Raw genomic sequence first — 57,671 nt, forward strand, 5'->3', positions numbered from 1 at the left:
CCAACGAGACTGATTTCCCCTTTGAGTACATTGACAAGCTGCGGCAATTCATCAAGACTGAGCTTACGAATAAAGGCGCCGGTTTTTGTTAATCGAAGATGGTCTGGAAGCAGTACGCCATGTTCATCGCGTTCCTCGGTCATCGTCCGAAATTTATAAAGCATAAACGGCTGTCCGTACAGACCAGGCCGCTCTTGTCGAAACACCACAGGAGCTCCGATTTTCCACCGAATGAGTCCATAGATGAGAAGGAAAAGAGGACTCCCTGCGATGAGCAGTGTCAGTGCCACGACCACATCTATTATTCTTTTCATCATTGCTTCTCCTTTCCACACTAGCGGGAGACAGCTCGTTCAATAGCAGCTTGTTTCACCTTACACATGAGCTGTATCCGCTCTTGTTTTGTTCCTGCAAATTGATACAAATAGCCTAAGTAGAGAACGAAACATATTCCGCCAATACAAAATAGCTCCCACCATCTCGTCACATCATACACAGCCTGAATGCCGGCACAGATCCCCCATATGAACAGAGCCCCAAACAGCGGAACGACTGTATGTTTATAAAAGATGGTACTTTTCTGTTTCGTGATCTTGGCTGTATACAATGGGAGAAAGACGATATTTTTCATCAATAAAACAACGGCTCCTGCTGATGCAATGCCATATAACCCGAGCTGAAGTAGGTGAGTCAGTCCATAGGCGAACAGGACATTGGAACCGCCTAATATGAGTGTCACAACCGCCGGCACTTTAAATCGGTTAAAGGCAGTCGGTACATAGGTCAGCGGTAAAAACATCAACGTGAAACACAAATAAGCCGCATGAATCATCAGCAGCCATTTCAGCTCCTCAAAGGCTGGTCCAAGCCATAACAGCATGAGCGGACCGGCAAGACCTCCTAACAGAGCCGCGGGGAATGCCACAAATAAACCACTCCATTTCATGGCTTTGGCAGCGTATTGAATGAGCCCCTGCTCGTCTTGATTTGAATATAATTTTGTGATCGTTGGCGCAAACACAACCGCAAGTGTCCCTGCAAGGGTGCGCAATAATAATGGAAATTGTAAAATGGCGGCATACTGTCCAGTCGCTTCTGCCCCAATCAGTAAGTTGGTCATCAATAAATCGATTTGTAAAAACAACAAAATGCCCATTTGTTCAAATGAATGCCACACCCCTGATCGAACCAGCGTGAGACTTGAAGATAAAGAAACGTACCGCCACTTAAACGAAAACCAAGGAATGAGTTTCTTAAAATAATAGAGACCCATTCCCAAAGCGGCGAGACTCCCTATAACGGCTGCAAGCGGAATATGCCAAATGGCTGGTGTTGTCACGGTAAATAACAGAACAATCACAAGCGCCCTGCCAAACATCTGAATGGCCTGTCCAACACTCGATACATATAATTTGTTCGCATAAAATGGTGCCGCCCCAATACCAGACATGACGAAATTGAGCATAAATAAAAGACCCCCTAACACAAAGGCGATCTGTGTATCTTTTGCAAGATGAGCAGGCACATGGAGCCAATCAACCAGCTGCTGAGACATGAATAGACAAAGTAAAAAAAGACAGATGGATAAAAAGAGAGAACTGACAAAATAGGAAGCGAGATAGCGCTGCGCTTGTTCCATCTCTCCTTTATGAGCCGCAACAGAAAAAAAACGCACCACCACAGCACTTAATGAAGCCGTAATGACCGATAAATAATTGATCATATTTTGCGTCAGATGAATCAGACCAAACGCTTCCACTCCAAGTGTATGAACAATGTAAGGCGTTAAACAAACAGACATCAGCATCATCAAGATAAACGTCATCACATTTGCACTAACATTGTAAAGAAACGCACGGTTCATGGTGATTTCACGCAGTGTTTAAGGGCCTTCATCCAGCTTCCTCTCCCTTTTGTCCGCTTGTTTTCATATGCTGATGAACGGCCTTTTTCACCGCTTCCTCCGTTGGTTCCTTCAACAGGGTCATAAACGGCAAGTGCGCTACCCATTCATATCCTTCCATGACTTTATGATCAAATGACCTGATGACAACACACGGTGTATGTGTGATCGCACAAAAGATCATGCCATGCAGTCGATCTGTCACGACGACTTGTGCCTGTCTCAACTGCGTCCATAACGTGGATAATTCCTCTAAACGAGTCGTTCGATTCACTCGCTTACCAATGGTCGTTGTGATAAAACCAACTTGATCATACGTTTCTTTGATATGCTCCTGCAGTTGTTCTCGTTTCTCTTTCGTGAGATATGCCTCCTTATCCTCACGCAGACAAAGCAGCACACCTTCACGGGTTTGACTCTTTGATGTTTCGTCTAATGTCAGGACCATATCAGGCTGTTTCCACACCTCTTTATTAGGAAAATGCTGCTTCATCCATTGATAGGTGGTTTGATCTCTTGCCATCAAAAGAAGCCTCGGGTGTTGTTGATATGCTTGAATAGCGCGGCGTTCTTCTCTTTTCCCTCTCTTTGTTTCTGTAAAATGAGCAGTAGCGGGCAGCTGAATGACGGGATAGGACTTAAAGGCATTCATGATAAATTGTCTTGTCCATTCTTCATATCGATATAAATCGCCCATGTTGCCCCCGCCGATGATACAGACAATGTCCTCTGGGTGCCGCGCGTGCTTCAGCGGACGTGCTAGACGATACATCTCCTGCATGTCTACTTCTATGATTTGATAGTCTGGAAAGTGCTTTTGTAAAAAACAGCAGCTGGCATAGGCAATCGCGTGATCACCTAAGTTGTCATGTGCCGGCAGCAGCGTGAGAATGATTTTCTTCTGATGACGCAGCTCTGGCAGTCTTTGGCGGCTCAACCTATATTGGAGCGGATACTTGACCTTTAAGAGCAGCCACTCTGCGGCATGTGCTTTTAATTGCTGCAATGTCACAATCATCACCCCGATTTTCTCGTTTGATATTCAATCCATTTTTGATAGCTTGAAGCTGCGACAGAGAGCGGATACACCCACTGCAGCCTAGCAAGGAATAAGATCATTCGCTTGCGCACAGTCAGCTTCGATGGTTCCACTTGTTTCACAGCCTTCTGAAAAGCTTCATGTGTCACCATTTCACGCATATGACCAAGCTTTTTTTGAAAGGACAGGGAATTTTGGCTCTTCCATTCATTGAGCATACAATGCAGCGTATGATTCACGATAAAAAAATAAAAAGCCTTCTCATATGGTGTCAGCTCATCATGCTCTTTTAAAAACAAACGCTGCGCGTCATAAAACGCCAGTCCATGCTGAAAATACTGCTTTTGATATCGCTGGACAATGGATGACAAATGAACCCGGTAATAATAAAGCGGCTCATGAACAAAGGCAATGACACGTGATAAAGAAAAACAGCGCAGCGTGACATATTGATCTTCAATATTCTCAAGCTCACCTCTCAACGGAAAACGGATATGATGCTTTTCGATAAACGCCCGCCGATACAGCTTATTCCATGAGAATCCCGTGATCTCACCATGTAATAACGATTCTATTAAACTTGTCTTATCGGCTTCCTGCTGAGCTAACAGCGTCGTCGGTATGATCCGTTTTGACTGTTCAAACTGAATCCAATATTCACTGACAACAAGATCGGCACCGGTGTTTTCGGCTTCTTGATATAAAGCCTCACAGTATTGAGGAGCGAGAACATCATCTGAATCAACAAAGGCAAGATACGTTCCTGTTGCTTCTTCTATGCCCCTGTTCCTCACCGCTCCCAGCCCTTGATTGATTTGGTGAATCACCCGAAATCGCTCATCACGCGCAGCAAACGCTTCAAGGATGTCTCCACTGTGATCGGTAGATCCATCGTTAATAAGGATGACCTCTATATCTGAAAAGCTTTGGTCTGCAATCGATTGAAGACACTGCTCCACATATTGACTAGTGTTATAGACTGCGACCAATAGACTGATAGCTGGCATGACAGCAAGCCCCACCTTTCTTCAAATCTACTTTGTAAAAATCGTTCGGTACGGTAAAACAGAAGAATCAAACGGCATCAGCATGATGCTGTACAAAATATAGCAAACCGCAATTCCGATATACATAAAGAAATTGGTTCGCTGATCAAAAATCCGTGTGAAATAAGGCAGTAAAATGAGCTGATACAGACCAAAGTAAATATGAAATCTTGCATAAATGACATCCTTCGTTGCAAGGATGCCAAACAAAAATCCAAGCAAGCAAAAATTCACAATATAATCACTCTCTGGCGTCAGCTCACGAAGTCGTTTTCGACAAAAGAACGCAAGCAATAACGGCAAAATCAAGACACCAATTTTCGTCACATTCATTCCATTCGTATTCGTTGTCAGCCACTCCTCGTAATGACCATAAGAACTCCCTTGCAGCATCACCACAAACACGGAGACAAAGCGGTCATACAGAGCGGTTAAGCCTAGAAAAATCATACATAACACAAGCATCATCCAAGACCATGCCTTTGTTCTGACGATGAAATAGACTGGAATCATAATGAGTGCCGATGAATGAAACAGCGCGCATACAAGCACGAGCGGAAAATACCATTTCCACTGACCTTTGATGACAAAATGGATGGCATAAAAAAGAATCGCTGCCACCATATACTGCCGCATGCCATTAAACGAAGCGTAATAATGAAATGTGCCGAGAAATAGTAGCATACTAAGCTCAAATGGCCGTCCATATCGCACAAGTGTTTTGATAATAAAAAAATAGGTGATGATCCCAACTGTGATATACATGATTTGCGGCTCATGTGACAGTTGATTGAGCATCCACAAGATCAATGTAAAGCCCGGATCAGTGGCGGCCTTGTCTACACCGAATCCGAAAATATGCCAAGGCTTGTCATAGTTGACGGAGAACTCATACATTTGTCCATAGGTTACGAAATCAGTTCCTACTTTGTAACGTATGCCCGCCACAATACAAAGAAATAAAAACGGAAAAAACACCAGAAGCTTGTTCGGCCGCCAGCCGCTTTGTATGGTATCATCACGTCTGCCATAAAATGCAGCAAAGCTCGACCATAAATAGACCATGATCATGTTCACCAAATAAACCGCCATCTGCCAATCCTTCCTTACAATCCATACACATTCATCACACGGGTGATGTTCTGTTTCACATCAAATCCTCTAAGGCCAAGCTGAGAAATAATCGTCTCCTGAAGAGGAGGGTCTGCATGGTAAGCTTCTAGTATGGCTTTCATCCACTCATGTGCTGAATCTTGCAAGGATTTCCTTTTCACAAGCCCACAGCCTAAATCGACTTCCTTTGTGATATGATCTGAAATCACACATGGGAGTCCAGATGCCTGCGCTTCCACTAATACGAGCGGAAGACCTTCAAACAAAGACGGCATCACAAACACATCAAATGCTTTCATATACTGCGGAACCTCTGAGACAACGCCCGTAAACACAATGTCTTCCATTAATCCTGCTTTCTCTGCATACGATTCAACCACTGCCCGGAGCGGCCCATCTCCTATGAGAACTAGCTGAAAGGAGACCCCTTGTTTTTTCAGTGTCTGCGCTAATTCGATGAAAAAAACATGGTTTTTCTGCTCATGAAATCGGCCAATATGTCCAATGATCAGTTTTCTCTCGTGAAGATGGAGGTCTTTTTTCATCTTCACCTTCGCTTCTGGCTCCAACTGAAAAAAAAGATTCAAATCAATCCCATTTGGCAAAATGTCCACTCGTCCATCGTGCATTCTTTTTTGTCCAAATAAAAAGACACCGGCATCTTCACCGCATGCAACAAGCTTCGTAGAAAAGGCAAAGATCAGCTGACGAAATCCTTTGAGCATCAAATGATCCACCCGGCTAGGAGACTGTTTCCAAGCCGTATTATGTGAATGGCAAATGCGTATCTTCACACCTGCCAGTTTCGCAGCAAGGGCAGAAAAGCCCGTTTGAAAATCTGTATGTGCATGCACCGCCTGATAAGGTCCCGTTTGCTCGATCGTCTTCGTCAACGTTTGGACAAACGTCCATGGAGAGGACGCTCCAATACTTGGGACATAAAAAATCCGCCCGCCAAGCTGACGAATTTCCTCATCGTAATCACAGGCATCCTCCCGGTGGGTAATGAAATCAAATTGAAGAACATTTCGGTCGATTGCACGATAGATGTTCATGATCATCGTTTCTGCTCCGCCTCTGTTCATTCCGCCCACAACATGAAGTACACGCTTTGGCTCACTCATCCCGAATCGCCCTCCTTTTCACCATAGATCCTCCAAGTTTCCGCTGATGATAAAACCTCATGATCTTTGGTGACATACAGGCACGGATGACCGGTTTAAGCGCAAAGAGATAATCAAACGGCGACAATTTTAATTGCTTGCATGCTTGTAACACAAGCCAGGCATTGTCCATTGAATATCGGAATTTCCGGCGCTGAAAGGCCGCTTCATCCTCCCTTACAAGGTATAAGGGCTCTTGCAGATTAAAGCCTTTTCTCCCCGCAGCAAAAAAACGAATCCAAAGATCGATATCTTCCATCCGTCTAGTTGTTTTGACAGAACGATAGCCATTTAAAGCCTTGTAGGCAGACGCTCTCATCATAATCGTCCCATGACAAAAAGGCGTTCCTCTTGCTAGCACCCTTCGATCAGGCTCTGAGACAAGGGCTCGAACGCCCTTCGCCCCTGACTCATCAAACACCGTCATCGCCGTACCAACCACATCATATTCTGGATGTGTTTCAAGGAAATGAACCTGTTTTTCTAATCGTGTAGACACTGATATATCGTCGCCATCCTGTCTTGCAATCAGTTCTCCATTCGCTTCAGTGAGACAACGATTTAAACTGGCGGCAAGTCTTTGATTGTGTTCGTTTTGAATGAGGCGAATTCTATCGGGATCACGCATGGTATAGTTCAGCACTTTTTCATAGGTGCCATCTGTTGATGCATCATCACATATGATGAGCTCCCAGTTTTCATAGGTTTGACGGAGAATCGATTCAATGCTTTCTTCTACTGTCTCTTGGCAATTGTAAACACCCATGATAATCGATACTTTCGGCTGACGCATGCTCACATCACCTTCTCTTTTTGGTCCATATACGTTGTGTAAATTTCCTCCATTGCACTTACCGTCTGCTCCTGTGCAAATGCGTGAGCCATAGAACGTCCCGCTTTCCCCATTAGGTGAAGCTGGTCCTTTTTATGGTAGAGCTGTTGTAAATAAACGGCTAAACCATTCACATCATGCGGTTTGACTAAAAAGCCGTTCACTCCATGTTTGACGAGCTCACAATGCCCTCTATTTTCTGTTGCAATCACCGGCTTTTCAGCAGACATTGCTTCAAGAAGATTCATCCCAAGTCCTTCTCTCAAGCTGGTTGATACACAGACATCGCTCAGATGCATCCAATCTTCGATGTGTTTGCAAAATCCCGCAAACTGTACATGTTCCTCAAGATTCAGCTGACAGACCAGCTTTTCATAGGACGACCGACTTGTCCCTTCTCCAGCAAATACAATTTTCACATGTGGTATATTCCGATACACCTGCGCGCAAGCTTTGATGAGCATTCCTTGATTTTTATTGTCATTTAATTCACCAGCACACAGCACGATAAAATCTTGCGTGGTAAAACCATATGCTTTACGAAGGCGGTCTTTTTCTTTGTCATCAACTGGTGCAAATCGCTTCATATCGACACCCATACCGGGAACATAATGCACAGCCGCCTTCTCTTTTGACAGACGATCGGCTCTTTCATAGTCTTCTCCATTAATGGTGATGAGTGCATCCGTATATTGAACGAGCCATCTCTCAACTGGATAATAAAGCAGCCAATTTTGAAGCGGTGCCCCCTTCCAAAAGTGAAACCCATGCGCTGTGTAAAGAACTTTCGTCCCTTTTTTGCGCGTCCCTTTGGCCGCTAGCCTGCCAATGACACTCCCCATCGGTGTGTGACAATGGATGAACTGATAATGCTCTTTTTCTAACAGCTTTTTCAGCTCCACATAAGCAAGTCGGTTGTGCAAATGAAAAGGGGAACGCTGAATCGGAATGGAATGCGCTTGATCTACATACGGCAGCTCCAGCTGGCCATTTGCCGCTGTATGCACTTCCCATCCTTGTTCCTGAAACCATCTGAAATACGGGAGATGGAATGCCTTAAAATGATAATCAACCGTTGCGCAAAACAAGACTTTTTTCTTCATTAGCAAGTGGCTCCTCCTCTCGTTGCATCGGTTCAGGCAATACATCATGCGACTCAATGGCGGCAAACAAGGCCTGTCTTAATTGATCGTCACTCATCATGTTAAATTCGTGAATAAAGCGGTTCAGCACATACGGATCACCATCCAAGGCATGGCCGATATGGATTTTCGGGAAAATTTGCTCCTGTGCTTTTTCATGCTGGTTGAGTAACTCCTCGTACATTTTCTCTCCGGGACGAATCCCCGTAAATGTGATTGGAATCTGATCTGTGGTGTAGCCTGAGAGGTGAATGAGGTTTTCTGCGAGGTCGACAATTTTGACTGGCTCCCCCATGTCTAAAACAAAAATCTGCCTTCCTTCTGCTAGTGCACCAGCTTGAATAACAAGCCTTGATGCTTCTGGTATCGTCATAAAATATCTTGTCATGGCTGGGTGCGTGACAGTCACTGGCCCGCCTTTTTCAATTTGTTTTTTAAAGATCGGAATGACACTGCCCCTGCTTCCGAGTACATTCCCAAACCGGACGGCGACAAATTTCGTTTCACTGCTTGCCCCCATTTGCATAATCACCATTTCAGCAAATCGCTTTGTCGCTCCCATCACATTGGCAGGGTTGACCGCTTTGTCAGATGAGATGAGGACAAATGTTTCAACTCCGTGCTCATGTGCAGCTTCTGCCACATTTTTTGTCCCGATGATATTGTTTTTCACCGCTTCTTTCGGGCTGATTTCCATGAGCGGGACATGTTTATGTGCGGCGGCATGATAAATCATATCCGGCTGAAAATGACCAACGATTTCACTCATTTTTTGTTTATCTTGAATATCCGCAATTTGTGGATATAGGCTAATGCTGTCTCCATACAATTCTTTCAGCTCTAGTAAAATAGAATGAATGCTAAATTCTCCATGTCCCACAAGCACAATCGCCCGAGGGGAAAATACACAAATTTGACGACAGATTTCTGACCCGATAGACCCGCCAGCTCCTGTCACCATAATCGTTTTTCCTTTTAGGTGAACGGATAGACGGCTTGTATCTAATTGAATCGGCTCTCTTCCAAGCAAATCCTCTGGCTGTACATCCCGCAATTGATTCAGCGCGTGGGTTCCTTTTAAAATCTGTTCCATTTCCGGCATAATCTGTGTTTTGATTCCAGTCGCTACACATTCCTTATATAGTCCTTTTAATGTGTGACTGCTTTTGGATGGAATAGCGATAATGATTTTTTGAATATCCATCATCGCAACAGCCGTTTGAATATGTTCTTTTCCCCCAAGAACAGGCAGCCCCATAATTTCAAGCTTATGCTTTGTTTTGTCATCATCAATGAAAGCGACCGGCTCAATATGTACATCACTCGACTGCTGAAGCTGACGAACAATAATGGTCCCGGCTGATCCAGCGCCAATGATTAGTGCCCGCTCCTTTTCAACTTGAAACCGCTTGGCACCATCATGAAACAGCCTGGATGCCATTCGTGATGCACCGATGAATAACACATGGAAAAGCCAGACAATAAATAAAAAGCGAAATGGCCATGTCTGCACAAAAATGTACAGCATCGTCATAGAAAATAAAAATGAACACGCAAAGGTCTTCATTAAAGAAAATAGCTCTCTAACCCCTGTATAGGCCCATACTTGCTTGTACACGTGAAAAATATACGAAAACAAATGGTGCCCGATCAGTAGACTGAGCGAAGAAATGACGAGCATTTCAAAAGTATATACGGTTAACGCTGCCTCTTGGACAAATTGAAAGCCAAAAAAGACGGCAACTAAGATGAGATATGAATCTAGTGCCACGATGATTGATAATCTTTGGGCGTAAGTCAACGCTCCTCCCCCTTTTTAAAACATCACTATTCTTACGTAAAATGGGCATCAAACCCGTCCTCACATCCCACTACCGATGACGAGCATCTAAGGCATATGTCATGCCCACAGCAGGATCGAGTGCCTCCGTTGTTAAAGATTAGGAGACATCACCTATCAATCTCTTTAATACATATAGTGCCTTCCCTTTTTCACTTTCTTGCCATTTAGCATCGCCCCAAGCAGTTTCCCTGTCGTACCCTCTAATACTTCTTTTGATTTCTTCACAGCGGCAATTTTCGTTTTACCGCTTAAAACCACAAGAATGCTTCCATCCGTCCGGTTCGCTAATATTTTGGCATCGGCTACAGGCAGAAGCGGTGTGGAATCAACAATCACCATGTCATACTGCTGCTCAATCTCGTAAAATAGCTGCTTCATCACAGAGGAGGAAAGCAGCTCAGCGGGATTTGGCGGAATGGTCCCACTCGGAAGCAGCTCTAAATGCTCAATCGGTGTAGGCAAAATGGCTTCTTCCAAACTGCAATTATTTAATAGCACATTGGTCAATCCGGTGTGCGGACTCAGATCAAAATATTCATGAATGGCTGGTTTACGTAAATCAGCATCCATGAGCAAAACCCGTTTTTTCTGCTGTGCAAAAACAGCTGCCAAGTTTGCAGCCGTAAATGATTTTCCTTCCTTCGGCAAGGAGGATGTGACCAATATCGACTTCAACCTCGTTTGAATCGACGTGAATTCGATGTTCGTTCGGATCGTTCGGAATTGTTCCGCAATGACAGAGTGAGGATTTAATACAGAAATACAGGATAAATCTCTTTTTTCTCGTTTTTTCCTCTTAAAAATCAATGTTCTGTCCTCCCGTTATGACGGACTGCTTGTCTTTTTTTGCCCTCCTGTCTGCCTGCATCTGATAGACACTGCCGAGCGACGGCAATCCGATCTCTTCTCTTATTTGATGTGTTCGTTTCACCGTATCATCGAGTAAATTCATTAAGAAAATGAGTGTCATTCCCCCTAATACAGAGGCGCCTAGTGCCAGAACGATGTGAACGAATTTACGTGAGTTCATCAGTATCGTGTTGGACAGCTTGGCTTCAGACAAAACATTAATGCGATCCATATTCATGGTTTTTTTGATTTCTTCTTGCAGCACCTCTGTGGCTGTATTCGCAATGGCTACTGCCTTTGCTCGGTCCTCATCTTGTACAGAAATATTTATGACCTCTGACTCATTTTCTGTACTTGTGGCAATTTTGTGTTTTAATCCTTCCGCCGATTCTGTAAGATTGAGTGTTTCTTTTACTTTTTCAATAACGATTGGACTTTTTAATAGGACTTGAAAGGTACGTGTATATTGAAGGTTCATCTGAATATCGTTTAAATTCGCTTGTGCATCACTGCTTCGTTTATGAACAAGAATTTGAGTGGTTGCCTGATATACAGGAGTCGAGACATAGAACTGATAGTAGGCTGAAATGCCCGTTACGATCAGGACAATCAGGATCAGAAGGGCCATTTTCTCTTTTATGACAGAAAACAGCTGCTTAAAACCTATATTCTCATTCATAGATACCTCCCGATTTCATCATAAAAAGGTTATATATGGTTTCTTTTTGTTAATGATTGGATTATAAAAGATAATACCCGCAAAGAAAAATGTCATAATAGGTCTTATAGTTCTTTTTAAAGAACGAAATCGTTCGTTTTCTTTTGTTTACTTCCTGTTTCTTACGTTTTTGAATTTTATAAAGAACAATTTATTTCTTATAATGAACGAAAAGGTCGCAGAACGATTCGCCGGGGAGAAGGGAGATCATATATCGAATGATAGGAAAGGTGATACGCATTTACCGAAAGAGGAAAGGATACTCAATCCAGCAGCTGGCTGAAGATGCCCATGTCTCTAAATCGTATTTGAGTAAAATTGAGCGTGGTGTCCATCGTAATCCATCTGTCCAGTTTTTAAAAAAGGTATCCTCATCACTAGACATTGATTTACAAGAGCTGTTTGATGCAGAAACGATGATGTTTCATTACGCTGAGGGCGGTGAACAGGAGTGGCGGGATCATATCGTTCATGCCGTCCAATCCGGCATGCCTAAAGAAGAACTGTATCAGCTGCTCCAAACCTACAGAAAGGAGCAGGAAGGAAAGACGTTACATGTCCATCATAGAAAGCTGACCGACTCAAATATGTCAGAATGGAAGCGTCTCATGAGTGAAGCAAAGGCCATTGGCTTAACCATCGAGGAAGTGAAAGCGTTTCTTACCAATATGGGAGAACACCGGGCGTAAGCCACTGAGATCAAACCAATTTGCGGGGAGAGGCGCTTGTCGCTTCGATGAAATAGAGCCTTTTTATATGAAAAGGCTCTTTTCAGTTTATGGACAAAGGGCTAAAATGAACTTATTTTAGCCCTTTGTCTTCTTTTCAGCGTGATAGAAAACCTTTGCAGTCTAGGAGCGAATTCGACATTCGTGAGCACCAGCGCGCAGGACTGACACCGAATGCGAGGGTTTTTCTACATGCTGAGAGCCTTTTTGCATGAAAAGGCTCTGTTTTCTGTTATTCTTCTTTTTTGGTTCGAGCTTTTTTCGTAATATCATTGTTCTTCCAATAGGCCCATAGTGATGTGATGCCAAGAAAGGCTAACGTAATGAATTGCTGCACACCTTCTTCATCAATTGGAATTGGGCTTTTTCCTGCAGCAGTGAGAGCGCTGTTCACAAGTGCCAATAAAAGCAGCACAAGCCTCGCAATAGTGCCTGCACTAATTTTTTGAACCTTCAACTGTAACCCCTCCCCTTATCCTTTCATACGGGCGATACTGCTCGTTCCCTCTCATATGTATGCAAAAAGCGAATGAATAGAAGAACGAATCAAAAAAAGAGACATCATTCCTAGATGCGGAATGATGCCTTGATTTATGTGCTGTTTATTTAGAGAACATCTTTTTTGCTTCATCCATTGCCATTTTGTTGCCTAGAGCTGAATAATCTAACCATGGCTGATCGGCAATCGGATACACTTGGTTTTTCTTCACGGCTTTTAGGCCTTTCCAAATCGGCGTCTGCTCTAACTGTTTGAATGCCTGTTGCGCCTTATCATCACGGTTCACGACGACAAAAATAGCATCTGCATCAAAGTCAGGAAGCACTTCTTGAGAAATGACTTCAAATGGACGTTTGCTGTCCAGTTTTTTCACACCATCTACAGGTGTCAGTCCTAAATCATCGTATAAAATTGGCCCCATCGGACGTTTCATACTAAATACTCGAAGCTCTTTTGCTGTTACACGAATCGCCATCACTTTTCCATTTCCAATCTTTTTCTGGATGAGTGATTTGACTTCTTTTGCTTCTTGATTGTAGTCCTTAATATATTGATCGGCTTCTTTTTCTTTATTGACGAGCTTGCCGATTTTTTTCAAATGATCACGCCATGTGCCATCATTTAAATTAAACACTTCGGTTTTGGCGATTTTCTTGTATTTTGATAAGTCTTGTCCAGCCAGTTCTTCATCGACGTAAATGACATCTGGTTTTAAAGCAAGCAATGACTCCATATCAGGATCTGCTGCGATGCCCAGCTTTTTCGTTTGGCTAAGCTGCTTTTTCGCATGTGGAAGGAAATCTTTTAAGTCTCCCCCTACAACAGAGCCAGCAGGTTTTATCCCGAGTGCTAATAAGTCATTTGTTAAATGAATCGACAAGGACGCAATCTTAGGTGTTCCGTTTTCATCTTGATTTGTTGTCTTCTTTGTTTCCTGTTGACCACAAGCGGCCAGAATCAAGAAACAGAGCGTTAAACCAAACACAAGTACTTTTTTCATGATGAGTTCCTCTTTCTTATTTTGTTTTTGTTAGTAAATAGAGAAAATAAGGTGCTCCGATAAAAGCCACAACCACACCCGCTGGGATGGCATTTGGGGCAAATATGGAACGTCCGAGTGTATCAGCACTGACCAAAATCAACAATCCAAGCAAAGCGCTCACTGGTAAAAAATATTGGTGCAGTGAGCCGACAAGACGCCTCGCCAAATGAGGTGCAACAAGGCCAATAAAACCAATTCCGCCTGTCATCGATACACTTGCACTTGCTAGACCAACAGCTAAGGTGAGAAGAAAAAGTCGTTTGCGCTCTACACGTACTCCGACACTTGAGGCGACGGCATCACCTAATGTTAACGCATTGAGTGTGCTGGACTGCATGAGCGTAAGCGGGACAAGACATACGATCCAAGGTAGGAGCGCAAGCACATGAATCCAGTCTCTTCCCCATACATTTCCCACAAGCCACCTTGAAGCGAAGGTGTATGTATCTTCATCCAGTTTCAATGACAAATATAACGTCAATGCACTAAACCCCGCAGCTACGGCAATTCCAACAAGGATCAGCCGGATAGGCACAAGCCCTTCATGCCTGTCGTACGCAAGAAGAACGATGACTGCCGCCGCAAGCAGACCTCCACCAAACGTAAAGAGCGGAATGAGTAAAGATGGATTTCCTTCTAGTACGTGAAAATACGTCACAAAGATGATTAAGCCGAATGCGGCTCCTGCATTCAGACCAATAATCCCAGGGTCAGCCAGTGGATTGCGGGATAAACTCTGCAAAATGCCACCTGCAATACCTAGACCTATTCCAGCTAGTATCGTCACGACGATTCGAGGCAGACGATAATCAAACAGCACCGTCTCACTTTGGAAATCTCCAAAGCCAAATAACGTTTTGACGACAACGAGAGGACTGAGTTTCAGCGTGCCGGTATTTAAACTATACAGCACGACAGCCGCACTCAGACAAAGCAAAACGGCTGTCACGACAAGAGCACGCCGTTTCTCTTTCATGACAGGTTCCTCCCTTCTTTTCTGGCAATATATAAGAAGAAAGGAACACCAACAAGTGCCACCATGACGCCAATGGCAAGCTCTCTTGGGGGATTTACTGTCCGGCTGGCAAGATCAGCGAAGACGAGAAGCATTGCGCCTAAAATCGCTGACATCGGAATGACGAAACGATAATTGACCCCAACCAGCTTTCGTGCAATATGCGGAATGACAAGCCCGACAAACCCAATAGACCCAACCGCCGATACAGAAACGCCTGCCAACAGAACCGCAGCTGCCATACCTAGTATTCGCACTTGCCGAGTTTTCACCCCTAAATTCGCAGCTACATCTTCACCAAGTGATAATAACGAGAGGGATCGTCCTAATAACATCGCCCAAACGATGACAATGAGAATGACTGGAGCAAGGATCATCAGCTGCGGCCATTTGACACCTGCCACACCCCCTGCATACCAAAAAGCCAGATCCTGACTGAGATCAAAGTAAATGGCGATACCCGAGCTTAGCGCATGCAGCAATGCGGCAACCACAGCTCCAGCTACAGTGAGCCGAAGTGGGGTCAGCACGCCGCCAGCCGCCCCAATGGCAAAGATCAGCAGTGTACTGAGAACGGCACCAAAAAAAGAAAATAACATCAATGCCGAATAAGGCATTCCTGGAAAAAAAGCAAAACAGAGAGCGACTACAAACATCGCACCGCCGTTAATGCCTAATATCCCCGCATCTGCCAGCGGATTTCTTGTAATGCCTTGCATCAGCGCACCTGCCACAGCAAACGCCGCTCCAACAAGCGCCGCTCCTAGCACACGTGGAAGCCTTAATTCATGAATGATCTGCTGCTCTGTCACATGAGACTGATAGTCAAACACAGCTGTCCAGACCGTTTGCAAAGACAATGACTTTGCACCGTAGGAAACAGCCAAAAACATAGCCGCCAATAAACCAATTACAGCGAGAAAAAACAATAAAAAGAACAAAATAGGTGATGATCGTTTTTGTTGAGATGTTCGCTTATCCGGCAAAATCGGTGTCATCCTTTTCTTCATTAAAAGTCAGTTTGAAAATGAGAATCATAATCATCAAAATTATAGCCGTCAGCCTCTGAAAAATCAATGTACGGCTCATTTTTTTAATTATTGAAGGTATTGGTAGACGGCAAATAAGAGAATTCTTTCCTTCTGCTTTTTCTCGTTCTGAAAGACCTATCAATTTTTACAGTATTTTAATAGGAAAATAGTTGACATTCCGCATGAAAATCCCCTAAAATTACAAAAGTAAGTCAATTGTTATAAAAATATTACAAACAGATGTCAAAGAAATAAAGAATGACCCGTCATGAGAGGAGAATTGAAAGTTGTGTCAGTAAAGGGAAAATGGAGTATCATCCTATTTGCGCTTGCCATCGTCATTGGAGCAGTTGCATTCTTTCAAAATCAGCAAGCAAGCGGTACAGAGAAGAAAAATGTGAAGCAGGATACGAATTATAAAAATGTTGAAATTGTCACTCTTGTAAATGACGGGAAGTTTATGAGATATGCGGTGAACTATCCACTTTTTCATCAAAAAAAGCTAGATGACAAGATTCAAAGCTATGCGAATTCAGCATTAGAGCATTTCAAAAAGACATTTAGTGAAGCAAAGGACATTGATGAAAACAAACGGTTTGAACTGAATATTGACTATGACATGGTGCACTATGCAAAACAATCTGCGGCCATTTATTTTACGACCTACACGTATACAGGTCAGCAAAATGGGACCACTCATCACGTCACAATCAATTTCGATTTTCAGAAAAAAGACTTTCTTGACACAAAAGATTTATTTCAACCAAAAAAGGACTATTTGAAAAAATTATCCTATATTACATACACGGAGCTTAAAAAAGATAAAACCTTGTCTAAGGATCTATCACTCCTTCAAAAAGGAACAGCCCCTACTGATCAAAACTTCAGTCAATTCGCCTTAAAAGAGAAATATATAGAGTTCTATTTCCCAGCTTCTCAAGTAGCCGCAAAGGACTTAGGTCCGCAAACGCTAGCGATCAAAAAGACGTTGCTAAAAGATATCTTGAAGCCTGAATATATGAACAAGACCAAAAATCAGAATGAAATCAAAGAACCGAATCCAAAAAGAAAAGCCGTCAAGCTGCCGCAAAAGCCAAAGCTTGATCCGAATAAAAAAGCCATCGCACTCACATTTGATGATGGTCCAAACCCAGCCACAACTTCAACCATTTTAGCAGCGCTGAAAGAAAATAAAGGACACGCCACCTTTTTCGTATTAGGAAGCAGGGTTCAGTATTATCCTGGAATGCTTGCCGACATTTTAAAGAGCGGAAATGAGATCGGAAACCATTCATATAACCATCCTTTATTAACGAGACTCCCTCTAAAAGAAGCGGTCAAACAAGTAAAAGACACACAGAAGCTGATTGAAAAGGCCAGCGGTTATACTCCTACGCACTTTAGACCGCCATATGGAGGAACAAATCCCGACATCAATCAAGCGGTGGGCATGAACGTTTCATTGTGGGATGTCGATCCTGAAGACTGGAAAATTCGCAACAGCCAGCAGATCACAAACCATGTTCTCTCACATGCAGCAGATGGCAAAACCGTACTCATGCACGATATTTATGACAGCTCTGCTCGAGCAGCAGTGAAGATCATACATGAACTCACCAAACAAGGCTACCAGCTTGTCACAGTCAGCGAACTTGAACAATTGAAAAAAGAACGAAACGAACAGACCCCTGTGCAGTAAACACAGGGGCTTTTTTTTATGACTCTAACAACTTCTTTCTTTTTAACAATGCTTGAAACGTCTCTTCAAGCTCACGAGAAGGCTCGATGCTTAAACGACTGAGCACTTCAGACAGCTGCATATCAATCAGCAAGAGCTCTTCTTCTTTCTTTGTAGCAGCTGGCTTTTCTTCCTTTTGTTTATATTCTTCATAGGTGCCATCAAAGCGTTCAATGGTACCCTCGTGCACATGAAGAATACGAGTAGCCACCTGCTCAATGAGCCTCCTGTCGTGGGAGACAAACACAACTGTGCCCGGGTAATCTTTTAAAAGTCCTTCAAGCGCTTCTACTGCCGCAAGGTCTAAAAAGTTCGTCGGTTCATCAAGCATCAGAACATTGGCATCACTGACGAGCAACTTTGCAAGCATCGTCTTCACCCGTTCCCCGCCGCTTAAAACGTTCGTCAGCTTATACACATCGTCTCCCCGAAACCCAAGTCTCGCTAAAACGGTGCGAACGATCGTCTCATCTTGAATCGCCTGTTCCAGTGCATTTTGTAAGACCGATTCATCTAGATTCAGTCCTGAAAGATCTTGGCTGAAATAACCAATCTTCACGGCTTCTGAACGAAAAACCCCGGGATGACCGTTTACAAGCATTCGGAGAAATGTCGTTTTACCGCTCCCATTCTTCCCAATGATCGCGACTTTGTCTCCGCCTCTTACTTCTACATTCGCCTTTTTCCAAAGGACTTTATCTCCTGCCTTGCCATCTACATGTTCGACACGAAAAATGGTGCGGCTTGCCACTTCCTTCATGGTGTGCTGCGTCATTTGAAGAGGCTGGACTTCCTTTACCTTCTCCACCTTTTCTAATTTCTCCATTCTTGTTTCAATAGATTTGGCTGTTTTTTGAAGCTTTTTTTGCTTGTTTGCATAATAAGGCTTTGCAATTTTAGGCCCCGAGGATTTCAGCTTTGGAGATGGCTTTGTCGCTTTGTCGGCTTTTTTCATTTTCTTTTGCAGTGCATGTTCTAACTGTTTTTTCTTTTGGGTATACACCTCGTACGCCTCCACGTGCTGGCGATGTTCGAGTTCTTTTTGCCGGGCAAAATCGCTGTAGTTGCCTTTGTATAGTTTGAGCTTCCCATCTTCCAATTCCCAAATGTCTGTACATAACGCATCTAAAAAAGCACGGTCATGCGAGACGACAATCAGAGCACCTTGATGATAACGAAGCTTTTCTTCTAGCCACTCAATATGCTCCGTATCTAAGTGAGTCGTGGGTTCATCGGCTAATAAAAGGGCAGAAGGCCGGCTTAAAGCTCTCTCAATATAAGCTTGAGTCATCTCCCCGCCACTTTGTCTGCCATCTCCTGTCTTTAGTTGAGGAAGCAGCGTACAAGTTGTAGTGTGTGCAAATGTGCCGCTGTCTGGTTTTTCCCTCCCCGCCAGTACATGGAGCAATGTCGTTTTCCCACTGCCATTTGTCCCTACAAGACCGATTCGGTCCCCTTGATGAATGGCCAGCTCCTCTATATCAAATAACAAGCGATCCTTTCGAAATACTTTTAATTGGTGGGCTCTCAGTAACATCCAACCCTCTCCTTTCGTATCAGGAGACATGAAAAAGCCTCCCATTCTCAGAATAGGAGGCAAAATGGTGTACAAAAATAAGCGTATCGATACAGAATGACATGCGGTTCATCAAATGAGCACACATCTCCCCCGTATCCATCACTTCAATCTTTGATTCCCAAGCTGTACCATCCTATTCCGAAGCTAAAAAATGAAAACGCAGCAAACATAGCAACACATATCGTTTGCTCACTGCCTTCGTTCTTTCATTTTGCTTACAGGTCATAGGATTAGTACTTCATTGCATTGGGTCACCCTTCCGTCGTTTGTTACGTATACGATAAAAGATTGGTTATTTTTTGTCAAGTAGGTTTCCTATTGAGACAGGCTGGCCAACTTGGGTAAACACCTTACCTATTGCATCTGTTTCGCTTGCATAAACTGATCAATGACACGTAATGCTTTTTCTGTTCCTCCTGCTGTTTGGAAACTTTCTTCAATCTTTTCAATCCCAGCACGATATGTGTCACTTCCGAGTACACTCTCTACAGTATCTCTCAACTGCTTTGCTGTCAGCTGGTCTTTATCGAGTGCACGAGCAGCAGAGAGATCCGTCAGTCTTTTTGCCACCATCGGCTGATCTTTGTCAACCGGGATGACAACCATTGGAACATGATAATGAATACCTTCATTGACACTGTTCATCCCGCCGTGGGTCACAAACACATCTGTCAGTTCAAGGACTTCAAGCTGCGGCACATAAGGCTCGATAAGAAAATGAGATGGCGCTTCTTTTAGGAGAGACATGTCGATTTTTTCACCAGTTGCGAGAATCACTTTTCCATCAAAGTCGGCAAAGGCATCAATACACATATTAAAGAATGCTTCAGTATCTCCAAGAACCGTTCCCATTGAAATAAAGACGACCTTCTCTCGCTCAAGCGCTTCTAACGGGAAATCATGCTGGTCAGCACGTTTTAGAAAGCTCGGTCCAATGAAAACAAACGAATCATCCAATGCATCAACAGACGGCTGAAAATATTCACTTGTATACACCATATTCAGTTCGCCGCGGTTTTTCATGAATTGCATCAAATGTGTTGGCTGAACGCCAAAACGTTCATGTATTTCTTCTAACAGATGAGCCGCCTTCTCATCTTTTCTGTATAAAGGTGTATCAAAATGCGCCTCCTGCAGCACAAAAGAAGGATTCGAACCAATGCCTGGAATTTGTAAGTAATCCCGCACAAGCTCACCTGCTCCAAACATATCAAAATAGACCAAATCAAATGAATGCTGTTGAGAAAGAGTTTCCACCACTTCTAAAATGTCTAATGACGTTTGCAGCATGGCATGGAAAAATGGCTGCATGGACTCTAAATCGCTTTCTTCGACACTTAATGTGCGAATATAATCTGGATGTATATGTACGTGAGCGCCTAAGCGTTTGATCCGCTTTTGATAATGTTCAGTTGTGACCACATGCACTTCATCACCTCGATCAACAAATGCTCTTATCATTCCTAACATTGGGTTCACATGTCCTTCAGCTGGGAACGTAATCATTAAAACCTTCGCCACAAGAATCCTCTCCTTATTGTCAATTCCCTTCCATGTTAATCTTATACAGTGATCAGGCTCAACAAATACGCCTGAAAAGGGGATAAATGAGTCTTAGGGCTAGTATTTTTAAGAGGATAGCAGAAAAAAAGACAAAGCCTCCTTTTTAAGTGCTTTGTCTTTTTTCTATTAATTTTTGAGCAGCATTTGTTTAAACGCAGCAGACTGTTTTTCAATTGAGATTGGATCAGCATAGATAAATTCTTTGATTGAATAGGTTAGAACATGTCCTTGTTTTACTGCTTTATTTTTCTTCCATACACCACTGCCTGTGATATCAGGATTCGGTGCTTCTTACAAAAAACACCCTTTAGTCGAAAAACATCATTCAAACATTAAAATTTTGGGGTCTTGATTGTAACAGTGAACAAGCATAGCATGTAATTGTCCCCTATGATGATAAACATGTGCTAATATCTCTAACAACCATTCATACCTTGTATATGTCACACCCCAATAGGAAGTGGTACGAGACAGTAATTCTGTGTCCGATAATTTCATATAATTATTTTTTAATGAATGAAAATTAGTCATTAAGCCTTTTTCTATCGACTTTACAGTTTTATATGATACATTAGCATAAAATGTTTCCATCTCTTCTTGGGTCGCCTCATTTGCAATACGCCAGTCAGCTTCACAAATGATCGCAATGTGTTCCAGCAACTCTCCGATAGACTGCTTATGAGGTGTTGGTCTTTTTTGTAAATCAGCTTCTTCTAATTGACTTACTATTTTTATTAATGTTTTAACAGCTACTTCAATTTGGTGTAAAACACTTTCACAATTCATTAGTGCCTCCTTATGAATGAATTTTGCCCTTTTCGTTGAACAAGCTTTTAGAATATTGATGAACTGACTTTATACTCCAATAATAGATTAAGTTTACTTGATTGCCTATCATCAAGAAAATTTGTCTTTTTAACAATATTAATCTGTGTTTTTCGATACAAAATGAACTCTCTAATAAATAGTGAAGTTCCTCTCAATTTACTCACACAATACCACTCATAAAAAAACAAAAAAACCCTTTATTTTAAAGGGTTTTCAGCTTCTTTCATAAATGATCAATCGAATCCTATCGGATACTATAGACGCGCTCGGAGGGATTCGAACCCCCGGCAGACGTGGTACCGGAAACCACCGCTCTATCCAACTGAGCTACGAGCGCACGATTTGTTTTTTGAACGTCAGCATATCAAATTATAAGGGAAATGCTGCAAGAAAGCAATGATTAATCACTATCCCTGTCCATGCATTTTCTTCATTCCCATACATATACTCATATGATGGTTTGAAGTGGAAGAGTTTTGGGGAAAATGGATAGGGGTATTTGATTTTAGGTCAGCATTTTGTTTGACCTTTATTGACCAAAAATGTATCATTGAATTACATACTTACCTAAAAGGTGAAGGAGGAACATTATGAATTTAATACCTACAGTCATTGAGCAAACAAATCGTGGGGAAAGAGCTTACGACATTTATTCTCGTCTTTTAAAAGACCGTATTATCATGCTTGGTTCTGCGATCGATGACAATGTTGCCAACTCCATCGTATCACAGCTTCTCTTCTTAGAAGCCGAGGATCCAGAAAAAGATATCTCTATCTACATTAACAGCCCTGGCGGTTCGATCACAGCTGGTATGGCCATTTACGATACGATGCAATTTATTAAACCAAAGGTATCAACTATTTGTATTGGTATGGCTGCATCTATGGGTGCGTTCCTGCTTGCTGCTGGTGAAAAAGGTAAGCGTTATGCCCTTCCAAATAGTGAAGTGATGATTCACCAACCACTAGGTGGTGCGCAAGGTCAAGCAACAGAAATTGAAATTGCGGCAAAACGAATCCTTTCTTTACGCGATAAACTGAACCAAGTACTTGCTGAACGTACTGGTCAGCCAATTGAAGTCATTGAGCGCGATACAGATCGTGACAACTTTAAAACAGCGGAAGAAGCACTTCAATACGGACTCATTGACAAAGTCTTGACCCGTAATACAGAAGAACAAAAATAATCACAAAACAAACCGTCTGCTCTTTGAACAGACGGTTTTTTGTTATGCATCTATTTTAAGACAGCTCCGTCCATTTCTGTTGAAGAGTTGGTGTTTGATAGGAAGCCATCTGTGAAATCAATTCTTCCGGTTCTCCAGAGGCATGTAGCAATTGAAGGTGTGATTCATTCGAAAAACCTTCCTGTATACTAAACTTCACCATGTCTATGAGCGGATTGAAATAGTCATTCACTTGATACAATCCGATTGGCTTTTGATGGATGCCAATTTGCGCCCAACATAGCACCTCAAATAATTCTTCATATGTACCAAAACCACCTGGCATGGCAATAAACCCATCGGCCAGCTCGCTCATTTTCGCTTTTCGTTCATGCATCCCTTTGACTTCAATCAATTCGGTTAGCTCTTGATGCACAACCTCTCCTCTAAAAAGCCCTTTTGGCATGACTCCGATCACTTGCCCGCCGTTTTTCAATACCTCATCCGCTATAGCTCCCATTAAGCCAATTCGTGAGCCACCGTATACAAGGCGGATTCCTTGCTCTGCCATATAAGCCCCTAGCTCGACAGCTTTTTGTTTGTAGATGTCATTCACACCTGGATTCGAACCAGCAAACACACAAATCGTTTTCATCAAAACAGCTCCATCTCTCTCTATGATTTCTTCACCCACTCATTCTACTATAATTCATTGTAAAGAAACAGCCGCTCTATCTATATATAGTGTAAAATCAGAAGGTGAACACCATATAAGGAGCTGTATAAAGAGAATGCAAACAACTGAAATGGAAAAATGGATCAAAGATTTCTACAAAATGAGAAATTGGACAGAATACGGGCCGTTTATCAGGTTAGGTTTCCTGATGGAAGAAACAGGTGAACTCGCTCGCGCAGTCAGGGCGGTCGAAATTGGACGCGATCGACCTGATGAGAAAACACAGGAGGACGCTGCGTTAAGAAAGGACCTTATTGAAGAAATGGGAGATGTCTTAGGAAATCTACTTGTTCTAGCTGATCTCTATGATGTAACAGTAGAAGAGGTCTTCTCTTCCCATCAACAGAAACTCACACAACGGTTTTCTAGTGAAAAAGAGCAGGTAAAAAGCACGTGACCGACATGTCACGGGATTTGACAAAGGGCTAAAATGAACTTGATTTTAGCCCTTTGTCTTCTTTTCAGCGTGATAGAAAACCTTTGCAGTCTAGGAAGGACGAGTACCGGCGCGGAGCGAATTTGACATTCGTGAGCACCGGCACGCAGAACTGACAAAGAATGCGAGGGTTTGTCTATACGCTGAAGCACGTGACCGACATGTCACGTGCTTTTTTTAGCCTTCTATAGCTGCTGTGGTGTAATATCATCCGTTCGTTCAAAGAAATGCTGTTTTCCAATGTGATGGAAAAGACCGGTACGATGCAAAAGCTCTTTTGGCTGTGATTGAAGCCCTACAATCATCAATTTTCCATTGTGATGCTTTAAACGATTAGAAATGTTCATCAGAACCGCTTCTGCTGAGGTGTCCATATAATTCACTTTGTTCATAAGCAAAATGAGTGTTTTCGGCTTTGTCTGAACATGATCCAAAATCGAATTTTCCAATGAATCGGTTGTACCGAAAAAGAGTGGCCCTTCAATCGAATACATACTAATCCCTTTCTGATCGGTCTCCCTTTCTAAGGCAGCTGCGGTTTCGATTTGAGGAACAGCAACATTTGAGGAAATATTCGTTGTCTGGCTCATTTTTTTGATAAAGGCGATAAACGCTAAAATGAGACCTGCAGTCACCCCTATAATCAAATCACCGATGACCGTTAGCAGGAAGGTCACGACAAGCACAAGGGAATCCGCATTTTTGACTTTGACAATATTGATAAACTCCTTTTTCTCACTCATATTCCACGCCACAAACATCAAAATCGGTGCCATGGCAGCAAGTGGAATCATCGATGCATATGGTGCAAATAACATTAAGATGAGCAAGACAACGACACCATGCACGACTCCTGAAATGGGGCTTGCTCCACCATTTTTAATGTTTGTTGCCGTACGAGCAATCGCTCCAGTCGCTGGGATCCCTCCAAAAAGCGGTGCCGCCATATTGGCAATTCCTTGTCCGACGAGTTCTTTATTGCTGTCATGTTTAGAACCTTTCATATTATCAGCTACCATCGCGGACAAGATCGACTCCACGCCGCCCAAAAGCGCAATGACAATAGCCGGCGGCAGCAAATAAATCATTTTTTCAATCGTCAATTCAGGAAAAGCGAAAGTTGGCAGCTGACGAGGGATTTCGCCATATGCAGAGCCGATGGTTTCAACTTGTCCTTGAAAAAAGAGAACAGCTATAAATGTTGAAACGAGTAGACCTAATAGAGCACCAGGTATTTTGGGAATGTATTTTTGTGCCGCCAAAATCACGATGAGCCCAACAATCGCTGTGAGAATGGCGAGACTGTTTGCGGTACCGAGATGGACCACGATTTCTCTCATATTGAGGAAAAAGCTTTCATGTTTTTCAACACCCTTTAATCCGAGGAAGTTGGCAATCTGTCCTGAAAAAATAATGACAGCAATGCCGGCAGTAAAGCCGATGATAACCGGACGAGGAATAAATTTCATGAGCTTTCCTAGTTTGAATATTCCGAATAAGACAAGCATACAGCCTGCCATAAAACCAGCAATGAGTAAGTTTTCAATACCGTACTGGCTGACGATCCCGAATAAAATTGGAACAAATGCCCCGGTCGGTCCGCCAATCTGATACTTTGAACCACCAAACAATGAAATCAAAATGCCGGCAACGATGACTGTGTATAGTCCGTATTCTGGTCCGACACCAGATGCAATGGCAAAAGCCATGCCTAAAGGAATTGCCACAACGCCCACGACAAGCCCAGCGATTAAATCGCGTCTAAACTTTGATGAATCATAACCTTCAAATCTTCCATAAAAACGCATGGTATGTGTTGGCCTCCTTCAAGTATGTGTAGATGATTTAGGTATATTGCGGGTCGATCTGTTTATCTTTTATAACGACATCCAGCTTTCCTGTTGCCGGATGAATCACTAGTCCATGAACAGCTACATCACTTGGCATGAGCGGGTGCTCTTTGACTAATTTCACACTTTGGGATACGCTCTCTTCCACTGAATCAAAGCCTGTCAGCCAGCCCTTTAAATCAACACCTGCGCTTTTCACAATGCTCAAACACTTTTCCTCAATTCCCCGTGCTTTTGCCTTTTCAAGTAAAGGGTCTGCCGCAAGGCCTGCCATTCCGCATTCATGGTGTCCGACAATGCATACTTCCTCTGCTTTCAGCTCATAAATGGCTAGTAAAATACTCCGCATGACACTGCCAAATGGATGTGTGACGATGGCTCCTGCATTTTTAATGATCTTCGCATCACCATTACGAAGCCCCATGGATTGCGGTAATAATTCCAACAGGCGTGTATCCATACAAGTTAATATAACCAATTTCTTCTCAGGAAATTTTCCCGCCTTGAAAGGCTCATACTGTCTCTCTTTCACAAAATCTGCATTGTGCTGAAGAATCTGTTCTAATGTTGATTCCATCCTGTCATCTCCTATCTTTTTCAAGTGATTGTAACGCCTTACCTGGCCTCCTTTTCCCTTGTGTGTTCTCAAGCATAGAGAAGAAAAATGATAGAAAAAAAAGAAAAAAATGAGAAAACGATGAGAGAATATGTAAACATTTTCTCTATTTTGCTCTTTGTTCCGCTTCAGCACAGGGGATATGCGGCTTTTGCTTACAAACGATGGCTCTCATTTCACCAAAAGACGATGAAATGGTTTAGTAGAAAATGACCATCCCGTTTAATACACTGCAAATATAATAAATTTTCTACCAAAAAGTCTCGATCTATTTTCCAGTTTGTCAGATTATCTACCGAAACATCTAGCATTTTTCTATGACTCATCTACTAATCACTCGTTTTTCTACATCATAAAAAGACATCAGATGGCCATGTCATTTACTCTTTCACTATAAAAATCTCTCCTTTTCAGTTATTTCAGTATATTAAATATTGAGCAGCTCATATTCAAACGTGTACTGCCAAAATGGTTGCTTTATAATAAAAAGAGAAAGATGACCATGTGAAAGGAGCGAGTTGATGATGAAACCATATATTTTTGTCGCCAAACCCTTACCTGCCTCTTTTGAAGACATGTTAAAAGAACATTGTACATATGAGGTATGGCAGTCAAAGGATCCGATCCCAAGAGATCTATTATTTGAGAAGCTGCAGAAGGCTGATGGCCTTTTAACATCTGGTACGAAAATTGATCAAGATTTATTAGATCATGCACCCCAACTCAAGGTGGTGAGCAATAATTCAGTCGGCTATGACAATTTTGATCTAGAAGCCATGAGACAAAGAGGCGTGATTGGTACGCACACGCCTTATACACTCGATCATACCGTTGCTGATCTTGCCTTTTCGCTCATTCTCTCTTCTGCGAGGAGAATTGCCGAGCTTGATCGTTTTATCCGCAAGGGAAAATGGACAAAATTTGTTCAAGAAGAAGATATATTCGGCATTGACGTCCATCATCAAACGCTTGGGATCATTGGGATGGGACGAATCGGTGAGCAAGTAGCCAAACGAGCCGCTCATGGTTTTGATATGAACGTCCTCTATCACAACCGGAGCCGGAACGAGAAAGCCGAATCGGCATATGGCGCTGTATATTGTGCACTGGATGACTTGCTGAAGCAAGCTGATATCATTGTGTTAATCACACCACTGACGGATGAGACATACCATATGATAGGAGAACGGGAATTGAAATTAATGAAGCCGACAGCTTTATTCGTGAACATCTCCCGCGGAAAAACCGTCGATGAGAAAAGCCTCATTCAAGCACTGCAGGAAGGGTGGATTAAAGGAGCTGGTCTGGATGTGTATGAGCAAGAACCGCTTCAGGAAGATCATCCTTTCAAAGAGATGGACAATGTCACACTTGCCCCGCATATCGGTTCCGCTACTGAAACGACAAGAGATCTTATGCTGAAACGAGCCATTCATAATGTGATTCATGGAATTGACGGCAAAGCCCCTATTGATATTGTGAAGGAGCTTGCCTCATCTTAATTGAAAAAAGGCGCAGGGAACTGCGTCTTTTTGTTTACGTCATCTAGAGACAGTAGGTCAAAAAGCCTCATTTTTTCCAATCTCCTGATTCTTTACATTCTCTTCATATGCCGGTGCTATAATATGAGGTAGACAAGCATCAAGAGGACGGCATCCCATTTCCTTTTGAGGAGGATCAAGATGAAAAAAATAAGTTCGATTTTTACTCTGTTCGCTCTAATTGCTGCCATTCTGTTTTCTGGATTTATCCCGCAGCAAGTCCATGCAGAAACACCACTTACTCCAACAGCCACAAATGAAACTGCTTCCGTACAGCTTGCACCAGACCTTCGTACCCTTGCCGTCATTAATACCTTTGATGGTGTAGCAGATTACTTAATCCGCTATAAACGACTACCTGATAATTACATCACCAAATCACAAGCGAGCGCCCTCGGATGGGTGGCATCAAAAGGAAATTTAGCTGAAGTCGCGCCGGGCAAAAGCATCGGTGGAGACGTATTCTCTAATCGGGAGGGACGCCTTCCATCCGCTAGTGGCCGTACATGGCGTGAAGCCGACATCAACTACGTATCCGGTTTCCGTAATGCTGACCGCCTTGTGTATTCAAGTGACTGGCTCATTTATAAAACAACCGATCACTATGCGACATTTACGAGGATTCGTTAATCATTATAAAAAGACAGCCCTAAGTCAATAGGGCTGTCTTTTTTCATATTGTTTACGGAAGCAGTTTTTGTACGTACTCCTCAAACGGTTGTGAGAGTGGTTTCTTCGATACTTCTTCCTGTTCATGTATCGTGACATGATCCTCTGTCACGATCACACGACCTGTTGGTGTCAGTTTGGATGCAAGCGGTCTTTTGTTAAAAGGAGAGGCTTCATTTTCATAAATCTCATGCCGCAATTGCACAAGTGTATCTTCACCGATTTCTTTCAATGTAAAAGCATAACCTGTTTCAGCACCCGCTCCCCTATCCAATTGGAGTAGATGGGTTCCTTTTTCTGTTTCCTCTGCGTTCACGCGAAAACGAAGGGACGGTGCTTCCACCCATTCACCTGTAAAAGGGACGGGCTGAAGGGGTAAATTCACACCAAATCCTGCATCAATGAGGTAGCGCTCATGGTGATGTTGAAGGACGATGGCTACATGCGTCCCATCCAGTGCCCACTTCTCTGCTTCTTTGTTATATACGGTCCCTTGAACGAGCTGTACAGCGAGACCTGCCTCTTTTAAGACATAATATAAGAGCGGATTGAGGTCATAGCAAAGCCCACCTCTGCTGCCTTCCAGAAGATGATGCTTCAAACCTTCTGGATCCAAAGCATAGGCGTGTTTACCCACCACAGATCTATTTTCAAAAGGAAAGGTATAAGCCATCTTCCTTAGTAAATCAGGCAATTGATCAAAGGTAATGGACGCGGCTTCGTATCCAATTTTCTGTAAAAAGGCTGATTGAATCACAACTTTCCCTCCTAAAAAAACTGAGCCCTTGAAGAGACTCAGTTTTCTTGATTGATAAAATCCGTTAACGCATCGATGGCTTCTTGTTCATCTGCTCCATCAGCTATTAGTTTGATGGTGACCCCAGAGCTGATCGCAAGACTCATCAGTCCCATAATACTCTTCGCATTGACCTTTTTCCCATCTTTCTCTAGAAAAATATCAGCACCAAAACGATTGGCTTCTTGAACGAACAAAGCAGCCGGACGTGCCTGCAAACCCGTTTTCAGCTGAATTGTGACCGTTTTTTCCACCATATGATCTGCCTCCCTTTTTTATTTCCCTATTTGAGTGTAACAGCTTGTCCGTTTCTTAATTGTTCTGCAATTTGATCTAGCTTTCTTAAACGGTGATTAATGCCTGATTTGCTGATCTTGCCGCTTTCCACCATTTCGCCAAGTTCCTTTAGTGTGACTTCTTGGTAGTCAATACGCAGTTGCGCAATTTCACGCAGCTTATCTGGCAGGGCGTCTAGTCCAATCTTTTCGTCAATGAATTGAATATTTTCAACCTGGCGCAGTGAGGCACCGATCGTTTTATTCAAGTTTGCTGTTTCACAATTGACGAGCCGGTTCACAGAATTCCTCATATCTCGGACGATGCGCACGTCTTCAAAACGAAGCAATGAGTTATGAGCACCCACAACACTTAAGAATTCCGTAATTTTCTCCGCTTCCTTCATGTATGTGATAAAGCCTTTTTTGCGTTCAAGTGTTTTACTATTAAGATGGAATTGATTCATGAGCTCACAAAGGGCATCATTATGTTCTTTGTATAGTGAAAAAATCTCAAGGTGATACGAAGAGGTTTCTGGATTATTCACAGAACCTCCTGCTAAAAAAGCACCTCTCATATAGGAACGCTTGCAGCATCTTTTCTTCACAAGTTCTTCTGAAATGTTGCGTTCAAATACAAATTGTTCACCTAATATCTTTAGGTCCTCTAAAATGGTTTTCGCTCGTTCTACCAGTCTGACAATATACACATTATTCTTTTTTAATCTCATTTTTTTACGAACGAGCAGCTCGACAGTCACATCGTATTTCTTTTTCAAAAGGGTATAAATACGTCTTGCAATGGCTGCGTTCTCTGTCTGTATATCTAAAATCAATTTTCGATTAGAAAAAGATAATGAACCGTTCATACGGATGAGGGCAGAAAGCTCTGCTTTTGTGCAGCAGTCCTTCACTTCCAGATTAGTCAGCTCTTTTTTTGTTTCGGATGCAAATGACATCCTTGCCACCCCCATTCCTATTTTTTCTGATGCAGCAAATCGACAAGCAGCGCAGCTACTTTCAGCGTATCATGACGAATCACATGTTGGTCATATGTAATGATTTCCCCAGGGATGACTTCTAGTCCCATGGCTTTGAGTACATCTGTGTCGAATTGTACAGGCTGCGCCTGTTCTTCTGCATATTTTGCTTTGATTTCTTCTGGAATTTCTTTATTGTTCACAAATATCGTATCGATAAATGGTCGGTCCATATGATCGTTTAGTGCCTGCACATGATCAGCTGCACTGTAGGAAAGCGTTTCCCCCGGCTGTGTCATGACATTGCAAATATAAACTTTTTTCGCCTTAGAACGAATCACTTCTTCGCCAATATGCGGTACAAGCAAGTTTGGCAAGATACTTGTATACAAGCTGCCAGGTCCAAGGACGATCAAGTCGGCTTCACGAATGACTTGAATGGATTCTGGGAGCGGCTCTATCGTATCGGGTGTGAGAAACACTCGTTTAATTCGCTCACCATAGGTTGGGATTTTTGATTCTCCTGTTACCACTTGCCCATTTTCTAATTCAGCATGAAGAACAACACTTGAATTCGCTGCTGGCAATACTTTTCCTCTCACATTTAAGACCTTGCTCATTTCTGTGACGGCATGAAAAAAATCACCGGTTATATTCGTCATAGCCGCAAGAATGAGATTGCCGAGAGAGTGGCCTGTTAAGTCATTCCCTTTATTAAAACGGTGCTGAAATAAATCTTCTACAAGCGGTTCGACATCAGAGAGTGCCGCAAGTACATTTCGAATATCGCCTGGAGGCGGAATATTCAAATCATGTCGCAGTCTGCCTGAGCTGCCTCCATCATCAGCTACCGTCACAATGGCGGTAATGTCCACTGGCTTTGTCTTTAATCCTCTAAGTAAAACAGATAAGCCAGTGCCCCCGCCAAGAATGACCACCTTTGGAAGTGTCGTCATCTATTTTCTGCTTCTCTTTTCAATGTCCCGGTGAGTGACATGAGTATAGTAGTCATTTTTAAAATACTCCGATAAGTAGTTCGCTAGCGTCACTGATCGGTGCTGTCCGCCTGTACAGCCAATAGCGATCACCAGCTGACTTTTCCCTTCTCGTTTATAGGACGGAAGCATAAAGCTGAGAAGGTCAATTAGTTTCTCTGTGAATTTTTGTGTCTCGCTCCATTTCATGACATAGGAGCGTACTTCTTCATCATTTCCGGTCTGTGGACGCATACTCTCAATATAGTAAGGATTCGGCAGGAATCTCACATCAAATACAAGATCAGCATCAATTGGCAGACCGTATTTAAAACCGAAGGACATCACATTCACTGTAAACACCTGCCCTTGGCTCGTGGCAAAGTGTGCGACAATTTTTTCTCGAAGCTGTTTCGGTTTTAAATCCGATGTATCAAAAATCATTTGAGCCCGGCCTTTTAACTCCTCTAACAGCTCACGCTCCATTGCAATCCCTTCAAGCGGCAAACCTGTTGTCGCAAGGGGATGAGAACGTCTCGTTTCTTTATATCTTGAGACAAGCACCTTATCGTTTGCATCTAAAAATAGAATCCTTGGTGTGATCCAGCCGATATCACTCATCTCATCTAAGGCAGCAATTAAGCTATCAAAGAATTCGCGTCCGCGCAAATCCATCACAAGGGCCACCTTGCTCATCTTTGAATTGGATTCCTTCATGAGTTCTAGAAACTTCGGTAAAAGTGATGGCGGTAAGTTATCCACACAAAAGTAACCTAAGTCTTCAAAGCTTTGGATGGCAACGGTTTTCCCCGCACCTGACATCCCTGTAATAATCACAAGCTGAATATCATCTTGTTTGTGCGTATTCATGCCTGCTCCCTCTCCTTCTTTATGAAAACGGTTCATTTATTAGTCTCCTTGAGGATCTAATCGATAAGCAATCAGCTCAAAATCTGGTGTATACGTAAAAGTGCCGTGGAGAAGTCCTTTCCCTTTCAACATGAAGTCAAGAATATGGGAATCTCCTGGAGCCATCGGCAAGCTAGGCACATCTTTTACATCATGCCATTTTAAAATGCCTTCCTCCGACTCTGATACGTTTTTTCCTGTAAAGGAATCTGCCATAAAGGTGAACATCATCCACTCTTGAACGATTTGATCGCCTTCTTTTATGATAAAGGTAAACACGCCTTTTAGCTGCGGATTTAAAATATAAATGCCTGTTTCTTCTCTAAATTCTCGAACGACTGAATCCTTGACCGATTCTCCGCTCTCCATTTTGCCGCCAGGTGCTACCCACCAGCCTCGTCTTGGCTTTTGCAGCAAGAGAACTTGATCTTCGTGATGCAGCACACAATTGGTTACTCGTTGCATCAGCTGTCACCTACTCTTTTATGTCTTTTTCTTATTATACAGGTTCATCATGACTCCCACAATGAACATGCCCGTTCTTCACTGAAAACAGACAGGTTTTCGTATGAATATGGTGACGGGCACTTTCTCTATTCTTTATTTTACAACATGTAACGGTTCTCCATGCGTCATTTGTGAACATCTCGTGAATTTCTGATTTTAAGCAAAAAAAAGGACACGGATTCACATCCGTGCCAAACATGTATTCCTTATAAAAGGGGGTCAATTACTAGTTTGATCATAACGGATAATTGTTTCACCCGTGTTACATTCCAGTTAAAAGCCCGTGACGCAATATTAAGGATTTACGACAGCTGTTTATTTCATTGCTTTTAGCTTTTCAGCAAGCTCTTCTACATAATGCTGTGCACTCTGTGCTGCAATACTTCCATCACCTGTTGCTGTGACGATTTGACGAAGTGTTTTCTCGCGAATGTCTCCAGCTGCGAAGATTCCTTCAACTTTTGTTTCCATTCTTTCGTTCGTCTCAATGTAGCCCTCTGCATTTGTAATCCCTAGATTTTCAAATGGTTTAGACAGCGGCAGCATACCGATGTAGATAAAGACGCCATCTGTTTTGAAGTCTTCTTCCTCACCTGTCACGGTATCAATTAATGTCACACTGCCGACTTTCCCGTTTTCTTCATTGATTTCTTTAACGGTTTTGTTCCACATAAAGTCGATTTTTTCATTATCAAATGCACGTGCTTGTAAGATGCTTTGGGCACGTAGTTTGTCGCGTCTATGGACAATAGTGACTTTAGACGCAAAGCGAGTGAGGTAAACACCCTCTTCTACTGCTGAGTCTCCTCCGCCAATCACGACAAGCTCTTTGTTTTTAAAGAAGGCTCCATCACATACCGCGCAGTATGATACGCCGCGGCCGCCAAGTTCTTTTTCGCCTGGTGCACCGATTTTTTTGTATTCAGCACCTGCCGCAATAATGACAGAGCGTCCTTTGTATTCTTTGGAACCAGCTTTGACGATTTTGTACTCTTCACCATCTACAATTTCTTTAATATCGCCATACGCATACTCGGCACCGAATTTCTTTGCATGCTCAAACATTTTATTTGAAAGTTCCGGCCCTAAGATGCTTTCAAAGCCCGGATAGTTCTCGACATCTTCCGTATTCGCCATTTGGCCGCCTGGAATTCCTCTTTCAATCATCAGTGTTGAAAGATTTCCCCGTGATGTATAAACAGCGGCTGTCATTCCGGCAGGACCCGCTCCAATGATGATCGTATCGTAGATTTTTTCTTCTGACACAACTGTCACTCCCTCTTCAATTGCTGCTAGCATTTCTTATTAGAATGCCCTTGGGTGATGCTTCCATTCATGACAGAGAGCATCATTTCCACTCTTAGCTTTTATTCCTTACCCATATCCTATTAAATCTGCGGGTAATAAGCGAATCATTTGCTCATATCTTCAAAAAAAGAAAAAGCTTCCTTAAACTGCTGTTTAAGGAAGCCTGTTTACGGTTATATAGTAAGTAATGATTTATTCAACGACTCTTCTTACAACGCCATTGAATGCTTTTTTCCAGTAAACGTTGCTCATAGAGTCAACTGAAACACCGCGAGAGCTATTATCGTTCAAGAATGTACCGTTTCCTAAGTAAATACCAACGTGTCCATTTACTTTATACGTATCAAAGAACACAAGGTCTCCACGTTTCATGTCAGATGCACTTACAGCTCTTCCTTTACCTACAAGCGTATCTGTTGTTGTACCGCCAACTGGTCCAAGGTTGATGCCTGCTGATGCAAATGCCCAGCGAACGAATGAAGAACAGTCAAAACGACGTGCGTCAATATCGGCTTGTGATCTGCCGCCGCCCCATTTATATGGAGATTGTCCTACAATCGTAGAACCTGTGCTGATTGCACCTTCGATACCGCCTACGTTATTGCTGACAGGTGATCCACCGCCAGAAGATGGCTTTTTGCTTGGTGAACTGCTGCTATTGTTATTTGAAGATCCACTGTTATTTGAAGAAGAACCGCTGTCGTTATTAGAGCTGTTGTCTTCTGCTTGAACACTAGCTTGACGCTGCTGTTGTTTTTGTGCTTTTTCTTCTTTTGCTTTTTGAGCAGCTTCTCTTGCTTCTTTTTCAGCTTGTTTTTGAGCAGCGATTGTTGCGTCTTTTTCAGATGCAATGCTGTTTGCCTCAGTGTTTAACTCGCTGATTTGAGAAGAGGCACTTCCTTTTTGCTTTTTCACTTGCTTGAATAGCTTGTCTTTCTCATCCAGCTGTTTATTTAAGTCTGTTTGAAGTGTTTCAAGCTTTGCAAGCGTCTTTTGAACATCTTCAAGCTTTGTATTTAATTCGTTTTCAGACTTTTGTAATTCTGCTTTGTCTCTTTCTTGTTCTTTAATGATTTCGCTGTCTGCGTTGATTAATGTAGATACAGCACCTGCACGGCTGATGAAATCGCTAAAGCTTTTTGCTCCTAGTAATACATCTATGTATTTCGTAGAACCACCGCTTTCTTGAAGCGCACGTACACGCTTTTTCAAGAATTCGTTTCTTTCTTCGATACGTTTTTCTGTATCAGCAATTTCTTTTTTCAGTGCTTTGATTTCTTTTTTTGTTTTTTCGTTTTCTTTTTGTTTTTCTTCGATTTGGTCACTTGTTTTTAAAGCTTTTTCGTCAATTTCTTTTAGCTTTAGCGCAAGTGCCTCTTGTTTTGCCTCAAGCTTTGAAAGCTCTTCTTTTTTCTTTTGAAGATTCTTGTTTACCTCTGACTGCTTGCTGTCTAGTTCTTGTTTCTTTTGTTCAAAGTTCTGTGCATTTGCTTCATGAGTAAATGGAATAAATAAACCGCTCGCTCCAATCACCGAAGCTAAACCGAAAGTAATAAACTTTTTCACGTATAGTTCCTCCTTTGACAATTTCCCAAGCGACATGAGAAAGCAGCAAATTCTCTGCGACCAATCTGTGCTTCCTGTGTCTTTCTTCCTGATGATTCAGTCAGATGTTGACCAGATTGTTTCTATCACTAGGTGTTGCATTATGTATAGTAAAATATTTAAATATATATCTTTGTTTTAATCCACGATTTTCATTATACATGACACATCGACAAAATGAGCTAATATTTTTATTACATTTATGTTTCAAATAGATGTCGAGATTGTCATACTTCGCCAAATCCTAGCAAATCCCACCTTTTTATCCAAGAAAAAAGCATGACCTTTTCGGCCATGCTGCTGTTATCTGAATCTATTTACCTATTCAAACCATGAACGCACAAATAACATTCTCATATTTTGACAGCGTTTGAACGCTGATCTGAAAAGAAGCTGCGATCTCTTTTTTGCTGACAGCTGATTCTTCTTGTTCATTCATCCATAGATAATAAGAAGCTGCTGCCCATGCAATGGCATTTTTCTTCTCTACGCCTGAAGCACGTGCTTGCTGAATAATATGGAATAACCAAAAATATGGCATGTGGCTATCAGGATTCACCGCTTCTTCCAAAGCAGATGCCGCCTGTTTTGCGAAGACCGCATCTTCTGAAAACGATCGTTCTTCCATTTGATCTTCATATAAAAGTAACTCAATAAACTGCTGTTCAAAGGCCGTTTTCGCAGCGCGGGAATCAAGAACAGATTGCAAGACGTCACGTTCACCTTTTTGTTTGCTGACATAGTAGGCAGTGAGTCGTTCCTCAATTGAAACCATTGGCTCAGACTCCTCTGGTTTGTCTTGCCACGGCTTGATTTCATCTGCATCAATATCTTCTTCCACCATCTTATCCCAGACGGTTTGCGCCAGCGTTTTGTGGCCCGTATAATAGGCTGCACTTGCCAGCCAGTATAAAAACGTACTATCACCTTGGAAACCTGTTTTATACAAAGAATAAAGCCATTTAAATGCCCATTCAAATTCTCCAACAAGGGCAAATGTCGCGCCAAGCTTATAACGCTGTTCACTTAATATTGGATACACGTGCGTTAATTGCTTCGCTAACAGATTGACCTTTTCTTCTTCTTTTTCATAATGATAGAAAACAAGCTGATTACAAAGGGCATGCAGATTACCGGGATTTTCATGAAGGACCCGGTTCAACATTTCTTTTGCCTGATCGATTTGGCCAGAATAAAAATAGGCCAAAGCGAGATTATTATACGCTGACCAAAACTCTGGATACTCAACAATCATCTGTTCCAGCATCTCGATTGCTTCATCCAGCCTGCCACTTTCTAGCAAATGGTTGGCTTGATCCTGCTTTACAATCAGATCATCCTGATCATAAGGAAAATCTTCATCAACATCGTCACTCATATCAAGCAGATCGAGGAGATCGTCATTTTCATCTGCAAATTCCCCGTCTTCTTCCAGCGCAGCATAAGCAGTGGCGCATCTATATGCCTCTTGAAACAAACCGAGATTCGCATAATTATTGGCTTTAAAGTAGTGACACTCTGACATATTCTCATCCAAGTGTTCAAGGATAAAATCAAGCAGTTCATTTGATTGTTGGTAATGACCCATTTCAGTATAAATAATGGCAAGCTGCGACAGCATTTCTACATTTTCAGGCTCAAGTACGATGGCCCGCTGTATCAGCTTACTTGCCCTAGACAGATTTCTTTCTCTATATGCTTTTAGACCTTTATGAAAAAAGTAATGCCCATCTTGGAATAGCTGGACGACTTGTGTGTGATTATTTTGAGAAGTGTATTTACTCACCGATACCCTCCATTTCGAACAGTGTACCGTGTGTAGTATAACATACTTCATGAGTCGTCACATAGAACAAAAGGAAAGGAAGGATTTGTTTTTCATTTAAAAGCAAAAAGCCGGGGATACCCCCAGCTTTTCATTCCCCTTGATGGCGCTTTTTCAATACCTTTAATACATCATCAAGAGGCAGCTGCTGTTCACGTAATAACACAAGAAGGTGATACAGAAGATCTGCTGTTTCCCATTTCAATTCTTCTTGATCACGGTTCTTCGCCGCAATGATCACTTCAGAAGCTTCTTCCCCTACCTTTTTCAGGATTTTGTCGACTCCTTTTTCAAATAGATAGGTCGTATAAGCTCCTTCTGGCATTTCCATCTGCCGTTTCGAAATGACCTGTTCCAGTTCATTTAAAATGGCAAAGCGGTCTTGTTCTCCCCTTGGCTGTTTCACGCCATCTTCTGAAAAACAGCTATAGCTGCCTGTATGGCAGGCTGGGCCGCTTGGTGTCACTAGAACAAGCAGGGCATCTTGATCACAGTCATAGCGAATAGATGTAACACGCTGGGTGTGTCCAGATGTAGCTCCTTTGTGCCAAAGCTCATTTCTCGATCTGCTAAAAAACCATGTTTCCCCTGTCTCTAATGTTTTTTCATAGGATTCTTGATTCATATACGCCAAAGTAAGAACTTCCTTGCTTTGAGCATCCTGTACAATGGCAGGAATGAGACCTGCATCATTAAAGATTAATTCGTTTGCCTGTTTCATCTTACCTTCACCCCGTGTTCTCTCAAATATGTCTTCACCTCTTGAATAGAGGTTTCTTTATAATGGAAAATAGAGGCTGCGAGTGCGGCATCAGCTTCACCTTTTGTAAAAGCCTCCAGCATATGCTGCGCATTGCCAGCACCTCCTGAAGCAATAACTGGCACTGTGACTGCTTCTGATACAAGCCTCGTCAAACGATGCTCAAATCCCGTTTTCTCACCATCGGCATCCATGCTAGTCAGCAAGATCTCGCCTGCTCCTCTTCGCACGGCTTCTTTCGCCCAGTCACTCACTTCTAAATCCGTTTGACGGCGTCCTCCGTGCGTATAGACCATGTATGCTTGTTTCTCTTCATCGTATTTCGCATCAATCGCAACAACGATACACTGTGAACCAAAAAAGTCGGCTCCTTCTGTTATTAGCTCCGGTCTTAAAACAGCCGCTGTGTTCACAGACACCTTGTCTGCCCCCGCTCTTAATATACGCTTCATATCATCAAGATGGTTAATCCCGCCGCCCACCGTGAACGGGATAGCGAGAGTGGATGCCACTTGTTTGACCACATCCACCATTGTTTTTCGGCCTTCATGAGAGGCAGATATATCAAGAAAGACGAGTTCATCCGCACCTTCCTCGTCATAGATCTGCGCTAATTCGACCGGATCACCAGCATCCTTCAACCCTAGAAATTGGATCCCTTTGACCACACGCCCTTCCTTTACATCAAGACATGGAATGATTCGTTTTGTCATCATATGCTGTCAAGCCCTTCAAACGCTTCTGCTAAAGTAAATTGCTTTGTGTACAGCGCCTTGCCAATGATGGCACCAGACACACCTGTCTGCTTTTGTGCTGACAGCTTTTGCAGATCACCTACTGCACTGACACCACCTGAGGCAATGACTTGTTTGCCAGTTGCTTCTGCTAATCGAACCGTACTTTCCACATTTGGACCAGACAGCATGCCATCCATTTGAATATCAGTGAAAATAAAGACCTCTGCGCCTTCCTTTGCCAGTTCCTTACCGAGTTCCTCCGCCTTCACTTCCGACGTTTCAAGCCAGCCTTCAGTCGATACAAAACCGTTTCGTGCATCAATGCCAATGGCAATTTTCTCTCCATATTGCGCCAGCATTTTTTTCACAAAAACCGGGTTTGACACCGCTGAACTGCCAAGAATGACTCTCGATACGCCATTGTTTAAATAAAATGCAACATCTTCTTCTGTCCGAATGCCGCCGCCAATTTGGACATTCACATCTAATGAGGAAGCAATCGATAGCACATGCTCGTGATTCACGCGTTTTCCTGCTTTTGCGCCATCTAAATCAACGAGATGTATCCATTTCGCTCCTTCATTTGCAAACCGTCTCGCCATGTCTAACGGTGAATCTCCATAAATGGTTTCTTGGTCATAGTCTCCTTGCACAAGTCGTACACATTTGCCATTTCTCATATCAATTGCTGGATATAATGTAAAATCACTCATTTGCTCACCCTCTGTTCGTTTGCTAATTGAATAAACTGTTTCAACAGTGCCATTCCTGTTGTACTGCTTTTTTCAGGGTGAAACTGCGTTCCAAACACATTCCCCTTCCCAACAACGGCAGGTACTTGAACACCATAGGGCGCACTTGCCAATAGGTCTTCTGGATTCATGCCGTTCACATAATAAGAGTGAACAAAGTATGCAAATCCTTCCGGCACACCGTCAAATAATGGTGACGGCTGGTGAAATGCTAGCTCGTTCCAGCCCATATGAGGCACCTTCAGCCTTTGTCCATCCTGATCACGATCCTTCAAAAGAACGACACGTCCTTTTAAAAGGCCTAGCCCTTTTGTTTTTCCTGCTTCTTCACTTTCTTCAAACAACAACTGCATGCCAAGGCAAATGCCAAATAACAGCTTTCCTTCCTGCACGACTTGGTGGATAAACGCCTCAAGTCCTGTCTGTCTTAACAGCTGCATCGCATCACGAAACGAACCGACGCCTGGCAAAATATACGCATCTGCCTTTTTCAGCTCCTCTACTTCAGAAGACACGATATAAGAAGCCCCTGCTCGTTCCAGTGCTTTTGATACGCTAAACAAATTTCCCATTCCATAGTCAATGACGCCAATCATTAGAGCATCCCCTTTGTCGACGGAATCCCTTTCACACGCGGATCAATGGTTGTTGCTTCATCTAAGGCGCGTGCCATCGCTTTAAAAATGGCTTCAATCATATGGTGGGTATTGGTTCCATAGTGAACGATCACATGAAGATTGATTCGTGCTTCAAGGGCAAATTTCCAAAGAAACTCATGAACCAGCTCCGTATCAAAGGTGCCGACCTTTTGACTCGGGAAATCAGCTCTCATTTCCAAATGAGGACGATTGCTTAAATCAACGACGACTTGGGCAAGTGTTTCATCCATTGGAACAAAACTAGAGCCGTAGCGCTTAATTCCTTTTTTATCCCCGAGCGCTTCTTTAAACATCTGTCCAAGCACAATGCCAATATCTTCTGTTGTGTGGTGATCATCGACATCTGTGTCTCCTTTTGCATTTACAGATAAGTTAAAGTGCCCATGCTTTGTGAATAAGTCGAGCATATGCGTCATAAAAGGGACATCTGTCTGAATATCCGCTTTTCCTTCACCATCTATCTCTAGCGCTAACGAAATGTTCGTTTCATTTGTCTGTCTCGCTGTTTCCGCCTGTCTCATTCTGATTCCTCCCGCTTTCTCGCTTCAATCGATCTTGCATGTGCTTCAAGCCCTTCTAATCTTGCAAAAGCCGCAATGCTTTCGCTATGTGTTTCAAAAGCTTCTTTGCTATATGAAATGATGCTCGTTTTCTTTTGGAAATCCGTGACGCCAAGCGGACTGGAGAATCTTGCTGTCCCGTTTGTTGGCAGCACATGGTTCGGTCCTGCGAAGTAATCCCCTACCGGCTCTGGGCTGTAACGCCCTAAGAAAATCGCTCCAGCATGCTTGATTTGACCAAGTAGTGATTCTGGATACGCCGTCAGCACTTCTAAATGCTCTGGGGCTAACTGGTTCACGATATCAACTGCACGATCCAAGGATTCTGTCACGTAAATATGGCCATAGTCTTGAATAGATTGTGCTGCGATTGATTTCCTTGGCAAAGTGTCCAGCTGCGCTTGCACCTCTGCTTGCACTGCTTCAGCCAATCCTTTAGATGGTGTCACCAAAATACTAGATGCCAATGCATCATGCTCTGCCTGTGAAAGCAAATCAGCTGCCACCTCATGTGCGGTTGCCGTTTCATCTGCTAAAACAGCAATTTCACTTGGGCCCGCAATCATATCAATGTCTACTTGACCAAATACTTCCCGTTTGGCAAGTGCTACATAAATGTTTCCTGGACCGGTGATTTTATCAACAGGCTGGATACTGTCCGTTCCATATGCAAGAGCAGCTATCGCCTGAGCACCACCCATTTTGTACATTTCTGAAATGCCCAGCTCCTTCGCTGCTACTAGTACAGCGTCAGACAGACGACCGTCTTTTCCTGGCGGTGTCACAAGAACAATTCGCTCAACGCCGGCTACAAGTGCCGGGATCACATTCATTAAAACAGATGATGGATAAGCGGCCGTTCCCCCTGGGACATATACACCGACCGCATCAAGCGGTGTTACTTTCTGACCTAGCATTGAGCCGTCCTTTTGGTGATAAAACCAAGAGGAGGTCAGCTGACGCTCGTGGTATGTTCGAATATTCTGGATCGCCGTTTGGATGATTTGGATCATCTCCGGGTCCAAACGTTCGTAGGCTTTTGTCTTTTCATCCTCCGTCACAAGTGACTGTTCAATAGAGACACCGTCAAATTGCTTCGTGAAAGACCGTACGGCTTCGTCACCATTTTTTCTCACTTCTTCGATAATTCGTTGAACAGCCAGTCGCTGCTCTTCCGTTCCTGTATCTAGAGAACGCTTGAGTGAGAGAGTGTCTGTCTCACCTTCTTGTATGTAGGTGATGTTCATGATGTTTCCTCCCCTTCTCCTTCGATGATTCTTGCCAGACGCTGCGCCATTTCATCGATTACCGCGTCCTTCATTCGATAGCTCACAGGATTGACAATAAAACGTGACGTAATGTCACAAATATGTTCCGTTTCGACAAGCCCATTTTCCTTAAGTGTTTGACCGGTGGAGACAATGTCAACAATTCGATCGGCAAGTCCGATGAGCGGTGCTAATTCAATGGAACCATTTAGCTTAATGATCTCCACCTGCTCACCTTGTTCTCTAAAATAAGAAGAAGCGACATTTGGGTACTTTGTGGCCACACGCGGCGCAACACCGCCCCAGCTGGCTCCCGGCAAGCCCGCTACAGCTAAATGACATTTGCTAATGTTTAAATCGAGCACTTCGTACACATCCCGTGCTTCTTCAAGCATGACGTCTTTCCCTGCAATGCCCACATCCGCTACACCGTGCTCTACATATGTCGTCACATCCATTGGCTTCGCTAAAATAAAGCGGAGATTTTCTTCCGGTACATCAATGATTAGTTTTCTTGAATCTTCGAATTCCTCCGGCAGCTGATATCCAGCCTGTCTTAATAGCCCTGCTGCTTCTTCAAATATCCGCCCCTTTGGCATTGCCATTGTCAACACTTTACCCATTTTGCTCTTCCTTTCTAGCGCCGATAAAATAAGTCACTTGTTCAAATGCCTTGGTCATGGCATCGATATTTTCAATACCTGCTAAGTCTTGGAGAACAATCCTTTTGCCCTTTGTCCGCTCTTTTTCTGCAAAATCAAATGCTTCAAGCCGTTGTTCTTTACTAAAAATCACAGCCTCTTGGGGCTCATTTATTTCTTTTGCGTCGAGTGCCTCAAGAAGACGGTCTAATCGAAGTCCGAATCCTGTAGCGGGTGCGGGTGCATCAAAGTGAGCAAGCAATTGATCATACCTTCCTCCACTTCCGATCACAGACCCAACATGATCTGCAAATACTTCAAACAAAATTCCCGTATAGTAGCTCATATGACTGACCATGCTTAAATCCAAACGGATATATTCTGTACAGCCGTAATCTTCAAGTGTCTCCCACAGCGCCTTTAACTCCGCCAGCACTTCTTTTCCCTCTTGTGAGACCACAATTTCTTCAGCCTGCTGGGTCACTTCTTGACCGCCGCGCAGCTCTAAAAGCTGGAGCAGCCTTGTTTTATCGATGGATGAGAGAGGCAATTGTTTGACATGCTGCCTGTAGCCCACATAATTCTTTTCATATAAAAATCGGCGCAATACGTTCGCCCGCTCCGTATTCCCTAGTACATCTAAAAACAAGGTCTCTGCCAAAGCCACATGCCCAATCGCAATTTTGAAGGATTGAAGTCCGGCATTTTTTAATGCAAACACAACAAGCGCTATGACTTCAGCATCTGCACTAATCGAACCATCACCGATCAATTCAATACCGACCTGCTCAAATTCAGAAGGTCTTCCGCCTTCTCTTTCCTGTGCCCGAAACACGTTAGCTGCATAACCGACTCGAAGCGGATACGCCTGTTCGTGAAGCTTTGAAGCCGCCACTCTCGCAATTGGTCCCGTCATATCAGGTCTAAGCACAAGGGTTTGACCATTTTGATCAAGAAGCTTAAACAGCTGCGTATCTGTAATCGCCGATTGAACACCGACTGTATCGTAAAATTCAAGCGTTGGCGTTTCCATTAAACGATAACCCCAACCATTCATGACCTCTGTTAAAGAATGCCTGACTCTTTTCTTCGTCTCATACAATCCTGGTAATGAATCTCGCATACCATATGGTTTTTCAAACATGAACATGTTCCGCACCTCCAACACATTAAAACAAAAAATTCCGAATCCTTTAGTTCGCTAATATGATAATATGCTAACAAAATAAAGTGATTAAATCAATCATTTTTATTTTCCCCTTTTTTTCCTTAATCATTTGTTCATATATTACATTAAAATGACACCTAATCCTTTTTGATCTCTTTGCTTTAGGAACATGCTATAATACTTAAAAATATTGAATAACACAGGAGATTACAGTGAAATTCATCCAGACATTAATCTTAACTTTGTTGTGCGCATGTCTTGTTTATTTCGGCTTTATTTTCATTTCACAATTCGACCAAGTCAAGAAAACAACGTCACCGCAAGAAGCCAAAGAAAAAGAAAATGATACCGCACTAGCAGCAGAAGAAACACGTTCTACGAAGAAAACAGAAACGACACATTCTAGTTTAAAAGGAAATAAAAAAGCCATGGACGTCATCCTCTTTAATCAAATGGATGCACCAAAGCTTTATAACGGATGCGAAGTCACGAGCTTAGCCATGCTTCTTCATTACAGCGGCTATGAGCATATAACGAAAAACGCATTGGCAAACGAGATTAAGCGTATCCCACTCAATTATGAGAATGGCTTAAAAGGAGACCCTCATGACGGGTTTGTAGGCGATATGGAGAATGGGCCAGGTCTTGGTGTGTACCATGAACCCATTTATCAGCTTGCGAAAAAATATGCAGGTAATCAAGCGGTGGACTTGACCGGCAAGCCAGTTAAAAAAGCCATTTACCAATCACTTGAAAAAGGTTATCCTGTCTGGGTCATTACAACTTCGACCTTTGCCAAAACAGATAACATTGAAACATGGAATACACCAAATGGAAAAATAGATATCAGCTTTAATATGCATAGCGTGGTCATCACTGGCTACGACAAAGATCATGTCTACTTAAATAACCCTTACGGAGAGAAGAATCAAAAAGTCGATCGTGAACAGTTTGAGGATTCTTGGAAACAGATGGGCAGCCAGGCGATTATCATTAAAGCATAAAACCCCGCTAAATAGCGGGGTTTTTATATTCTTATTCTGCTTCAGAAACCACAGTAAAACGTTCTCCAACATGAGCAGCTTGTTCTATCTCATCGACAAGTGCAACGGCGTAGTCAGCATAACTCACATAGCTGTCACCCTTTGAATTGACGATAAGATGGTCTTTGCCTTTCACATAAGCACCTGTCCGTTTGCCTGCTGGATTAAAGAAGGCTGCTGGACTTAAAAATGTCCATTTTAATCCTTCGGTCTTTTGAAGATCTATTAAATTTTCTCCTTGGTGTGAAGCAGTAGCAAAGTATTCCTTTGGAAACTCCGGTGTGTCCATCAGTCTAGTTGTTTTGGCCTCATCTACAAATAAACTTCCAGCACCTCCCACAACGATTAAACGCGTTTCTGGTGTCTCTTTCAAAAGATGAATGAGTTTTTTTCCTGCTTCTACATGAAGATGCTCTTGTCCTGCTGGTGCACCAAATGCGTTTACGATCACATCAAAACCTTTGACGTCTCCCGCCTCTAAGTGAAAAACATCCTTTTCTAAAACAGCTGCTGATGAATTGGTCACTTTTTGTGCATCTCGAACGATTGCCGTTACTTCGTGCCCTCTCGATTGAGCTTCTTTTAAAATGTGTTGTCCTGCTTTACCTGTTGCGCCAATGATTCCAATGTTCATGTAAATTCCTCCTACAATATATTGTTATTTTGATCACTTAAGTTGTAACCACAATAGTTACAACAGAGGTAAAAAAAATTGAATAGATCATCCAATTTTTTTGATTAAAACCTGCGTTAGTTCACTTAATTTGATCTCAGCAAGCACTTGCTCCATCGCACTCTGGGCACGGCACAAAATTAATTCTAGTACAGCTTGAATATTTGCACCGATCGGACAGTCAGGGTTTGGGCTTTCATGAATTTGAAACAACTCTCCCTCATCCACAACTTCAACCGCTTTATACACATCGAGCAGTGTGATGTCATCCTCACTTCGGTTCAATTGAGAACCGCCTTTGCCAAGACTCGTTGAGATTAGGCCTGCTTTTTTGAGCTTACTCATGATACGGCGAATCACCACTGGATTTGTATTGACACTTCCTGCGATATCCTCCGATGTCTGTAAAGAACCTTTTTCAAGTGATAGCAAGGCCAGAATATGGACAGCGACAGTAAATCTGCTGCTGATTTTCATGTTTTCTCACCTCTGTTGTAATCATTATAGTTACACCATGTTAGAATGTCAACAAAAAAGTCTGCCGAGCTACTCAGCAGACGAAGATTGACGTGCTTCCATTTCCTCTTTTGTATATATCATCCGCATTGGATTTCCTCCAACAAAGGAGCCTGCCGGAACATCTTTGTTCACAAGAGTTCCCGCCGATACAATCGCACCATCACCAATTGTCACTCCAGGTAGAATCGTTGAATTTGCTCCAATTAACACTTCATCACCAATATAGACTTCCCCAAGCCTATACTCTTTAATCAAATACTCATGGGACAGAATGGTTGTGTTATAGCCAATCACACTATTTCGACCGACAGTGATTTTCTCAGGAAACATGAGATCGACCATCACCATTAAAGCAAACGCCGTATCCTCACCGACTTTCATTCGAAGGAAGGTGCGATAAATCCAATTTTTCATTCCCATAAAAGGCGTATACCTTGCCAGTTGAATAAAGATAAAGTTTTTTACAACCTTGAGAAAGGGGACCGTTCGATAGACTTGTCTAAGCGAATTGACCCCTTTGACAGGATAACGATCTGTTTTTCTCAACTTAATCAGCTCCAACAATCGCCAAGAGATCACTCATTTTCTGCAGCATATAATCTGGGCGATGCTTTAACAGGGCTTCTTCTCCCTTAATAGACCAAGCAACACCTGCTGTTTTCGTCCCTGCCGCTTGACCAGATAAAATATCGTGATAATTATCACCAACCATGATCGCCTCATGCGGATCACTGCCGAGCTTGGATAATGCCAGTTGAACTGGTTCTGGATGCGGCTTTTCATTTTGTACATCATCAAGTGTGACAATGACCTCAAAAAATGGCTCCAACCCAGTCAGCTTTAATCCCATTAAGACCGTATCACGGATTTTTGTTGTCACAATACCAAGCTTAAACCCTCGATCCTGAAGAATTTTCAACGTATCTAACACCGTCTCGTACTCCGTCACAAGCAGATCATGCTGTTCATGATTAAACGTTCGATACATCTGGATCATATCATCTGTCAGATTCGGATCCATTGCAGAGAATGTATCAAATAATGATGGACCAATGAAATGAAGGATATCCTCACGGCTGTATTGACCAGGGTAATAATGATCAAGCGTATGCTGAAATGAAGCAATAATTAATTCATTTGTATTGATTAATGTGCCATCTAAATCAAATAGCACTGTGTTAATAGTTGATTGGTTCATATAGCTTCCTTTCTAACAGCTGCATGTTCCCGCCTCCGCCAAATATAGCTGATGGCAGCTGTCAATAAAATAGCAGAAATAAGGCGAATAAGAAGAAGCGGCCATACTGGAATACCTAATGGAATGAAAATGAGTGTATCTTCGACCACCGCATGACACGCCACAAGGAAAATGAAAGCAAGCGTTAAATCCTTTTTGCTGACACCGTCCTCTTCCACTGCCTTCATCATGACGCCTGCCCCGTAGGCAAGACCAATGGTTAAACCAGCCACCATCGTCATAGACGTATTTTCTTTCATTCCAAGCATTCTCGTAAAAGGAGACAGCCACTTAGACAGCGTATGGAGCCACCCTAAGTCTCTCATGAATTGAATGATGATCATGAGAGGAATGACAATACAAGCCAGCTGCAGCACACCAAGAACAGCTTTCTGTAAAGCAAGAAGTACGATCATATACCAGCTAGAAGGCACATCAGCCGACTGAGCAGCTGTCAGCAAACCATATTGCGCCGGCTCCTCGCCTCCCTGCCAAACGAGGTGAATGACAATTGCTGACACGACGGCAAGACTGATTCTGACTAGCAAAATGATAGACACCCGCAGCCCAACCTTCGCCGCCACTGTTGATTCGATGATCAAGTTGTGACAAAAAGAGAGCATGACCGCTAAAATGAACACTTCCTTCACAGGCAGCTCTAATGTCAAGATGGCTGCAATACCCGCATACAAGTTCAGCATATTTCCTAAAACAAGCGGAATGGCCGCTTCCCCTGAAAGACCAAACAGACCCATAAATGGACGGATGAATTGTATCATCCAATCCATCACAGGTGTATGCTGCAAGATACTAACGAGAATGGTAACCGGAAAAATGACTTTTCCAAGTGTCCAAGTTGTCGATAACCCTGCTTTCAAGCCGTTTTTCCATGTCTCACCCATCTCTTATCCCCCTTGCTTAATTTGATGAGTTGTTCTCTTTATACCGTATAGATGCATATCCCTTGATTCTTCTAAACACAATCAGCAAAACAGCCACTGCAAATATGGCAATCGAAATCATCTGTGCAATTCGAAGATGCTCAGTCAGCATTAAGCTGTCTGTTCTCATTCCTTCAATGAAGAAACGGCCGATTGAATACCAGATTAAATAAGACAAGAACATTTCGCCTCGACGCAATGATGTTCTACGTAATAAGATTAATATCAAAACGCCTGCAATATTCCATAATGATTCATATAAGAACGTAGGGTGATAGTAGGTCCCGTCAATGTACATCTGATTAATAATAAACTCAGGCAGGTGCAAATTTTCTAAAAAGGCTCTTGAAACAGCCTCACCATGCGCTTCCTGATTAATAAAGTTCCCCCAGCGCCCGATGGCTTGCCCTAGTAAAATACTAGGCGCTGCGACATCGGCGATTTTCCAAAAGGACACCTTTCTCACTTTAGTAAAGACAATCGCTGTCAGCACCGCCCCTATCAGTCCGCCATGTATGGCAATTCCACCATTCCAAATCTTGATGATTTCATTTGGGTGCTGCTGATAATAATCCCATTCAAAGGATACATAATAAATTCGTGCACAAATAATGGCGATAGGAATGGCAAATAAGATGAGATCAATAAACATATCTTTATTGATGCCTCTTTTTTCACACTCCCTTAATGCGAGCCAGAGTCCAAGCAGAGCTCCGACCCCAATAATCACACCATACCAATGAACCGAAATAGGTCCGAGCTGAAAAGCAATCGGATCAATTGGTTGAATTGCTTCATTCATATAGACAGCTCCTATTCATCCTGGCCATTGTCTTCAATGACATCGGCAAGTTTACTTGTAAATTGTTCCGCTGCATTATGTCCCATTCGTTTCAATCTGAAGTTCATAGCAGCTACCTCGATGATGACCGCTAAATTTCGTCCCGGACGTACAGGGATGGTCAGCTTTGGTACATCTGTATCGATGATCCGCATTTTTTCTTCCTCAAGTCCTAAACGGTCATACTGTTTGCCTTGTTCCCAAAGCTCAAGGTTCATAACAATCGTAATTCTCTTATAGCTTCTGACAGCGCCCGCTCCAAATAAGGTCATCACATTAATAATGCCTAATCCACGGATTTCTAGAAGGTGCTCAATCAGCTCTGGTGCGCTTCCAACTAACGTATCCTGATCCTCTTGCCTGATTTCCACGCAATCGTCTGCAACCAGCCTGTGTCCTCTCTTCACTAATTCTAAAGCCGTTTCACTTTTTCCTACGCCACTTTTTCCAATTAACAGTACACCTACACCATATACATCTACGAGTACGCCATGAATCGCAGTCGTTGGTGCAAGCTTGCTTTCTAAGAAGTTCGTTAATCGACTCGAAAGTCTTGTCGTTTTTAAGCTTGAGCGTAAAACCGGCACTCCATTTTCATTTGAAGCTTCGATCAATTCCTTTGGTACTTCACGATCTCGTGACAAAATGATGGCAGGGGTAATATCTGTACAAAGAGACATCATTCTCTGCTTTCGTTCGCGTTCTGGGAGCTGTTCAAAAAAAGAAAGCTCTGTCTTCCCTAAAAGTTGAACTCTTTCTTTTGGGTAATATGTAAAATATCCAGCCATTTCAATACCTGGTCTGGAAAGATCACTGATTGTAATGGGACGATTAATCCCTTCTTCCCCACTTACCAGTTCAAGATGAAATTGTTCCATTATGTCCTTCGTACGAACTTTCGGCACGCTTCTTCCTCCTTTTATCACAGGCGTTTCAGAAATACAGCTCTATTTTATCACTTTCAATGATGAACCCAAAACAGTATTTTATCCTGATCCTGTTTCAACACATTCACTGGTATAGACAACTATACTTAAAAAAGGTAAACTGAATCTAACGACGAGAATAAGGGGGCACAATCATGAGCAGTTCTTTATTGCTCTCCAATATTCATATTGTGACAAAGACAGAAATCATTGAAAACGGTTTTGTCGGTTTACGCGATGGCAAGATCGACTATATTTCAACATCACCGCCGACAGGAAATTATGAAAAAGTATATATTTCCCGGGAAAACTTTTATTTACTCCCCGGAATGATTGATATTCACATCCATGGGGGATATGGTGCAGATATGATGGATGCGACACCAGAAGCCATGAATACACTTGCTGATCACTTACCCGCAGAAGGAACGACAAGCTTTTTAGCAACAACCATTACACAAAATCATCAAGAGATTGAGCAAGCACTTAAAAATGTCGCACAGTGGAGACCCTATAATGAAAAGCAGGCTGGAAGTCAGGCACAATGTTTAGGCATTCATCTAGAAGGTCCTTTTATTTCTAAAGATAAAGCTGGTGCGCAGCCTGCTCAATGGATTACGCAGGCTAACCTTCCTCTTTTTGAGAAATGGCTGAGTGCATCTGATCAGCTGATTCGAATTGTCACTTTTGCACCTGAGGAAGATGATGATTTTGCATTTCTTTCCTTACTAAAAGAAAAAAATATCATTCCTTCTATTGGACATACAAATGCTCCTCATGACATGATTGAACTAGCAGCAAAGCACGGTGCGCGTCATGTCACGCATCTTTATAATGCGATGAGTTCATTTCAGCATCGTGAGCCCAATGTTGCAGGGGCTGCGCTTACAAACGAAAAGCTTTTGACTGAGCTGATTACAGATGGCATTCATTCACATCCTCTTTCCGTAAAGCTTGCGTATTTGGCAAAGGGAAGTGAACGTTTGATCATGATTACAGACTCAATGCGTGCAAAAGGACTTGGAGAGGGAACCTACGAATTTGGTGGGCAGACAGTGACAGTCAGCGGTGAAAAAGCATTGCTGGCAGATGGAACACTTGCAGGATCGATTTTACAAATGAAAGATGGGGTCAAACGTATGAGACAGATCACACAATGCGGATGGACAGAAATTGCTCAAATGACCTCAACAAATGCAGCCACTCAGCTCGGGATCGATCATCAGCTCGGTTCGATCGAAGTTGGAAAACTGGCAGACTTGGTCATTTGGGATGAAGCTGGCGAACTCATGATGACGATCTGCCATGGACAAATCGTTTATGAAAAAAAGGAGGCCACACACTGATGAACATCATCGAATTTGCAGATAAAGATCAATTAGGAAAAGCAGCAGCTGCTTTCATTGCACGTACCATTGAATCAAAAACAGATGCGGTTCTCGGTCTGGCAACTGGCGGTACACCAATTGACACTTATAAAGAGTTAATTCAGTTGCATCAAACAGAACAATTGTCTTTCAAACAAGCAAGAACAGTGAATCTGGATGAGTACGTGGGAATTGATCCAAATCATGAAAATAGTTATATGACTTACATGAAGCGACATTTATTTGACCATATTGATCTCCCGTCAGATCAATATTTCCTTCCCAATGGTGCTGCTTCTCACTTGGAAGAAGAGTGCTTAAGGTATGATCAGCTCATTGAAGATTTAGGGGGCATTGATCTTCAGCTACTTGGTATCGGACAAAATGGACATATCGGGTTTAATGAACCTGGTACTCCCTTTGACTCAAAGACGCATGTCGTTCAATTAGATGAACACACTCGTCAAGCCAATGCAAGATACTTTTCTTCTATTGATGAGGTGCCTACACATGCCATTACAATGGGAATTGCAAGCATTCTTTCAAGTAAAAAAATTCTCCTTCTCGCATCAGGAAAATCAAAAGCGGACGTGATACAATATTTAGAACGAACAGAGATTCACCCAGACTTCCCTGCATCTGCTCTGAAACTTCATGAAGATGTGACGATTTTTATTGATCGAGAAGCTGGTTCACTACGCTAAACACGAGAGGATTTTCACATGTTTATTGATAAGCAGTCACCTATCCCCATGTACCATCAGATTATGGAGAACTTGAAAAAGCAGATTGAGGATGGAACGTTAGCACCTGATACACTCATTCCTTCTGAAAGAGAATATGCCGAACGCTTTGGTATTAGCCGAATGACTGTCAGACAAGCCTTATCGAACCTTGTGAACGAAGGATATTTATACCGGCAAAAAGGAAAAGGAACATTTGTTAGCCGAAAGAAGTTTGAACAACCGCTTCAGGGCTTAACAAGCTTTACAGAAGATATGCGTCAACGTGGGTTCAAAGCTTCAAGTCAGTTGATTGATTTCAAAAAAGTCGCATGCCCAGAGCACTTGCTGCAATCATTACAGCTGTCGAACAGTGAAGATGTTTATGAATTAAAACGAATCCGCCTTGCAAACAATGAACCAATGGCTATTGAAACGAGTTATATACCTGAAAAATTTGCTGGCGAGCTCACAAAGGACCATTTAACTGGATCTTTATATGAATATATAGAAACGAACACAGGTCTAACCATTGCCCATGCCAAGCAGGAGCTTGAAGCCAATGTTGCTTCAAAGGAAGAAGCTGACCTGCTGTCTATTTCTTTAGGGGACCCTGTCCTCTCCATTGTAAGAACAACTTATTTTCAAAATGACCTTCCATTCGAGTATGTCATGTCCGTTTATAGAGGGGATCGATACAAACTCACTCACACAATGGAAAGATAAAACTGTGCTCCTGAAAGCACAGTTTTTTTATTTCCTAAGAAATGTTGATTGATCATCATTTTTTGTATGAATTTTCCATATAGGCGAAATCGCTTTCCCTTCGAAACGGTCTTTTGCTACAGTGTACCAATAATATTCTTGATTTGGCTTTAACCCTTTCCATTCAAAGCTTGCTTTTTTACCACTTTTCACACCTTTGACCTCTCCAAGAAGAACGTTTGTGTAGACATTCAATTCAAAATAATTGGTTTTAACGGATTTCATTTTAGGTGTTAAATCCACATCAATTGAAAATTCATCTTGATCTCCATACGTTTTTGGATCATAGAAATGTTCTTGATTCAAGTAGGGTGAATATGTGGTGAAATGAAGTTTATTTTTTTCTTGATCCGCAGTGATCAGCCGCATAAAACCTTGACCGCCTTCAGGACCTGACTGGTAATCTGCAAGGATTTGATATACTTTTCTGTCCACTTTTCCATCATGATCATCGTCAATCTCATCTACTTTTCGACTGGCTCCGTGGTAGTGGCCGCTAAATACTGCGACAATATTCGGGTGACGCTTTACCACTTGATGGAAGATCAAATCTCCAATTGGGCTTCGATTGCCGCTCACTAACAAATACTCATGGAAATTTAAAATGACAATTCGATCTGGATGTTCAGAAATGACTCGATTTAACCAGTCAATCTCATTTTGCTTGATCCCCCAGCCCATATACACCATCATATAATCATTGCCACCAGCAGAGATAAGATCATAATGACCTCGATTGTTTTGATAGGATTCACCGTAATACGGCTTGTCTTCAAAGCGTTTCGCTCCAAAATACCTCCCATATTCCCTATAATGGCCGTCTTTGTGCCTGACATCATGATTACCAGCTAATACACCGTAAGGAATATGATGCTTATCTAACACACGCATAAATGTATCGGCACGATTCCACTGCTTATCCTTTGAATCATCCACAATATCACCTGTATGGAACACATATTGAATATTTAATGGGTCCCTTTGATCTCTGATCCACTCGACCATTTTTTTGAAGATGTGAGGATAACTTCTGGCATAATATTGAGTATCAGACATCCACACCATCTTATAAGGCTTTAACGTCTTACTGACCTCATCTTGTACAAGCAAATCAAACGTTTGATTTTTCATATACTGTCTGACTGACAGCAGCCCTTTCAGGTAAAATTCCTTTTCATCCTTGGCAAAGTGATGAGTGATTTTATCCCACTTTTCTTGCTGATGATTCCAAGCGTACATCGTTACCTTTCTCCCTGATAATGAGCTTCCTTTCCATACAGCTTCGACAACATCCTTTTCACGTACATCGTGATGAACCTTGATTTGAAAGCGATGATAAGGAAAATGCTGTAGATCTTTCGTTTCCACTGATTTACCATCAGCAAATGCAATGCGATTTCTTTCTCGATCAGAAAAAATCATTTCCCCTGTTTCATTTAAATGTTTTGGCGGCTCTGTTTCCGCTGCATATTTGAAAATCTTCATGGACGGATGCAGCGATGTATATTGATAGGCACGGTAAAAGGAGTAATCTAACTGATCATTAGTAGGATCATTGGTTAGCACTGTTTGCTTAGATGATTCCATTTTTGTCCTATCTGACACTCTCTCTGGCGTCTCAGGGTGTTCATGTACCGTCTTAAAAACCTTTTTCAAAGTTGATTTGTTTCCAGCGGCATCTTTTGCTTTTATCTTCAATGTGTGCTCCCCAGGTTCTAATTCGCTAGAGGACGTCTGATAAGGCAAAGAGATCGGTTTTCCATCTAAATATGCCTTCATCTCCACTATGTCACTCCAACGATCCGTCACCTTTGCCTTTAACGTAAAGACGCCTTTATATTGGTCATTTGCCTGTATATTACTCTTGATTTTCGGACCCGTGTTATCGACTTTCACACGTACAGATTGAGATTCGTCTGCGGTTTTAGCCTGAACAACATGTACTCCTTCTTTCAGCCTTCTTGTATCCCACTGAATATAGCTTGAAGCATATGCTTGCTTCGGGATTTGAAACTGAAATGCTCTTACCTTCTTAGCGCTGCCACCGTCGCCCATTTTCCATTCCTCATGCTGGCTCGCATTTAGAGGCAGAATTTGAGTTCCATTCGATAAAATCATCTGGACATTTTTCAATTCAAAATCATCGTGATTTTCTCCAGGAAATCGGTCAAACGGCGATGACTTCGTCCCAGCATGGAATGATATCGTTTGTGGACCTGCCTTTTCTAAGTGTTTTTCTGGTATTGGTATTGTATAGGTGCGATACACTTTTGTCGAATCATCAAAAATGGAAAGTAAGTGCTTACCTATAGATACACCATTCTTAAAATATAAATTTGTCCCTTTGACATCAAATGCAAGATATGGATCTGCTTCAAGTGCAGGGAATACTTGTCGAATCGGTTTTCCATCTATCATTAATTGTATGCTTTTTTTCTGATCTGCTGTTGCTTTTAAGTGAAATACGCCAGAAACCGTATCTCCTTCTTCTACATTCAATCGAAGGCCGTGAGCTTTGCTTACTTGTTCCACATCAATTGTTTTTTTCATTGTCATTGCTTGATTTTCGCCGTCTGACGCTTCAATCTGATATTCCAATCGTTCTTTACCGATGAGCTCAGGTGAATAAATAATATGGTGAAACAGCCGATCATTATGATCCTTTTGAAGCAGCACCTCTTTAAAATCTTCATGACGATTGGTTCGATATCGCAATTTGACCGTTTTGACGGACTGATCATCCTGCACATCTGCTCTCATTTCAATGCCTTCAGTTGGTTTTATCGGTTGATTGTCTGTCATATCTTCGATCACAGGTTTATGAACATCTTGTGATATTTCTTTTTTTTCAGTTGGAACTTGTGCTTTTAACACTTTTCCGGGTGTCGGCTCTTCCTCCACTTTCGAGATCAGCTTCATTTGTGTCGTTCCATCCATTGGATACTTGAACAGTAACGATCTGTGCTCGCTAAACAATGAAGGCTTTAAACGATAGGATGCCGACGATACCTCTTCTCCTATATTTGTTGTGATAGAAACAAGGCGGGATTTAGAATTGGACAATCCTTTGCTCTCGATTACAGATAGATGCTCGCCCTCTTTTAAATGGCTTTTGTACATCGCATTAAAGTCCGCTACTGTTAAATGCTCCTGTCCTTTTTTTCTAAGCCAAAATACGTACGGTTTTCCAGGAGAAATGGTGATCGGACTTGTGTGGAATGAATATATATCATCCATCTCCACGCCTTGCGCTGGATTGCGATAGCGAAGCTGATAATGTCGAAGTGAAATGGGTGCATCTGTTGTGTTATACACCTCAATGAATTCAAAAGCATCCTTGCCTTTGCGGTTTTTTGAATTCACCACGATTTCTGTCATCAATAGCTCAGGAATTTGTGAGAGATCCTCTTCAAATCCGTTTAAGTGAACAGCTTGTTCGGTTGTTTTGATGACAGACTTCTGCGTCAGGAATTCTGTATAGTAATGAACTGTTGGATTCCACAATTGATCTGTCGGGATTTTTGCTGTAAATTCTGGTTTCATCCCCGGCAATCGTTCCATCGGGATCAATCGATATCCCAGTTCATCACTCTGTTTATAGTACAAGTTTGCAGACAAAATTTGCTCTGACTGACTAATAGATGCCCGAAATTGAAGATCACGGTTTTTTCCTTGAACTGGACGGACATCTACTTGAAATTGATCAAAGATAAAAGGTGAAAAGGGCTTATTTCGTATGTTCACTTGTGTTTGTGTCAAAGATCCTGCTGAAGCAGGCTGACTGAAACAAAAAAGAATGCTCAAAAAAAGCAAAAGAATGATTTGTCTGCTCACATTCACCATCGTGCACCGCCTCCCTTCGGATATTGTGTCTCCTGAAGACGGTTTTTATGACAGATGGAACGGGGAAACGATATAAATTCACACAAAAAAACCGTTAGCTTTTTTTCGCTAACGGTTCCACGATTCCTTTTTGTATGAGCAGATGGAAAATGGATAAAATGACAGCCATCCAAATGGCCGTTCCAAACCCATCAATGTTAAAACTATCTCCCATAAAGCTTGAGGTCATCATCAGTGTGATGGCATTAATGACAAAGAGGAACAATCCTAGTGAAAGTACTGTCACTGGCAGCGTTAAAATGATCAAAAACGGCTTCACTAAAATATTGAGCAAGGACAAAATAATACTTGCTACAATCGCTGCGCCAAAGCCTTCAATATACAC

At 42.5% G+C, this 57,671-nt stretch carries 56 protein-coding genes, 1 tRNA gene and 1 pseudogene (2 of these 58 running past the window's edge); 10 read left to right on the forward strand and 48 right to left on the reverse strand.

Translation table 11 applies throughout. The features are described 5' to 3' along the window. The 11 genes from LCD34_RS07185 to LCD34_RS07235 all read right to left on the reverse strand — a co-directional run. Positions 1-314, reverse strand: the 5' portion of a protein-coding gene (locus LCD34_RS07185) for a sugar transferase (RefSeq protein WP_017359198.1). 280 nt of this gene lie to the left of the window's left edge; only the first 314 of its 594 coding nucleotides appear in the window; the start codon lies at positions 312-314; the stop codon falls past the left edge of the window. 20 nt (positions 315-334) lie between these two features. Next, positions 335-1,864, reverse strand: a complete 1,530-nt coding sequence (locus LCD34_RS07190; RefSeq protein WP_224558724.1) for an MATE family efflux transporter — start codon at positions 1,862-1,864, stop codon at positions 335-337. 28 nt (positions 1,865-1,892) lie between these two features. Beyond that, positions 1,893-2,921, reverse strand: a complete 1,029-nt coding sequence (locus LCD34_RS07195; protein WP_263490645.1) for a polysaccharide pyruvyl transferase family protein — start codon at positions 2,919-2,921, stop codon at positions 1,893-1,895. Further along, positions 2,921-3,949, reverse strand: a complete 1,029-nt coding sequence (locus LCD34_RS07200; RefSeq protein WP_224558725.1) for a glycosyltransferase family 2 protein — start codon at positions 3,947-3,949, stop codon at positions 2,921-2,923. Before LCD34_RS07200 ends, LCD34_RS07195 begins: the two co-directional genes overlap by 1 nt. 27 nt (positions 3,950-3,976) lie before the next feature. Further along, positions 3,977-5,080 (reverse strand): EpsG family protein, encoded by a 1,104-nt coding sequence (locus tag LCD34_RS07205; RefSeq protein ID WP_050826622.1) that lies wholly within the window; start codon positions 5,078-5,080, stop codon positions 3,977-3,979. A gap of 14 nt (positions 5,081-5,094) precedes the next feature. Next, the gene (locus tag LCD34_RS07210; RefSeq protein WP_224558726.1) at positions 5,095-6,225 is read right to left on the reverse strand and encodes a glycosyltransferase family 1 protein; all 1,131 of its coding nucleotides are present in this window, start codon (positions 6,223-6,225) and stop codon (positions 5,095-5,097) included. Next, a complete protein-coding gene (locus LCD34_RS07215; RefSeq protein WP_224558727.1) occupies positions 6,218-7,057 on the reverse strand; it encodes a glycosyltransferase family 2 protein in 840 nt (279 codons plus the stop codon). The genes LCD34_RS07210 and LCD34_RS07215 overlap by 8 nt, the downstream gene beginning before the upstream one ends. A gap of 2 nt (positions 7,058-7,059) precedes the next feature. Then, the gene (locus tag LCD34_RS07220; protein ID WP_047945663.1) at positions 7,060-8,199 is read right to left on the reverse strand and encodes a glycosyltransferase family 4 protein; all 1,140 of its coding nucleotides are present in this window, start codon (positions 8,197-8,199) and stop codon (positions 7,060-7,062) included. After that, positions 8,165-10,039 (reverse strand): polysaccharide biosynthesis protein, encoded by a 1,875-nt coding sequence (locus LCD34_RS07225; protein ID WP_024719856.1) that lies wholly within the window; start codon positions 10,037-10,039, stop codon positions 8,165-8,167. Before LCD34_RS07225 ends, LCD34_RS07220 begins: the two co-directional genes overlap by 35 nt. A 165-nt stretch (positions 10,040-10,204) precedes the next feature. After that, positions 10,205-10,888 carry a CpsD/CapB family tyrosine-protein kinase gene (locus LCD34_RS07230; protein ID WP_008347761.1) on the reverse strand — a complete coding sequence of 228 codons (684 nt, stop codon included), beginning with the start codon at positions 10,886-10,888 and terminating at the stop codon, positions 10,205-10,207. Continuing rightward, positions 10,878-11,609 (reverse strand): YveK family protein, encoded by a 732-nt coding sequence (locus tag LCD34_RS07235; protein WP_024719858.1) that lies wholly within the window; start codon positions 11,607-11,609, stop codon positions 10,878-10,880. Before LCD34_RS07235 ends, LCD34_RS07230 begins: the two co-directional genes overlap by 11 nt. A 257-nt stretch (positions 11,610-11,866) precedes the next feature. Between LCD34_RS07235 and slrR the strand changes: the two genes are divergently transcribed. Continuing rightward, positions 11,867-12,337 (forward strand): HTH-type transcriptional regulator SlrR, encoded by a 471-nt coding sequence (slrR, locus tag LCD34_RS07240; protein ID WP_007500131.1) that lies wholly within the window; start codon positions 11,867-11,869, stop codon positions 12,335-12,337. 271 nt (positions 12,338-12,608) lie between these two features. On the opposite strand, the gene LCD34_RS07245 is transcribed toward slrR, so the two are convergent. The 4 genes from LCD34_RS07245 to LCD34_RS07260 all read right to left on the reverse strand — a co-directional run bounded on the left by LCD34_RS07245 (position 12,609) and on the right by LCD34_RS07260 (position 15,942). Beyond that, positions 12,609-12,833 carry a phage holin gene (locus tag LCD34_RS07245; RefSeq protein WP_008347764.1) on the reverse strand — a complete coding sequence of 75 codons (225 nt, stop codon included), beginning with the start codon at positions 12,831-12,833 and terminating at the stop codon, positions 12,609-12,611. A gap of 145 nt (positions 12,834-12,978) precedes the next feature. Continuing rightward, a complete protein-coding gene (locus LCD34_RS07250; RefSeq protein ID WP_007500130.1) occupies positions 12,979-13,875 on the reverse strand; it encodes an iron-hydroxamate ABC transporter substrate-binding protein in 897 nt (298 codons plus the stop codon). A 16-nt stretch (positions 13,876-13,891) separates the two neighbouring features. Then, positions 13,892-14,893 (reverse strand): FecCD family ABC transporter permease, encoded by a 1,002-nt coding sequence (locus LCD34_RS07255; RefSeq protein WP_025208010.1) that lies wholly within the window; start codon positions 14,891-14,893, stop codon positions 13,892-13,894. Beyond that, entirely contained in the window at positions 14,890-15,942 is a 1,053-nt protein-coding gene (locus LCD34_RS07260) for a FecCD family ABC transporter permease (protein ID WP_038475387.1), read from the reverse strand. Before LCD34_RS07260 ends, LCD34_RS07255 begins: the two co-directional genes overlap by 4 nt. A 310-nt stretch (positions 15,943-16,252) precedes the next feature. On the opposite strand from LCD34_RS07260, the gene LCD34_RS07265 reads away from it, so the two are divergent. Continuing rightward, positions 16,253-17,662, forward strand: coding sequence for a polysaccharide deacetylase family protein (locus LCD34_RS07265; protein ID WP_041091297.1), 1,410 nt, complete (start codon positions 16,253-16,255; stop codon positions 17,660-17,662). Between the two features lie 16 nt (positions 17,663-17,678). Here the strand turns inward: LCD34_RS07265 and abc-f are convergent, their stop codons facing one another. From abc-f to LCD34_RS07285, 4 genes are all read right to left on the reverse strand, one after another. Next, positions 17,679-19,238 (reverse strand): ribosomal protection-like ABC-F family protein, encoded by a 1,560-nt coding sequence (abc-f, locus tag LCD34_RS07270; protein ID WP_224559416.1) that lies wholly within the window; start codon positions 19,236-19,238, stop codon positions 17,679-17,681. A 396-nt stretch (positions 19,239-19,634) separates the two neighbouring features. After that, a complete protein-coding gene (locus LCD34_RS07275) occupies positions 19,635-20,801 on the reverse strand; it encodes a macrolide family glycosyltransferase (RefSeq protein ID WP_224558728.1) in 1,167 nt (388 codons plus the stop codon). Positions 20,802-21,164: 363 nt separating this feature from the next. Further along, a complete protein-coding gene (locus LCD34_RS07280) occupies positions 21,165-21,629 on the reverse strand; it encodes a DinB family protein (protein ID WP_058336952.1) in 465 nt (154 codons plus the stop codon). A 303-nt stretch (positions 21,630-21,932) separates the two neighbouring features. Beyond that, positions 21,933-22,008, reverse strand: a tRNA-Arg gene (locus LCD34_RS07285). A 253-nt stretch (positions 22,009-22,261) separates the two neighbouring features. On the opposite strand from LCD34_RS07285, the gene clpP reads away from it, so the two are divergent. After that, complete coding sequence (gene clpP / locus LCD34_RS07290; RefSeq protein ID WP_007500118.1) at positions 22,262-22,858, forward strand: ATP-dependent Clp endopeptidase proteolytic subunit ClpP; 597 nt, start codon at positions 22,262-22,264, stop codon at positions 22,856-22,858. A 55-nt stretch (positions 22,859-22,913) separates the two neighbouring features. Here the strand turns inward: clpP and LCD34_RS07295 are convergent, their stop codons facing one another. Beyond that, complete coding sequence (locus LCD34_RS07295; protein ID WP_048001956.1) at positions 22,914-23,492, reverse strand: TIGR00730 family Rossman fold protein; 579 nt, start codon at positions 23,490-23,492, stop codon at positions 22,914-22,916. A gap of 136 nt (positions 23,493-23,628) precedes the next feature. On the opposite strand from LCD34_RS07295, the gene LCD34_RS07300 reads away from it, so the two are divergent. Next, a complete protein-coding gene (locus tag LCD34_RS07300) occupies positions 23,629-23,970 on the forward strand; it encodes a MazG nucleotide pyrophosphohydrolase domain-containing protein (protein WP_017368102.1) in 342 nt (113 codons plus the stop codon). 224 nt (positions 23,971-24,194) lie between these two features. Here LCD34_RS07300 and LCD34_RS07305 read toward each other — a convergent pair whose 3' ends face one another. After that, a complete protein-coding gene (locus tag LCD34_RS07305) occupies positions 24,195-25,817 on the reverse strand; it encodes a SulP family inorganic anion transporter (protein ID WP_224558729.1) in 1,623 nt (540 codons plus the stop codon). Between the two features lie 37 nt (positions 25,818-25,854). Beyond that, positions 25,855-26,436: a beta-class carbonic anhydrase gene (locus LCD34_RS07310; RefSeq protein WP_017357909.1), complete on the reverse strand. Its 582-nt coding sequence runs from the start codon at positions 26,434-26,436 to the stop codon at positions 25,855-25,857. Between the two features lie 563 nt (positions 26,437-26,999). Here LCD34_RS07310 and LCD34_RS07315 point away from each other — a divergent pair. Together LCD34_RS07315 and LCD34_RS07320 are read left to right on the forward strand one after the other, a co-directional pair. Next, the gene (locus LCD34_RS07315; protein WP_224559418.1) at positions 27,000-27,977 is read left to right on the forward strand and encodes a 2-hydroxyacid dehydrogenase; all 978 of its coding nucleotides are present in this window, start codon (positions 27,000-27,002) and stop codon (positions 27,975-27,977) included. A 342-nt stretch (positions 27,978-28,319) separates the two neighbouring features. Continuing rightward, positions 28,320-28,646 (forward strand): annotated as a pseudogene (locus LCD34_RS07320) (ribonuclease); the annotation flags it as partial. Between the two features lie 52 nt (positions 28,647-28,698). On the opposite strand, the gene LCD34_RS07325 reads toward LCD34_RS07320, so the two are convergent. The 17 genes from LCD34_RS07325 to LCD34_RS07405 all read right to left on the reverse strand — a co-directional run bounded on the left by LCD34_RS07325 (position 28,699) and on the right by LCD34_RS07405 (position 44,391). Further along, a complete protein-coding gene (locus tag LCD34_RS07325) occupies positions 28,699-29,442 on the reverse strand; it encodes an arylamine N-acetyltransferase family protein (protein ID WP_224558730.1) in 744 nt (247 codons plus the stop codon). A gap of 38 nt (positions 29,443-29,480) precedes the next feature. After that, positions 29,481-29,738, reverse strand: a complete 258-nt coding sequence (locus tag LCD34_RS07330) for an HPr family phosphocarrier protein (RefSeq protein WP_224558731.1) — start codon at positions 29,736-29,738, stop codon at positions 29,481-29,483. 26 nt (positions 29,739-29,764) lie between these two features. After that, positions 29,765-30,715 (reverse strand): DNA-binding protein WhiA, encoded by a 951-nt coding sequence (whiA, locus tag LCD34_RS07335; protein ID WP_008348125.1) that lies wholly within the window; start codon positions 30,713-30,715, stop codon positions 29,765-29,767. 17 nt (positions 30,716-30,732) lie between these two features. Further along, positions 30,733-31,692 (reverse strand): uridine diphosphate-N-acetylglucosamine-binding protein YvcK, encoded by a 960-nt coding sequence (locus LCD34_RS07340; protein ID WP_008348128.1) that lies wholly within the window; start codon positions 31,690-31,692, stop codon positions 30,733-30,735. Next, complete coding sequence (rapZ, locus tag LCD34_RS07345) at positions 31,693-32,580, reverse strand: RNase adapter RapZ (RefSeq protein WP_048003041.1); 888 nt, start codon at positions 32,578-32,580, stop codon at positions 31,693-31,695. It lies immediately after the preceding gene. A 39-nt stretch (positions 32,581-32,619) separates the two neighbouring features. Then, positions 32,620-33,084, reverse strand: a complete 465-nt coding sequence (locus LCD34_RS07350; protein ID WP_008348133.1) for an 8-oxo-dGTP diphosphatase — start codon at positions 33,082-33,084, stop codon at positions 32,620-32,622. A gap of 357 nt (positions 33,085-33,441) precedes the next feature. Next, positions 33,442-34,392, reverse strand: coding sequence for a thioredoxin-disulfide reductase (trxB, locus tag LCD34_RS07355; RefSeq protein WP_024719880.1), 951 nt, complete (start codon positions 34,390-34,392; stop codon positions 33,442-33,444). Between the two features lie 234 nt (positions 34,393-34,626). Next, on the reverse strand, positions 34,627-36,000 hold the full coding sequence (locus LCD34_RS07360; RefSeq protein ID WP_041091649.1) for an NlpC/P60 family protein: 1,374 nt from the start codon (positions 35,998-36,000) through the stop codon (positions 34,627-34,629). A gap of 364 nt (positions 36,001-36,364) precedes the next feature. Then, positions 36,365-37,825: a tetratricopeptide repeat protein gene (locus LCD34_RS07365; RefSeq protein WP_224558732.1), complete on the reverse strand. Its 1,461-nt coding sequence runs from the start codon at positions 37,823-37,825 to the stop codon at positions 36,365-36,367. A 130-nt stretch (positions 37,826-37,955) separates the two neighbouring features. Next, positions 37,956-38,585, reverse strand: a complete 630-nt coding sequence (hisIE, locus tag LCD34_RS07370; RefSeq protein ID WP_041091647.1) for a bifunctional phosphoribosyl-AMP cyclohydrolase/phosphoribosyl-ATP diphosphatase HisIE — start codon at positions 38,583-38,585, stop codon at positions 37,956-37,958. Next, positions 38,582-39,340: an imidazole glycerol phosphate synthase subunit HisF gene (gene hisF / locus LCD34_RS07375; RefSeq protein WP_035389615.1), complete on the reverse strand. Its 759-nt coding sequence runs from the start codon at positions 39,338-39,340 to the stop codon at positions 38,582-38,584. Before hisF ends, hisIE begins: the two co-directional genes overlap by 4 nt. Continuing rightward, the gene (gene hisA / locus LCD34_RS07380; RefSeq protein ID WP_224558733.1) at positions 39,337-40,074 is read right to left on the reverse strand and encodes a 1-(5-phosphoribosyl)-5-[(5-phosphoribosylamino)methylideneamino]imidazole-4-carboxamide isomerase; all 738 of its coding nucleotides are present in this window, start codon (positions 40,072-40,074) and stop codon (positions 39,337-39,339) included. Before hisA ends, hisF begins: the two co-directional genes overlap by 4 nt. Beyond that, positions 40,071-40,709 (reverse strand): imidazole glycerol phosphate synthase subunit HisH, encoded by a 639-nt coding sequence (hisH, locus tag LCD34_RS07385; RefSeq protein WP_224558734.1) that lies wholly within the window; start codon positions 40,707-40,709, stop codon positions 40,071-40,073. Before hisH ends, hisA begins: the two co-directional genes overlap by 4 nt. Further along, a complete protein-coding gene (hisB, locus tag LCD34_RS07390) occupies positions 40,709-41,293 on the reverse strand; it encodes an imidazoleglycerol-phosphate dehydratase HisB (RefSeq protein WP_045033998.1) in 585 nt (194 codons plus the stop codon). The genes hisH and hisB overlap by 1 nt, the downstream gene beginning before the upstream one ends. After that, positions 41,290-42,579: a histidinol dehydrogenase gene (gene hisD, locus LCD34_RS07395; RefSeq protein WP_224558735.1), complete on the reverse strand. Its 1,290-nt coding sequence runs from the start codon at positions 42,577-42,579 to the stop codon at positions 41,290-41,292. The genes hisB and hisD overlap by 4 nt, the downstream gene beginning before the upstream one ends. Continuing rightward, the gene (hisG, locus tag LCD34_RS07400; RefSeq protein WP_007500071.1) at positions 42,576-43,223 is read right to left on the reverse strand and encodes an ATP phosphoribosyltransferase; all 648 of its coding nucleotides are present in this window, start codon (positions 43,221-43,223) and stop codon (positions 42,576-42,578) included. The genes hisD and hisG overlap by 4 nt, the downstream gene beginning before the upstream one ends. Then, positions 43,216-44,391 (reverse strand): ATP phosphoribosyltransferase regulatory subunit, encoded by a 1,176-nt coding sequence (locus LCD34_RS07405; protein WP_017368113.1) that lies wholly within the window; start codon positions 44,389-44,391, stop codon positions 43,216-43,218. Before LCD34_RS07405 ends, hisG begins: the two co-directional genes overlap by 8 nt. A 230-nt stretch (positions 44,392-44,621) precedes the next feature. Here LCD34_RS07405 and LCD34_RS07410 point away from each other — a divergent pair, with 230 nt between their 5' ends. After that, positions 44,622-45,413: a C39 family peptidase gene (locus LCD34_RS07410; RefSeq protein ID WP_224558736.1), complete on the forward strand. Its 792-nt coding sequence runs from the start codon at positions 44,622-44,624 to the stop codon at positions 45,411-45,413. A gap of 31 nt (positions 45,414-45,444) precedes the next feature. On the opposite strand, the gene LCD34_RS07415 is transcribed toward LCD34_RS07410, so the two are convergent. The 7 genes from LCD34_RS07415 to hprK all read right to left on the reverse strand — a co-directional run bounded on the left by LCD34_RS07415 (position 45,445) and on the right by hprK (position 50,568). Further along, positions 45,445-46,086 (reverse strand): NAD(P)-dependent oxidoreductase, encoded by a 642-nt coding sequence (locus LCD34_RS07415; RefSeq protein WP_045033996.1) that lies wholly within the window; start codon positions 46,084-46,086, stop codon positions 45,445-45,447. A gap of 87 nt (positions 46,087-46,173) precedes the next feature. Then, positions 46,174-46,602 (reverse strand): Rrf2 family transcriptional regulator, encoded by a 429-nt coding sequence (locus tag LCD34_RS07420; protein WP_003213266.1) that lies wholly within the window; start codon positions 46,600-46,602, stop codon positions 46,174-46,176. A gap of 69 nt (positions 46,603-46,671) precedes the next feature. Further along, a complete protein-coding gene (locus LCD34_RS07425; RefSeq protein ID WP_035701530.1) occupies positions 46,672-47,190 on the reverse strand; it encodes an acyltransferase in 519 nt (172 codons plus the stop codon). 1 nt (position 47,191) lies between these two features. Next, positions 47,192-47,842 carry a pyrophosphatase PpaX gene (gene ppaX / locus LCD34_RS07430; RefSeq protein ID WP_017357895.1) on the reverse strand — a complete coding sequence of 217 codons (651 nt, stop codon included), beginning with the start codon at positions 47,840-47,842 and terminating at the stop codon, positions 47,192-47,194. Then, positions 47,839-48,783 carry a nucleoside recognition domain-containing protein gene (locus LCD34_RS07435; RefSeq protein WP_165379152.1) on the reverse strand — a complete coding sequence of 315 codons (945 nt, stop codon included), beginning with the start codon at positions 48,781-48,783 and terminating at the stop codon, positions 47,839-47,841. Before LCD34_RS07435 ends, ppaX begins: the two co-directional genes overlap by 4 nt. Positions 48,784-48,799: 16 nt before the next feature. After that, a complete protein-coding gene (gene lgt / locus LCD34_RS07440; protein ID WP_046344550.1) occupies positions 48,800-49,624 on the reverse strand; it encodes a prolipoprotein diacylglyceryl transferase in 825 nt (274 codons plus the stop codon). 11 nt (positions 49,625-49,635) lie between these two features. Then, complete coding sequence (gene hprK / locus LCD34_RS07445; protein ID WP_003212943.1) at positions 49,636-50,568, reverse strand: HPr(Ser) kinase/phosphatase; 933 nt, start codon at positions 50,566-50,568, stop codon at positions 49,636-49,638. A 176-nt stretch (positions 50,569-50,744) separates the two neighbouring features. On the opposite strand from hprK, the gene nagA reads away from it, so the two are divergent. From nagA to LCD34_RS07460, 3 genes are read left to right on the forward strand one after another with little or no spacing between them, the layout of a single operon-like run. Continuing rightward, positions 50,745-51,935: an N-acetylglucosamine-6-phosphate deacetylase gene (gene nagA, locus LCD34_RS07450; RefSeq protein WP_060781458.1), complete on the forward strand. Its 1,191-nt coding sequence runs from the start codon at positions 50,745-50,747 to the stop codon at positions 51,933-51,935. Next, on the forward strand, positions 51,935-52,660 hold the full coding sequence (gene nagB, locus LCD34_RS07455) for a glucosamine-6-phosphate deaminase (protein WP_046527618.1): 726 nt from the start codon (positions 51,935-51,937) through the stop codon (positions 52,658-52,660). Before nagA ends, nagB begins: the two co-directional genes overlap by 1 nt. Positions 52,661-52,678: 18 nt before the next feature. Next, positions 52,679-53,404, forward strand: coding sequence for a GntR family transcriptional regulator (locus LCD34_RS07460; protein ID WP_060781459.1), 726 nt, complete (start codon positions 52,679-52,681; stop codon positions 53,402-53,404). A gap of 27 nt (positions 53,405-53,431) precedes the next feature. Here LCD34_RS07460 and LCD34_RS07465 read toward each other — a convergent pair whose 3' ends face one another. Continuing rightward, on the reverse strand, positions 53,432-57,286 hold the full coding sequence (locus tag LCD34_RS07465; protein ID WP_060781460.1) for a metallophosphoesterase: 3,855 nt from the start codon (positions 57,284-57,286) through the stop codon (positions 53,432-53,434). 94 nt (positions 57,287-57,380) lie between these two features. Next, positions 57,381-57,671, reverse strand: partial view of a phage holin family protein gene (locus tag LCD34_RS07470; RefSeq protein ID WP_007500042.1) — the 3' portion only. 96 nt of this gene lie beyond the right edge of the window; the window shows 291 of its 387 coding nt (coding positions 97-387); its start codon lies off the right edge, out of view — the gene reads right to left on this strand; it ends in the stop codon at positions 57,381-57,383.

It is taken from the genome of Bacillus sp. RAR_M1_44, from assembly GCF_020165935.1.
GTDB lineage: Bacteria > Bacillota > Bacilli > Bacillales > Bacillaceae > Bacillus > Bacillus altitudinis.

Coding starts and splice junctions, on each gene's coding strand:
- LCD34_RS07280 (WP_058336952.1), bottom strand. CDS start 21,629: ATGAATTGTGAAAGTGTTTTACACCAAATTGAAGTAGCTGTTAAAACA.
- LCD34_RS07435 (WP_165379152.1), bottom strand. CDS start 48,783: ATGGGTGAGACATGGAAAAACGGCTTGAAAGCAGGGTTATCGACAACT.
- LCD34_RS07295 (WP_048001956.1), bottom strand. CDS start 23,492: ATGAAAACGATTTGTGTGTTTGCTGGTTCGAATCCAGGTGTGAATGAC.
- hisH (WP_224558734.1), bottom strand. CDS start 40,709: ATGATTGGCGTCATTGACTATGGAATGGGAAATTTGTTTAGCGTATCA.
- LCD34_RS07415 (WP_045033996.1), bottom strand. CDS start 46,086: ATGAACATTGGAATCATTGGCGCAACAGGTAAAGCAGGACAACACATT.
- hisF (WP_035389615.1), bottom strand. CDS start 39,340: ATGATGACAAAACGAATCATTCCATGTCTTGATGTAAAGGAAGGGCGT.
- LCD34_RS07310 (WP_017357909.1), bottom strand. CDS start 26,436: ATGGAATCAACATTAGAACAGATTCTTCAGCACAATGCAGATTTTGTG.
- LCD34_RS07315 (WP_224559418.1), top strand. CDS start 27,000: ATGAAACCATATATTTTTGTCGCCAAACCCTTACCTGCCTCTTTTGAA.
- rapZ (WP_048003041.1), bottom strand. CDS start 32,580: ATGAATACGCACAAACAAGATGATATTCAGCTTGTGATTATTACAGGG.
- nagA (WP_060781458.1), top strand. CDS start 50,745: ATGAGCAGTTCTTTATTGCTCTCCAATATTCATATTGTGACAAAGACA.
- slrR (WP_007500131.1), top strand. CDS start 11,867: ATGATAGGAAAGGTGATACGCATTTACCGAAAGAGGAAAGGATACTCA.
- LCD34_RS07260 (WP_038475387.1), bottom strand. CDS start 15,942: ATGAAGAAAAGGATGACACCGATTTTGCCGGATAAGCGAACATCTCAA.
- LCD34_RS07330 (WP_224558731.1), bottom strand. CDS start 29,738: ATGGTGGAAAAAACGGTCACAATTCAGCTGAAAACGGGTTTGCAGGCA.
- LCD34_RS07235 (WP_024719858.1), bottom strand. CDS start 11,609: ATGAATGAGAATATAGGTTTTAAGCAGCTGTTTTCTGTCATAAAAGAG.
- hisB (WP_045033998.1), bottom strand. CDS start 41,293: ATGAGACAGGCGGAAACAGCGAGACAGACAAATGAAACGAACATTTCG.
- hisIE (WP_041091647.1), bottom strand. CDS start 38,585: ATGAAACAGGCAAACGAATTAATCTTTAATGATGCAGGTCTCATTCCT.
- hisD (WP_224558735.1), bottom strand. CDS start 42,579: ATGAACATCACCTACATACAAGAAGGTGAGACAGACACTCTCTCACTC.
- LCD34_RS07420 (WP_003213266.1), bottom strand. CDS start 46,602: ATGAAAATCAGCAGCAGATTTACTGTCGCTGTCCATATTCTGGCCTTG.
- ppaX (WP_017357895.1), bottom strand. CDS start 47,842: ATGAACCAATCAACTATTAACACAGTGCTATTTGATTTAGATGGCACA.
- LCD34_RS07350 (WP_008348133.1), bottom strand. CDS start 33,084: ATGCAACGAGTAACCAATTGTGTGCTGCATCACGAAGATCAAGTTCTC.
- LCD34_RS07465 (WP_060781460.1), bottom strand. CDS start 57,286: ATGGTGAATGTGAGCAGACAAATCATTCTTTTGCTTTTTTTGAGCATT.
- LCD34_RS07190 (WP_224558724.1), bottom strand. CDS start 1,864: ATGAACCGTGCGTTTCTTTACAATGTTAGTGCAAATGTGATGACGTTT.
- LCD34_RS07305 (WP_224558729.1), bottom strand. CDS start 25,817: ATGCGTTTTTATGGAAGATTTGAAGGTTATGATTCATCAAAGTTTAGA.
- hisG (WP_007500071.1), bottom strand. CDS start 43,223: ATGGGTAAAGTGTTGACAATGGCAATGCCAAAGGGGCGGATATTTGAA.
- abc-f (WP_224559416.1), bottom strand. CDS start 19,238: ATGTTACTGAGAGCCCACCAATTAAAAGTATTTCGAAAGGATCGCTTG.
- nagB (WP_046527618.1), top strand. CDS start 51,935: ATGAACATCATCGAATTTGCAGATAAAGATCAATTAGGAAAAGCAGCA.
- LCD34_RS07195 (WP_263490645.1), bottom strand. CDS start 2,921: ATGATTGTGACATTGCAGCAATTAAAAGCACATGCCGCAGAGTGGCTG.
- LCD34_RS07340 (WP_008348128.1), bottom strand. CDS start 31,692: ATGACGACACTTCCAAAGGTGGTCATTCTTGGCGGGGGCACTGGCTTA.
- hisA (WP_224558733.1), bottom strand. CDS start 40,074: ATGAGTGATTTTACATTATATCCAGCAATTGATATGAGAAATGGCAAA.
- LCD34_RS07200 (WP_224558725.1), bottom strand. CDS start 3,949: ATGCCAGCTATCAGTCTATTGGTCGCAGTCTATAACACTAGTCAATAT.
- LCD34_RS07460 (WP_060781459.1), top strand. CDS start 52,679: ATGTTTATTGATAAGCAGTCACCTATCCCCATGTACCATCAGATTATG.
- LCD34_RS07215 (WP_224558727.1), bottom strand. CDS start 7,057: ATGCGTCAGCCGAAAGTATCGATTATCATGGGTGTTTACAATTGCCAA.
- whiA (WP_008348125.1), bottom strand. CDS start 30,715: ATGTCATTTGCATCCGAAACAAAAAAAGAGCTGACTAATCTGGAAGTG.
- clpP (WP_007500118.1), top strand. CDS start 22,262: ATGAATTTAATACCTACAGTCATTGAGCAAACAAATCGTGGGGAAAGA.
- LCD34_RS07300 (WP_017368102.1), top strand. CDS start 23,629: ATGCAAACAACTGAAATGGAAAAATGGATCAAAGATTTCTACAAAATG.
- LCD34_RS07220 (WP_047945663.1), bottom strand. CDS start 8,199: ATGAAGAAAAAAGTCTTGTTTTGCGCAACGGTTGATTATCATTTTAAG.
- lgt (WP_046344550.1), bottom strand. CDS start 49,624: ATGAATGAAGCAATTCAACCAATTGATCCGATTGCTTTTCAGCTCGGA.
- LCD34_RS07255 (WP_025208010.1), bottom strand. CDS start 14,893: ATGAAAGAGAAACGGCGTGCTCTTGTCGTGACAGCCGTTTTGCTTTGT.
- LCD34_RS07205 (WP_050826622.1), bottom strand. CDS start 5,080: ATGGCGGTTTATTTGGTGAACATGATCATGGTCTATTTATGGTCGAGC.
- LCD34_RS07405 (WP_017368113.1), bottom strand. CDS start 44,391: ATGTTCATGTTTGAAAAACCATATGGTATGCGAGATTCATTACCAGGA.
- LCD34_RS07210 (WP_224558726.1), bottom strand. CDS start 6,225: ATGAGTGAGCCAAAGCGTGTACTTCATGTTGTGGGCGGAATGAACAGA.
- LCD34_RS07250 (WP_007500130.1), bottom strand. CDS start 13,875: ATGAAAAAAGTACTTGTGTTTGGTTTAACGCTCTGTTTCTTGATTCTG.